The following is a 56161-nucleotide window of genomic DNA, read 5'->3' on the forward strand; positions in this document are numbered from 1 at the left end:
CCGACGACGGCCGGCCCGGCGTGGATGCCGATGGCGATCCGCAGCGGCAGCGTCAGCTCTTCGGCCAGTTCGGCGGCGAGTTTCTCGATCCCCGCGACGATCGCCGCGGCGGCGTCGAGCGCCTGGCGGCATGCTTCTTCCGGCGCGGCGTTGAGGCCGAAGAGCGCCATGGCACCGTCGCCGATGAACTTGTCGAGCCGGCCGCCGGCCTGTTCCACCGCCTTGCCGATGATGGCGAAATAGCGGTTCAGCAGGAAGACGACGTCGAAGGGCAGGCGCGTTTCCGTCAGCGTGGTGAAATGACGGATATCGACGAAGAGCACGACGATCTCACGCTCACGGCCGGGGCTCGTCTCCTGGCTGTTGGCAGGCAGAGCCGCCTCCTCCGCCGGAACCAGGAGAGGCGCGACCGCGATCTCGGCATTCGGCCGAAGCTGGCAGGCCAGCCGCACGTCAGGGCCGGCATTGATGCGTTTCAGTGTCGTCTGCTCCAGCTTGTCGGGCGGCGGCAGCTTCTGGTAATCGCCGAGGATCTGCACCCGGCAGGTTGAGCACTGGCCCTTGCCGCCGCAGACCGAATAATGCGGCAGGCCGCCGAGGCGGCTCGCCTCCAGCACGGTGAAGCCCCGCGGCACGCGGATCACTTCGCCACCCGGATAATGCACCGCGACCTGATCGAGACGCTCCTTCAGCCTGCGCTGGGTGCGGGCGGCAACGACGATGATCAGCGAGGCCGAGAAGGCGCCATAGAGCCCGGCGCGAACCATGGCGATCTGACTGCGAATCTCAGGATCGGAGACATAGTGAGAGTTCACGGTCGTCGCGTAAGGCTCGATCGCGGTCAGTTGGTAGGCGGGGTCGGCGAGGGTGCGGCCCATTTCGACAAAACCGAGCAGCGACAGCACCGGCACAAGGATCGCCAGCGCCAGCAGCAGCGGTGCGAAATCGCCGTACCAAGGGCGGTAACGCAGCCAGTAATGGATGCCGATGCAGCCATGGACCCACACCGCGAGAAGGCCGAATGCCTGGCGCACCCCCGTCGCCGGCGTCCGCAGCCACAACATGCCGACGATCGTCTCGTAATTGTCGATATAGCCGTAGAGTTCATGCGCGATGCGGGTGCCGATGACGTGATCGATGAGAAGCAGCGGGATCAGCAAGCCGAGCACCATCTGAGCTGCTTCTCCCTTGGGCATGACCAGGCTGCGCCTGATGTAGATGGCGCGCAGCACCAGGGCCATATGGACGAAGACGGATCCATAGAACAGAACGGTGCCGACGGGATTGCGCCAGACAGCCAGGAAAAGATGGCGGGCCTTATCGGCTGCGGCGATCGAGACGAGTCCGAGCGCATGGTTCGACAAATGCAAGAGAACGAAGACAAAGATAACCAGCCCGGAACCGAGCCTTGCCCTTCTGATCGAGCGTTCCGAAAAAATCCCTGTGACCGAGGCCGTCGTCATTCATTCCCGTTCTTGTCGATGCAATCGCAGGCCCATAGAGATGGGGAAGGAGGCGGAATTGCTTCCATTGCGATCACATTGCATATGCTTATGCGCAAGTTTTCGGGAAGGCAGCAATAAGGGATTTTTTCGCCTCCGGGCACGATGCCGCGCACCATGGGAAGGTTCAAGGCGACCGCATGCTGCATGTGCCTGATCTGGTTATGAATTCGAATGATCTATGATGCCTGTGAATACCGATTGGAAACAGTGTGTCTATGTGAGGGATCGCATGCGGGTCGCCTTCTATGCGCCGATAAAATCACCGAACCACCCGGTGCCCTCGGGCGACCGGCTGATGGCGCGGCTGCTGATCCGGGCATTGCAGCTTGCCGGGCATCAGGTCGAGGTCGTCTCCGAATTCCGTACCCATGCTGCGACGCCCGAGGCGGCGGCAGCGCTCGAACCCGCGATCTCAGCCGAATTGGCGCGGCTGCGGGCGAAATGGCAAGAAGAGCCTCGGCCGGATCTCTGGTTCTGCTACCACCCCTACTACAAATCCCCCGATCCCTTCGGGCCGGCGATTTCGGCCGAATTCGCCATTCCCTATGTCACCGCCGAAGCTTCTTATGCGGCAAAACGCGATAAGACCGATTGGGCGGCCCGGCAGAAGCGCGTGGGCGAGGCGGTCATGCAGGCGGCGGTCAATATCGGCTTCACCGAGCGCGACCGGGCCGGGCTCCGCTCCGCCTTTCCGCAGGCGCGGCTTGCGGCTCTCAAGCCGTTCATCGATCCGGCGCTGTTCGAGGCGGTGCGCCCGGCGCCCGATCGCAGCCGGCTGATGACGGTCGCGATGATGCGGGCCGGCGACAAGATGGAAAGCTTCGCGATGCTCGCGAAAGCATTGCGGCTGATCGGAGACCGGCCATGGACGCTTTCGGTCATCGGCGATGGGCCGATGCGCCAGGAGGTGGAGGCGCTGTTCGCCGGCCTTTCCGGCCGCATCGAATGGCTGGGCGAGCAAGGTGAGGCTGAGATCGCCGGCCTGCTCGCGCGTGGCGGCATCTATGTCTGGCCCGGCTGCGGCGAGGCCTATGGCCTTGCCTATCTCGAAGCCCAGGCCGCCGGCCTGCCTGTCGTGGCGCAGCAGACGGCGGGCGTGCCCGCCGTGGTCGAGGCCGGCGTCACCGGCCTGCTGACGCCGGAGGGCGATGTCGCCGCCTATGCCGCGGCTGTCGCGGCCCTGCTCGGCGACGGGCGGAAACGCGACGCGATGGGGCAGGCAGCGCGGCGCTTCGTGCTCGGGGAGCGCTCGCTCGCGATGGCTGCCGGCGCCCTGGACGGGATTTTGCGCAAGGCGCAGGAACAGGAGTGAGATGATGAGCCGAGGGATGAGCTGGGAACCGCTGCGCCGGGAGCTCGACCGCTGGCGCGCCGCCGGCCGCGTGGCGCGGTTCTGGCTGCGCGACGACGATGCCGTCGAGCCGACGCCGGATCTGGAGCGGCTGCTGTCACTGACCGGCGCGAACGGAATTCCGCTGACGCTTGCCGTCATTCCCGGCCGGACCGGCGAAGCATTGGCGGCGCGGCTGGCGGCAGAGGCGAGCGTCGCTGTCGCTGTGCATGGCTGGTGGCATACGAACCACGCCGGACCTGAGCGCAAGAAGCAGGAACTCGGCGGCGAACGCCCGCCCGAGGTGGTGCTCGGCGAGTTGCGTGAGGGACTACAGCGCCTGAAGCGGCTCCATCCGGCTCGCTTCCTGCCGGTGCTGGTGCCGCCGTGGAACCGGATCGACGCCGCGCTCATCCCGGCATTGCCCGACCTCGCCTTTGCGGCGCTTTCGGTTTACGGGCGGGCAAGAGAGGGCGGGCCGATCCCGCTTCTCAACACCCATGTCGACATTATCGACTGGCACGGCACGCGCGGCGGCCGCGACGAGGAGGAGCTGGTGGCCGAACTCGTCGCCGAACTCCGCGACCGGTTTGCCGGCAGCGACGAGCCGATCGGCGTGCTCACCCACCATCTCGTCCATGATGCGGCCGCCTGGGATTTCCTGTCTGCCTTGTTTGCGCTGACGGCCGATCATCCTGCCGTCTCCTGGTCGTCGCCGGGCGCACTTCTCAGCTTAGCGCGAAGGAGCGATCAGCCGGCGTGAACGCGCCCGAGGAAGTCCCGCATCAGGGCTGCGACCTCTTCGAGATGCGTCTCGAGCAGCCAATGCCCGCCATCGAGCAGATGCAGTTCGGCATCCGGCAGATCGCGGAGGTAGGCGCGTGCCGACTCTTCCGGCATATAGTGGTCGTTCGGTCCCCAGACGATCAGGGTCGGCGGCCTGTTTTGCCGGAGATATTTCCGGTACTCGGGAAACCAGGCGCGGTTCTCCTTCAATCCGGCGATCAGGTCGATGGCGATTTCCGTGCGCCGCGGCGTGACCAGCGACCAGTGCAGCCTCCAGAGATCCGGCGGGATCGTTTCGGCCAGAGGCGGCGGCAGGTCGTTGAGGAATTCCTCCCGGAAGGTCTCCTCGCTGATTGCTTCCGCCAGCGCCTTCCTCATCTCCGCGCGCGGTAGCGCCCAGGTCGCCTCGATATCTGCATATTTCGGGCCAAGCGCATCCTCATAGGGAATATCGCCATTCTGGATCATCAGCGCCACGATGCGGCCAGGGTTTCTGATTGCCAGCCGCGCTCCGATCGGCGAGCCGAAATCGTGGAGATAGAGGGCGAAGCGGTCGACACTGAGCGCGTCGATGAAAGCCTCCAGCCAGGCGGCATAGCCGTCGAAGCTGTAGTCGAAATCGTCGGGCGTGTCGCTATAGCCCGCGCCGGGGAAATCCGGGGCTATCAGGCGCCAGCGGTCGGCAAGGCGCGGCATGAGATTGCGAAATTCGTAAGAAGAGCAGGGATAGCCGTGTGGCAGAAACAGGACCGGTGCGTCCGGCGGGCCGGCCTCGCGGTAAAAGGTCTCGATGCCTGAGATCGTAACGAACCTATGCCGGACGAGCGTGGCGAGGCTCACGTTCGGTCCTCCTCATACTGCTCGGCGCCCTCCACGGGTCGCAGCCACGTTTCGCGGCGTTTGATCCACAGTTCATAGCGCGGCACCAGCGGCGTCGGCGCCTGCGAGAGGATGCCGAGCTTGATCTCCGCCTCCTGGTCATCGGCGGAAAACAGCCGCGAACCGCAGCCGGTGCAGAAGCGCCGGCCGTGAAATTCGCCCGTTTCTCCGGAATGTTCGAACCGCCCGGCGGGCCAGATTCCATAAAAAGTAAAGGCCGAACCGCTTTCCTTTCGGCAGTCGGTGCAATGACAGATGCCGACACGCAGCGGTTCGCCTCGCACAGAAAGCTGCACCTGCCCGCAAAGGCATTGTCCGGAGAGCACGGTCATGGCTGATACCCCGTTTCATCGATCTTGCGCTGCCGGGGAAACGGTCGGACCCGGCATCTGTTCCGTCAGCAAGGCGCGAACGGACGTCGTCTTGCGCGCCCGCAGGAGACTCGGTGTCCTAGATCACCACGGTCTGGTTGTCGCGCGCGGCGAAGGCGCCGGGGAAGGCGGCCTCAGCCTGCGCTTCCATCTCGGCCAGCTGTTCGTCCGTGCGGGAGGGCGCATGGTGGAACAGGGCGAAGCGCTTGGCGCCGGCCATTTTGGCGAGCTCGGTGCCGTGCTGCCAGGTCGAATGACCGAAGCCCTTGAAGCGCTGCATCTCATCTTCATTGTAGGTGCAATCGTAGACGACGAGATCGGCGCCCTGCATCATCTCCAGCGAGACCGGATCATAGCTGCCTGGAATATGCTCGATATCGTAGATGAGAGCGATGGAACGGCCTTGCCATTCGATGCGGTAGCCGATGGCGCCGCCTGGATGGTTCAGCGTGAAAGTCCTGATCTCGATGCCCTCGTGCGGGGTCAGAACCTGGCCGGGATGGAAATCGCGGAAGTTCATCGTCGCCTGACAGATATCTGTCTTGACCGGAAACCAGGGCGGGCTGATGAACTGCTCGACCATTTCCCGCGTGCTCATCTTGCCGTCGAGATGGCCGGACCAGATGTTGACGTTGATCGAGGGATAATAGATCGCCTTGAAGAAGGGCAGGCCGATGATGTGGTCGTAATGGCAGTGGCTGAAGAACAGATCCACGTCGCTGACGCCGTCGGCGAGCAGCGACAGTCCCGCCTCGCGCAGGCCCGAACCTGCGTCGAAAAGCAACCGATGTTTTCCGCAACGAATCTCGATGCAGGAAGTGTTACCGCCGTAGCGATCGAACTCGGGGCCCGATACGGGAATACTGCCGCGGACGCCCCAAAATTTTATCTGAAACAGTTCTGTCGTCATCGTTTTTCAAACCGGCCTTCCCGCATCGCCATCGTAATCATAGTTTATCCCGATGCGAAGCAGCAGAATTCCACGAGTTTGCCTGCGCCCCCTTTCGTTCTCCTAACCGCTAGCGGAAGAAGAAGTATATTCTCCTAAGCAATCGGCTTTCGCTTCGGAAAGCAACCCGGTATGGTTGGTTTTCGGTAAATGGGCTGCTCGGGCGGGGCGTTTTCCGCAAGTCATGCCTATTAGATGGTTGCGCGCGATCGAAAATGCAAATCGCCGCGCTCGCGCTGGAGCCCCTGACGAACGGGCTTGCCACAGCGCTGGCCGCGGCTGCGATCTCAGGCCGTCCCAAGCCGCTTGATATTTCCGATCAGCTCTCCGGCAAGCCGCAGGCTGGCGGCGGTTGCCATGGTCATCTGCGGCAGCAGCAGCCATTCCAGCGTCCAGGCCGCTCCGGAGCGTTCCTGTTCATGGACAAGCGACTGGTGGATGCCGGAGAGCGCCGTGGCGTTGAAGCGGGCGAGCGAGACCAGGACTTCGGCGGCAACCGGATTCTGCTTGTGCGCCATGGCCGACGAGGCGCCGCCGCCTGAGATTTCGATCTCACCGCCCATCTCGGCAAGCAGCGCGATATCCTGCCCCATCTTGCCGAGGCTGCCCGAAATCGAAGCGAACAGGCCGGCGATATCGGCGATCGGCAGGCGCGCGCTTTGCCATTGCCTGATATCGGTGAGGCCGAGCTCCTGGGCGAGCGAAGCGCGGATTGCGGTGGCCTGTGGCCCGAGCTTGTCGAGCGTGCCGGCAGCACCGCCGAACTGGACGGGAAAACTCTGCTCGGTCAGGCGGTCGCGATAGGTCGCGAGCGGCGGGCGCCAGGCATCGAGACGGTCGCGGACGCTGATGGCGATCGCCGCCTGCATGCGGGTATGCCCCATCAGGCGGTTGCGGCCGAACCGCCGGTCGAGCCCGTCGAGCGCTGCGAGGATCGAGGAAAGCCGGCCGGCAAACAGGAAGACCACCGCCTTCAGTCGGATCATCAGGCTGGTGTCGATGACGTCCTGGCTGGTGGCGCCGAGATGCAGGTTTTTGCCGGCTTCCTCGCCGACCTTGGCGCGCAGCTGCTTGACGAGGTCGGGGACGATGACGCCGTCCTTCGCCGTTGCCGCGCGAAGGCTGGTGAGGTCCGGAGAAAAACCGGCGCAGGCTTCGGCGATCTTCCTTGCGGCTTCGCCGGGAATGACACCGTGCGCGGCTTCCGCCCTGGCGAGCGCGGCTTCGAAGGAGAGCATGGCGCGGATATCGGCTTCGGCGGAAAAATAGGGCGCGATTTCGATATCGCCGAGAAGGCCGGAGAGGAAGGGATGGTCGAAGGGCGATGCGGTCATGGGGGTCTCTATTCGAGCATTTCAGACAAAGTGCAGGGGTGGGCGCCGACCCGACCCATCCTTCGAACCCCCCGGAGAGAGGGCAGGGTGAGGGGGCTGCTTGCTAAGAGCTCTCCTTACAAATAGCCGTCGACCTTCAAATATCCAGAAACACGGTCTCCTTCGGCCCCTGCAGGTGGATGTCAAAACGGCAGATCGCGCCGTCGCGGCCGGCGACCATGGTGGCGACGCGTTCGCGATGTTCGATACGGGCAAGCAGCGGGTCGCTGGCGTTGGCCTCCGTCTCCTCCGGAAAATACATCCGCGTATGCAGGCCGATATTGATGCCGCGGGCGACGATCCAGAAGGTGATGTGCGGCGCCTGTCTGCGGCCGTCCTTGAAGGGAACGCGGCCGGGCTTGATCGTCTCGAAGCTGTAGACGCCATCGTCGGCGCTGGTCGGGCAGCGGCCCCAGCCGGCGAAGTTCGGGTCGGCGGCGCCGCGCATTTCCGAGGGGCTGTTGTAGAGGCCGGCGCTGTCGGCCTGCCAGATCTCGACGACGGCATCGCGCACCAGCGCGCCCGCCCCGTCGAAGATGCGCCCGGTGACGGTGATGCGTTCGCCGAGCGTTTCGTCATTGAGCATCGCGGCGCCGAGATCGCTGTCGTAGACGCCTGTGATGTCGCAAAAATTCGGCGTCAGGCCGATATGGACATAGGGGCCGGCGGTCTGCGACGGGGTTTCCTTGAGATAGCCGAGCTGCTGCATGGTCAGTTGCCCTCCAGCCTGTTTTCGAACATCGTCGAGCGGCGGCCCCGCAGCACGATGTCGAATTTATAGGCGCGTGAATCCATCGGAATCGTATTGCCCCAGTCGAGCGGCGCGATCAGCTGCTCGATCGCCGCCTTGTCCGGGATCGTGCCGACGATCGGACATTTCCAGATCATCGGATCGCCCTCGAAATACATCTGGGTGATCAGGCGCTGTGCGAAGCCGTGGCCGAAGATCGAGAAGTGGATATGGGCGGGGCGCCAGTCGTTGACGCCGTTCGGCCAGGGATAGGCGCCCGGCCGCACGGTGCGGAAATGGTAGCGGCCTTCCTCGTCGGTGATGGCACGGCCGCAGCCGCCAAAATTCGGGTCGATTGCCGCCAGATAGGTTTCCTTCTTGTGGCGGTAGCGGCCGCCGGCATTGGCCTGCCAGAATTCGACCAGCGCGCCGGCCACTGGCTTGGCGCGTTCGTCGAGCACGCGGCCGTGGACGATGATGCGCTCGCCGATGGCGCTTTCGCCGGGCCGCGCATAGTTCAGGATCAGGTCGTTGTCGAGTTCGCCGATCAGCGAATGGCCGAAGACCGGCCCGGTCGTCTCGGAGATCGTGCCGTCGAGCGACAGCAGTGCCCGTTGGGGCGCGCGCAGCACCGAGGTTTTGTAGCCGGGGGTCAGGGCCGGCGCATGCCAGGCGCGGTCGCGGGCGAAGAAGGCGCCGGTCTCCGGCTTTTGGTTGGGTCGTTCGGACATCTCTCTCCCTCAGGCCGCCTTCTCGGCGTCCATCTCTGCAAAGGCCTGCTTGGCAATCTTGATCGCGTGGTTGGCGGCGGGGACGCCGGCATAGATCGCCACATGCAAGAGCGCCTCGCAGATATCCTCGCGGCTTGCTCCCGTATTGGCAGTAGCGCGCACATGCATGGCGACCTCGTCATCCTGGCCGAGTGCGGCGAGCAGTGCGATGGTGATGATCGAGCGCTCGCGCTTGGTCAGCGCCGGGCGCGACCAGACATGGCCCCAGGCGGCTTCGGTGATCAGCTCCTGGAAGGGACGGTCGAACTCGGTCGTTGCCGCTGCGGCGCGTTCGACATGGGCGTCGCCGAGCACGGCGCGACGGGTCGCCATGCCCTGTCGGTAACGCTCGGAGGAGGCGGTCTCGTTCATCGGTTGGTGTCTCCAGGTGGGATGCCAGGGGGGATGGATGTGAGGAAGGCGCGGATGATCGCCGTCAGCGCTTCCGGCTGCTCGACGCAGGGAATATGGGCGCAGTCGGCGATCACCTCGTAGCGGGCGCCGGGGATAAGCCGCGCCGTGGAGAGCACCAGATCGGGCGGGGTCGAGCCGTCCTGGTCGCCGACGATGCAGATTGTCGGCACAGCAATCGACTTGGCCGCTTCGGTGAAATCTGCGTCGCGGATCGCTTCGCAGGCGGCGAGGTAACCCTCGACCGGCTGGCGTGTCAGCATGTTGCAATAGCCGGAATAGGCGGTGTTCTCGGGCCGGCGGAAGGAGGGCGTGAACCAGCGCTCCATGACGGCGTCGACGATGCTGCCGATGCCATCTTTCTTGACGGCGGCAATGCGGGCGTTCCAGCTCTCAGCCGTGCCGATCTTGTGGGCGGTGTCGCAAAGAATAAGGGCGCCGACGAGATCCGGCCGGCGCTGCGTCAGCGACTGGGCGATGAGGCCGCCGACCGACAGGCCGCAGATGACCGCATTTTTCACTGACAGCAGGTCGAGCAGGCCGGCAAGATCGGTCGCATGGTCCTCGATCGACGAGGGGAGCTGGCCGACGTCGGAAAGGCCGTGGCCGCGTTTATCGTAAAGCACGATGGCGTGATCGCCGGCCAGTCGTACGACGACGTCGCGCCAGATGCGGAAATCCGTCCCGAGCGAATTGATGAAGACGATCACCGGTCGGTCGGCGGGCGCGCTGATAAGCTGATAGTGGATCGTCACGTCGTTTATGCGGGCGAATTGCACGTTACGTCCTCCTTGTTCAAGTCCGAGCACCCCACCTCCGTCATCCTCGGCTCAAGGCCGAGGATGACGGAGTGTCGGCTTGGCTTTCCCGTCAAACTCGCCACACCTCTTGGCGTCAAGACTGAATGGTTGATCCGGTTAAGTAAAATGATATTTTAAGGCATTTCGATAACCTTGGAGTTAAGTGATCGATGGTCGACAGCCGCGTCAAGTTTCGCCATCTGCAGACCTTTGTCGAGGTGGCGCGGCAGAAGAGCGTCATGAAGGCGGCGGAGTTGCTGCATGTCAGCCAACCGGCGGTGACGAAGACGATCCGCGAGTTGGAACAGGTGCTCGGCGTCGACGTCTTCGAGCGCGACGGCCGCGGCATCAAGATCACTCGTTATGGCGAGGTTTTCCTGCGGCACGCCGGCGCGGCGCTGACGGCGCTGCGCCAGGGTCTCGATTCCGTCTCGCAGGAGCAGTTCGCTGACGCGCCACCGATCCGCATCGGCGCCCTGCCGACGGTCTCATCGCGCATCATGCCGCGGGCGATGGAACTCTTCCTCAAGGAGAAAACCTGGAGCCGGGTGAAGATCGTCACCGGCGAGAACGCCGCGCTGCTGGAAGAGCTTCGTGTCGGCGACCTCGACCTGGTCGTCGGGCGCCTCGCCGGCGCTGAAAAGATGGCGGGCTTCTCCTTCGAGCATCTTTATTCAGAACAGGTGGTGTTTGCCGTGCGCCGCGGCCATCCGCTGCTGAACGGCCGGCAATCGCTGTTTGCAGGTTTCGCCGACTATACGGTGCTGATGCCGACACGCGGTTCGATCATCCGGCCGGTTGTCGAAAATTTCCTGATCGCCAATGGCGTCTCCAGCCTGCCGGACCAGATCGAGACGGTGTCGGATTCCTTCGGCCGCGCCTTCCTCAGGTCAAGCGACGCGATCTGGATCATTTCGAACGGTGTGGTAGCAGGCGATGTCGCCGATGGACGGCTGGCGCTGCTGCCGATCGACACCGGCGAAACCAGGGGGCCGGTCGGGCTGACGACGCGCGCCGATGCCGTGCCGTCGGCGCCGCAATCGATCCTGATGCAGACAATCCGCGAGGCGGCGCGGGAGGTTTCCTGAAGCCCCCTCCAACGCTTGCTATTTGCCCAGATCTGGACTAAATCTAGTTCAAGACAGGAGTTTCCTATGCAGCAGGCAAGACGCAGAGAGCAAGAGCCGGAGCGGCTGGACACGGAGCGGTTTGCACCTGCCAATCGAAGGCGGCTGAGCCCGCCGGCGTTGCGAACCTTTTTGGCGATCGCCGATCTCTGGGGGCTCACCGAAGAGCAGCGTTTGCTCGTGCTCGGCTATCCCTCCCGCTCGACCTATCACAGCTGGGCAAAGCAGGCGCGTGAGCACGGCGCTTTTACCCTCGACGTCGATGCACTGACCAGGATCTCCGCCGTGTTCGGCATCCATCAGGCGCTTGGCGTGCTGTTTGCCGACGAACGCGCCGGTATCGCCTGGCTGCGCACGCCGCATCAGGCGCCGGTTTTCGGCGGCCATCCGCCGCTCGATATCGTCACAAGCGGAACTCAGGACGGGCTGATGACCGTGCGCCGGTTTCTGGACGGCGCGCGCGGCGGGCTCTACATGCCGCCCAATAGGCTCGACGAGGCCTTCACGCCTTACGAAGACGCGGACATCGTCTTCCGGTGAGCGATCGTTTTGCCGAGGCGCCGCATCCGTCCCATCGGCTGATCCCGTCGCAATTTCCGCCGATCGGTCTGTTCGATACGGTGACGAGGGCGGCGGATCTCGAAGCCGTGATGGAACTTGTGGGATGGACCAATGATCGGCTCGTGGCCGACCGCCTTCGGCGGCTTCCCGAAAACGAGTGGGTCTACGGCAGTCCGAACGCCAGTATCGTGATGGCGGCGTTCCTCCATGTCGCACCCGGCGGCATGCGCTTCAACGGGCCCGATCTCGGCGCCTGGTATGCCGCCGACAATCTGAAGACAGCCGCGGCTGAAGTCGGCCATCATCTCCGGCGCGAGGCTGTGGCGCGCGGGGCGGCGACGATGGCGCGCACCTATCGCAGCTACGCCGCCACCCTGATCGGCGACTATCTCGACATTCGCGGCGAACAGGCGCTGCGACCGGATGTCTATGACGGCACGAGCTATGCGGCGTCGCAGGTGCTCGGCGAAGACGTGCGCTCGAGCGGCGGTGCCGGCATCCTCTATGACAGTGTGCGGCTGAGAGGCGGGGTGAACGTCGCGGCGCACCGGCCGAGGAATATCCGCGATGTGCTGCAGGCAGATCATTTCGAAATCACCGTTTTCGCCGCCGACCGGCGCATCGATGTCAGGAAGCTGGCAGTCCGGCGGCGACCGACTGCCGCAAGGTAGACGTTAAACCGGCAGGCGCTCGGCCCATGCCTTTGCCGTCTTTGCCATCGTCGCGAGGTGATCGGCAGCGGAGAAACCGGAAATTTTCTTGCGCGGCTTCAGGTCGTGATCCCCGTCCTCGAGCCAGAGGACCTCGATCCTGTCGGAGAGGTCGTAGCCCGGCACTTCGTCCTTCGTGCCGAACTCGTCGCGTGTTCCCTGGCAGATCAGTGTGGGCGTCTTCAGGCCCAAGAGATGGCTGGTGCGCAGCTTGTCCGGCTGGCCGGGTGGATGGAAGGGATAGCCGAGGCAGAGCAGGCCGGCGATCCTTCCCCTGTCATAGAGACCGTCGGCGACCATGCTCGCAACCCGTCCGCCCATCGACCTGCCGGCGATGATGAGAGGACCGCCAGCGTCGAGCGCGGCAATCGCCGCCTCATATTCGGGGTTAAGGGTTTCGGCGCGCGGCGGCGGCTTGCGCCCTTCCGCAGTGCGGCGGGCGGCCATATAGGCGAATTCGAACCTGGCGACGCGAAAGCCGACGCCGGCAAGCGCGTCGGCCGCCGCTGTCATCGAAGCCGAATCCATCGGCGCGCCGGCGCCATGGGCAAGAAGGATGGTGAAGCGCGCATCCTGCGGCCCCTGCAGCAAAAACCTTTCAAGCATCGGCAATCCTCCATCCGCCGCCGGAACCATGTCGGCAGCCCGGGCTTCTTCCCTGGAAAGGAGACAGACAATGTCGACGAATGATGAAAACGTAAAGCCCGAGCAGCGCCGTCCCAAGGACGTCAATGCCGTACCCGGCAAGCCGGAACCCGCCGACGCCGAATCGATGGCCCCGCCGGCCGTGCAACCGGCTGGGGAGGGCGATAAAAGCGAGCGGCCGGTGGTCAATCCGGTGACCGGCGCCGCCCTTTAGCGGCCGCTCGCTAAAGATGATGCAAAAACCCCTTGAAACGGCGAATGCAAGCGTCCATATAGCGGCTCTGCCTGAAAAATGGATGCGCCCGGTATCGACGTCGTCGAGCTGTTCGCTGTCCGACAGGATAAGGGCGCTCCCCGCAAGGGTCGAGCGCCCTTTTTGCTTTTCCGACGTCGCGTGGAATCACGGCTTGGGTTTGCATTGGTGGCGATAGCGAGCAACTCCCACCATAATCTATAGAGCACTTCGGAATCCCGAAATTGGCTGCGTCGTTGAAATCGTTCAATTTTATTCCACGGGCACATGGCTGAAAAGGCGTCGAATTTCGGAATCCCGAAGCGGGCGGATTTCGGGAGTCCGAAGTGGGATTTTTTTCGCGCCGGTGTTCTCGCTGAGCGAGGATTATCCCATCTCCCGCGTGCTCGCCGTCAGAAAATCGATGAAGGTACGGACCTTGGCCGAGAGATATTTGCGGCTCGGATAGACGGCGTAAAGCGTGCTGTTGAAACCGAGCATAATGGCCGGCAGCACGATCTCCAGGCGGCCTGCCTCGATATCCTGCTCAGCCATCCATGTCGGCAGGAAGGCGAGGCCCATGCCGCGCAGGGCCGCCAGGTGCATAATTGTCTCGTTGTCGCTCTGCATCACCGTGCGGAAGGTGATCTTGTGTGGTCCGTCCGGACCTTCCAGCGACATGCTTTCCCCAAAATTGACACCGGAGTAGCGAAGCAGTGCGTGGCCGTTGAGCTCGCCGACGTTTCGGGGCCGCCCGGTTCGCTCGAGGTAATCCGGCGAGGCCATGAGACGGAACTGCACGTTCGTCAGCGGGCGGGCGACGAGGCCCGGATCGAGCCGGTCCTGCGACGTTGCCCGCAGCGCCAGATCGAAACCTTCGTCAACCAGGTTGACCAGCCGGCCGCTGAGATCCAAGTCCAGGCAGACATCGGGGTAGCGCCGGTTATACGCTGTCAGCATGTCGGTAAAATAGTTGGTTGCCGCCCAAACCGGCGCACTCAGTTTCAGCATGCCGCGGGGAGCGACCGTCACATTCCCGATGGCGTCTTCCACCTCGTCCAGCCGTTCGAGCATCTCCCTGGTCTGGTTGAAGTAAAGCCGCCCTGTCTCCGTCAGGCTGACGTGCCGGCTGGTTCGGTTGAGCAGCCGCGTGCCCAGCCGGTTCTCGAGCTGCATCACATGCTTGCTCGCCATTGCCGGTGAAACGCCCAGGCGATCGGCAGCAGCGGTGAAGCTTTTCAGTTCGGCGACGGTGCAAAACACCCGCAGGCTCGTCAACGTATCCACTGATCATCAACACCCAGGAAATGGTTCTTCAATATCTGCCACGTTGATCAATAATGGAGAAAAAATCAAAATCTTCCTATCGAAGCGCTGCCCAATGCTCGCGACAATGATGCCCAAGGACAATTCCGGTGACAAATTCCAGACTCCCGACTTATTTCGTCAGCCATGGCGGTGGTCCCTGGCCCTACATGACAGGAGAATTCCGTCGCAACTTCGACGTGCTCGAACGGTCGCTGGTCGACATGCGCGCTGAACTCGGCGATGCGCCGAAGGCGATCCTCGTGGTCTCGGGGCACTGGGAAGAGGAAGGTTTTGTCATATCGTCGGGCGTCAAGCCGGGCATGGTCTACGACTATCACGGCTTTCCCGAACACCTCTATCACATCACCTACAATGCCCCCGGTTCGCCTGATCTCGCAGACCGCGTGCAGCATCTGCTGCGGGCGAGCGGCATCGAAGCGGCGCTCGATCCGACGCGTGGTTACGATCACGGCACGTTCAGCATCATGAAGCCGCTCTATCCGGAAGAGAACATCCCTGTCGTGCAGCTTTCGCTGGATGCGGGTTATGATCCGGCGCTGCACATCAGCGTCGGCCGGGCGCTGGCGCCCTTGCGTGACGAGGGCGTCCTGATCATCGGCAGCGGTCTCAGCTATCACAATCTTTCGGCCATGCGCGGCACCGGCGGATATGAGCCGTCCCGCCGCTTCGACGCCTGGCTTCAGGAAACACTGGTTCACGCAGCCTGCGACAAGCGCACCGAGCGGCTGATCGAATGGCAGCAGGCGCCGGCCGCCCGGGCGGCGCATCCGCGCGAAGACCACCTCATCCCGCTGATGGTGGTCGTCGGCGCCGCCGAGAACGAAGCCGGCGCCACCACCTATCACCAGAAGGATTTTGCCGGCGGGCTCACCGCATCGAGCTTCCGTTTCGGCCGCGCCCCCTCAACCCCCCGATCACATGGAGATGCGCAATGACCGGCGAAATCTTCAAGCCGTCTTCGCCATGTCGATAAGGCTCTGGAAAGAAACCAGGAACTCAGAAGGCGGCCTCCGCCGCCTGACCTCCCATCAACCTCTTTGGAGAAACTCGATGATCAATACCGGCAAATGGACGCCATACATTCTCGCACTTCTGCGCATCATGGCGGCCTTACTCTTCCTCGAACATGCCACAATGAAGTTTCTGCAGTTTCCGGGTCCGATTCAAGGCGTACCCTATCCGCTGCCCGCCCTCCTGCTGGTTGCGGGCGCAATCGAGGTGATCACCTCTGCTCTGATGCTCGTCGGATTTCAAACGCGCATCGCCGCATTCATCGCTTCGGGCGAAATGGCTGCCGCCTACTTCATGGGCCACACGCCGTATGGCTTCTGGCCGGCGCTGAACATGGGCGAAGGTGCCATCCTGTTCTGCTTCATCTTCCTCTACATCGCCTTTGCCGGCGGCGGAGCCTGGACGCTCGACAACGCGCGTCCTCCCGCCACGGCCTGAGACGGCCTCATCCGGGAATCGCACCGGCATGACGTTTTTCATGCCGGTCGTTTCGGTCGCTTAGATGGTTTTCTGTTCCATGCCTCCTCAAGTGCGGAATTTTCCCGCCGGTCCTGTCGATTTTCGCATCTGAGGATCGTCTTCCTAACGATGTGCTGGAAATCCGTTGCGATCGCGGCACATCCTTTGAGCGCCCCGAGACGCGCGACGACAGAAGGAGGATATGTGATGGATGATCAGCAGCTGGTACCCGCCGCCGTGCTCGCGGCAAAAAACGGCGTCCGTTTTCCCAATGAGAGCGAGGAATATCGCAATGCCCGCGACGCGTTGCTGGCCGAAGAGATCGAATTGCGCCGGCACATCGAGCGCGTGGCGAGACAGCGCCGGGCGCTGCCGCCGGGCGGGGAGGTGAAGAAGGATTATCGCTTCGAAGGCGCCGGCGGGCCGATCTCGCTCAGTGAGCTCTTCGCCGACAAGGACACGCTGATCGTCTACAGCTACATGTTCGGGCCGGAGCGCGAGCGTCCATGCCCGATGTGCACCTCGCTGCTGTCGGCCTGGGATGGCGAGGTGCCGGATATCCAGCAGCGTGCCGCCCTTGCTGTCGTTGCGCTTTCGCCGATCGGCAGGCTGCTCGCCTTCAAGAAGGAGCGCGGCTGGCACCATCTGCCGCTTTATTCCGACCCGTCGGGCGATTACAGCCGCGACTATCATGCCATCGGCAGAGGCGGCGGCGATGATGCGGCCTATAACGTCTTCACCCGGCGCGACGGCACCATCCGCCACTTCTGGAGCCAGGAAATGGGCGGCGTGACGGCTGATCCCGGCGAGGATCCGCGCGGCGCGCCCGATCTGATGCCGCTCTGGACCCTGATCGATACGACGCCGGACGGCCGGGCGCCGGATTGGTATCCGAAGCTGTCCTACTGACGGGTGTTGCGTCAGCCGGTGGAGCGGTTTCTGGAGGTCTCAATCCATTCGAGGTTGGTGACCGAAGCCTCAGGCAGCAGCGATGGATCGAGATCGTAGACATAGCCGCTCAGCATGTCGGCGGCGCGTTCGGCCGCCTTGATCTTCGCCTCTGTCTCCGCGACCGCCTTGGAGATCGCTTCGATGCGGGCGCGGAACATATGGGCGAGCACATCGCGGCCGGACTGTTTTTCCAACCGCTCCAGATGCAGGCCGACGCGTGAGGCGTGGCGTTCCAGCTCGCTCTTGCTGAAACGCGCCTTGCGCAGTTCCTCGGAGAGGCTTTCCTGCATGACGGCGACCGGATCAAAACTTCCCGGCGCCCGCTCGTCGAGAACAGCGTCGGTCACGAGCTTCTCGATCATCACAAGCGCCTGCAGCTCGGCCGCATCGGCGAACTCGACGTCATAGCCGGTATCGTCATAGACCTTGCGCCGGACCGGATCGAGCAGCAGTGCATAGGCCTTCTGCAAATTGTCGAAGGCTTCCGTATCGCCGCCCGAATCAGGATGGGCGACTTTGGCAAGGCGCCGATAGGCAGCCTTCAGCTTCGCCTCGTCCGCATCGCGTTCAACGCCGAGAATATCGTATGGATCCGTCACACCTGCTCCCTTGCCGCCCTGGATGTCACGGGCAGTCTAGGTCTTCTTCTGCATCAGAAGGGCAAAGTTTAGACCGAAAGCAGGAATGGCGTCCATGGCCTGATATCGCGACCGGCGCTGCGAGCGCCCCGATTTGTTCCGAAATCGATTGAGTTCTCAAACCATTAACGTAAAATCAGTGGGTGGCGATCGAGATAAGATAACATCCGGCCTCGCCGTCGATATCAAGCGCGATTGCCGTCATATCCTCGATCAGCAGCGCGTCGCCGGCTGCAAGCGTCCCGGTCTCGCCGGACCGGCGGAATGACACCGTGCCGCGATGGCAGAGGAACAGGCATGTCGGCGATGGCAATGGCACGGGTGTGGCGCCGTCGATGTCGATTCGCGTGAGGCTATGGGTGAGACCGCCCCGGCGCGTCATGACGTTGAGGTCGGTGATCGCGCCGTCTTCGAGCCTCGCGGTGACGGGGATGTCAGCCGGGAAGGCAAGAGGAGCGCTTTCCGTCGTAAGCAGCGCCGGCGTGCGGCCGTCGATCTCGAGCAGCATGCCGTTGCCGTCGAGGACCGCCAGCGTCCGGTCGATGCCCGGGAAAATCGAAAATGGCCCGTCCTCTGCGACCGCTGCCATGCTGACGCGCCAATCGAAATCGTCGATCGAGGCAGCAGCCGGAGAGGCGGCGATCTCCACCGTCTCTCCTTTGCCGTTCTTCCACGGCATGCGTTTGTAATCGCCGGCGCGCAGGATCTTCACGAGGCTCAGTTCCCGAGAATGCCGGGCAGGCGCAGACCCTTGTCGCGGGCGCAGTCGAGGGCGATATCGTAGCCGGCATCGGCGTGGCGCATGACGCCGGTCGCCGGGTCGTTCCAGAGCACACGCTCGAGACGCTTTGCCGCATCGTCGGTGCCATCGGCGCAGATGACGACGCCGGAATGCTGGGAGAAGCCCATGCCGACGCCGCCGCCATGGTGCAGCGACACCCAGGTGGCGCCCGAGGCGGTGTTGAGCAGCGCGTTCAGCAGCGGCCAGTCGGAGACGGCGTCGGAGCCATCCTTCATCGCCTCGGTTTCGCGGTTCGGCGAGGCGACCGAACCCGAATCGAGGTGGTCGCGGCCGATGACGATCGGCGCGGAAAGTTCGCCGTTCTTGACCATTTCGTTGAAGGCCAGAGCCAGGCGGTGACGGTCGCCGAGACCGACCCAGCAGATGCGCGCCGGCAGGCCCTGAAAGGCGATGCGTTCCCTGGCCATGTCGAGCCAGTTGTGCAGGTGCTTGTTATCGGGCAGCAGCTCCTTCACCTTTGCATCGGTCTTGTAGATATCTTCCGGATTGCCGGAGAGGGCCGCCCAGCGGAAGGGTCCGATGCCGCGGCAGAACAGCGGTCTTATATAGGCCGGCACGAAGCCCGGGAAGGCGAAGGCGTTTTCGAGACCCTCGTCCTTGGCCACCTGGCGGATATTGTTGCCATAGTCGAGTGTCGGGATGCCAGCATTCCAGAAGGCGATCATCGCCTCGACATGCTCGCGCATCGAGGCGCGCGCGGCCTTTTCCACCGCCTTCGGATCGCTCTCGCGCTTGGCCTTCCACTCGGCCATCGTCCAGCCCTTCGGGAGGTAGCCGTTGATCGGATCATGCGCGGAGGTCTGGTCGGTGACGATATCCGGGCGGATGCCGCGGCGAACCATTTCCGGCAGGATTTCGGCGGCATTGCCGAGCAGGCCGACGGACTTGGCTTGCCCAGCCTTGGTCCAGGCGTCGATCATCGCAAGCGCTTCATCGAGCGTTTCGGCCTTGGCGTCGAGATAGCGGGTGCGCAGGCGGAAGTCGATCGAATCCGGATTGCATTCGACGGCGAGGCAGCAGGCGCCGGCCATGACGGCGGCGAGCGGCTGGGCGCCGCCCATGCCCCCGAGGCCGCCGGTCAGGATCCATTTGCCCTTGAGATTGCCGCCGTAATGCTGGCGGCCGGCCTCGACGAAGGTCTCGTAAGTACCCTGGACGATGCCCTGCGTGCCGATATAGATCCACGAGCCGGCCGTCATCTGGCCGTACATGGCAAGGCCCTTCTTATCGAGCTCGTTGAAATGATTCCAGGTCGCCCAGTGCGGCACGAGGTTGGAATTGGCGATCAGCACCCGCGGCGCATCCTTGTGGGTGCGGAAGACGCCGACCGGCTTGCCGGATTGCACCAGCAGCGTCTCTTCTTCCGTCAGCGTCTTCAGCGTCGCGACGATGCGGTCGAAGTCCTCCCAGGTACGGGCGGCCCGGCCGATGCCGCCGTAGACGACGAGCTCGTTCGGATTTTCGGCGACGTCGGGATCGAGATTGTTCATCAGCATGCGCAGCGGCGCTTCGGTCATCCAGCTCTTGGCATTGAGCTCGTTGCCGCGGGGCGCACGGATTTCGCGGATATTGTGGCGTGGATTGCTCATGGCGGTTCCCCTGTCGAGTGATCGTTATCGTTTCAGGCCTGGCGCGATCTGCTCGATGCGCACCAGAATGTCTTTGAGATGAACGCGAAGCCTGTCGGCCTTGGCCGTGTCATAGGCGAAGGGCGGCGCCTCGGTCTGCAGATGGGTCGATTGCGCGAGCTCCATCTGTATCGCGTGCACGCCGGTCTCGGGCCGGCCGTAGTGGCGGGTCGTCCAGCCGCCCTTGAAGCGGCCGTTGAGCACGCTGTCGTAACCTTCGGCGGCTTGCGTGACGGTCAGCGTCGCCTGCTCGATGGCGCTGTCGCAGGTCTTGCCCAAGTCGGTGCCGATATTGAAATCCGGCAGCTTGCCTTCGAACAGGAAGGGAATATGCGAGCGGATCGAGTGGCAATCGTAAAGTATCGCCACACCGTGGATTGCTCTGACGCGCTCGATCTCGGCGGCAAGGGCGGCATGATAGGGCGCATGAAAGTCCCGCAGCCGTGCCGCGATATCGGCCGCGTCAGGCGCCTGCCCATCCTTCCAAATCGCCTTGCCGTCGAAGTCGGTTTCCGGGACGAGGCCTGTGGTGTTCTGGCCAGGATAAAGGCTGATGCCCTGGGGATCGCGGTTGGCGTCGATCACATAGCGGTGGAAGGTGGCGCGCACGGTCGTGGCGTCGGACAGCAGGCCATCATAGAGCTCATGGATGTGCCAGTCGGTATCGGCGAGGATCCGGCCATTGTCGTTGAGGCGATCGTAAATCGCCGGCGGCACGTCGGTGCCGGTATGGGGGAAGGCGAGGATGACGGGGGAGGTGCCTCGATGGATTTCATATGGTTCGGTCATAAGCAAAGAGCTCCGGCGTCTCGGGGTACCGAGTGCAGATACATCGCGATCAGCCCTCCAAAACCGGCAAGATGCCTGACGAAACCGAGGCGTTCAGCGCGCCCGTCGCCACCAGTTCGGTGGCGGCGGCGAGGTCGTCTGCCATGTAGCGGTCGACGTCCAGGCTCGGCACCTGCCTGCGGATTGCCGCGATCGCCTTCAAAAGCTCCGGGCTCGTTGCGAGCGGCGCGCGCAGTTCGACGCCCTGGGCGGCGGTCAGCGCCTCGATGCCGATAATGCCGAACAGGTTTTCAGTCATCTGCAGGAGGCGGCGGGCGCCGTGGCAGGCCATCGAGACGTGGTCTTCCTGGTTGGCCGAGGTCGGCGTCGAATCGACCGAGGCGGGGTGCGACATCTGCTTGTTCTCAGACATCAGCGCCGCCGAGGTGACCTCGGCAATCATCAGGCCGGAGTTCAGGCCCGGCTTCCTGGCGAGGAAGGCCGGCAGGCCGTAGGAGAGCACCGGGTCGACCAGCAGCGCGATGCGGCGCTGCGAGATCGCGCCGATCTCGCAGACGGCGAGGGCGATCTGGTCGGCGGCGAAGGCGACCGGTTCGGCGTGGAAGTTGCCGCCCGATACAACCGAATTGTCCGACAGCACCAGCGGATTGTCGGTGACCGCATTGGCCTCGATCTCCAGCGTGCGGGCGACCGAGCGCAAGAGGTCGAGGCAGGCGCCGTCGACCTGCGGCTGGCAACGGATGCAATAGGGATCCTGCACGCGCTCGTCGCCCTCGATGTGGCTCTGGCGGATGACCGATTGTTCGAGCAGGGCGCGAAGGGCTGCAGCCGTGTCGATCTGGCCCTTATGGCCGCGCAGCGTGTGAATATCCGGATGGAAGGGCGCCGAAGAGCCCATGGCGGCATCGGTGGACATGGCGCCGGTGATCAGGGCCGCCTGGGCGGCGCGATGGGCGCGGAAGAGGCCGGCGAGCGCCAGTGCGGTCGAGGCCTGGGTGCCGTTGATCAGCGCCAGACCCTCCTTGGCGGCGAGCACGACCGGCTTCAGCCCGGCTCTTTCCAGAGCTTCAGCGCCGGAAAGGCGATCGCCGGCGAAGAAGGCTTCGGCCTCGCCCATCATCACGGCGGCCATATGGGCGAGCGGCGCAAGATCGCCAGAGGCGCCGACCGAGCCCTTTTCCGGGATCAGCGGGATGACGCCCCTATCAAGCATGCCTTCGATCAGCCGCACCAGTTCCAGCCGCACACCGGAGGCGCCGCGGCCGAGTGAGACCAGCTTCAGCGCCATGATCAGCCGGACGACATTTTCCGGCAGCGGCGCGCCGATGCCGCAGCAATGCGACAGGATGAGATTGCGCTGCAGCGTGGCGACGTCGGCGCTGTCGATCTTGATCGAGGCGAGTTTGCCGAAGCCGGTATTGATGCCGTAAACCGGCGCATTGCCGGCGGCGATCTCGGCGATGCGGGCGGCGGCCTTGGCGATACCGGCATCGAAGGCGGGATCGAGCCTTGCCGGCTCGCCGGTCCAATAGATGCTTTCCAGATCCTTGAGCGAGACGGAGCCCGGGTGGAGCGTAATGGTCATCGACCGTTCCTTTCGCCTTTGAAGACGCGTGTATGAAGCGGGTTGAAGCCGATGCGGTAGACGAGCTCGGCAAGGCTCTCGATATTCCAGACGGCGAGATCGGCGGATTTGCCGGCTTCGAGCGTTCCGGTCTCGCCGATGAGGCCGAGCGCGCGGGCTCCTTCGCGGGTGGCGCCGGCGATGCATTCCTCGACGGTGAGGCCGAACAGCGTCGCCGACATGTTCATCGTGAGCAGCATCGAGGTGAGCGGCGAGGTGCCCGGATTGCAATCGGTGGCGATCGCGATCGGCACGCCCGCCCGGCGCAGCGCCTCCACCGGCGGCTTCTGCTTTTCATGAATGGCGTAGAAGGCGCCGGGCAGCAGCACGGCGACGGTGCCGGCGGCGGCCATTGCCGCAACGCCTTCCTCGTCGAGATATTCGAGGTGATCGCAGGAGAGCGCGCCATAGGCGGCCGCCAGCTTGGCGCCGCCGAGATTGGAGAGCTGCTCGGCATGCAGCTTGACCGGCAGGCCGAGCGCCTTCGCCTTGTCGAAGACGCGGGCGATCTCGGCCGTCGAAAAGGCAATGCCTTCGCAGAAGCCGTCGACGGCATCGGCAAGGCCGAGATTATACATGTCGTCGAGACCGAGCAGCACGACATCGTCGAGATAGTCGCCGTTGCGGCCCTTATAGTCGACAGGCGTCGCATGCGCGCCGAGATAGCTGGTGGCGACGCGGACCGGCCTGACATGGCCGAGCAGGCGGGCGCTCTGCAGCATCTTCACTTCGCCGGTTCGGTTGAGACCATAGCCGGATTTGATCTCGATCGTCGTCACGCCTTCGGCCAGCAGCGTATCGAGCCGCGGCAGCGCCGTGGCGACAAGCTCCTCGACCGACAGGGCATTGGTTGCCTGAACGGAGGAGACGATGCCGCCGCCGGCCCGCGCAATCTCCTCATAGGTCGCGCCTTCGAGCCGCATCTCGAATTCGCGGGCGCGATTGCCGCCGTGAACGATATGGGTGTGGCAGTCGACGAGACCCGGTGTCACCCAGCGGCCTTCGAGATCGATGATGTCCGAGCGTTCGATCGCCGATGCCGGCAGCTCGCTTTCGGCGCCGGCAAAGGCGATGCGGCCGTATTCGATCAGAACGGCGCCCTTTTCGATGATGCCGAGCCCGGCTTTGTCAGGTGCGAGGGTCGCTAGGCGCGCATTGCGCCACAGCGCCGGCCTGACGTCGGCGGATGCGGCCTCTTCAGAAAAATTGTTCCCGGTCATCAGCTTTGCGCCTTTCCTTATGCTGAAACATGTATATACATAATAAGCAGGTGACAAGCGAAATTTTGCGCGCTCTTCTGGAAAAGAAAGATCGGCGGCGCGGCAGAAGGGGAGAAAAGTCCATGACTACACTTCACGCAGGCACGGCGCTGACGCCGCAAGGCTGGCAGAAGGACGTGCGGCTGACGCTCGAGGCCGGGCGCATCGCCCGGGTCGAGGTGGGGGTTGCCGCTGCGCCCGGCGATGAGCGCCATGCTCTGATCGTCCCGGCCATGGGCAATCTGCACAGCCACGCCTTCCAGCGGGCAATGGCCGGTCTTGCCGAGGTGCGCGGTCCTGCAAACGACAGCTTCTGGAGCTGGCGCACGGTCATGTACAAGTTCGCTTTGGCGATGACGCCGGAGCATGTCGAGGCGGTCGCAGCCAAGCTCTATGCGGAGATGCTGGAGGCAGGCTTTTCCCGGGTTGGCGAGTTCCACTATCTCCATCATGATAAGGACGGAGCGGCCTATGCCAATATTGCCGAGCTCGCCGAACGTATCGGTGCGGCGAGCCTGGAGACGGGCATCGGTCTGACCCTGCTGCCGGTCTTCTATGCCCATTCCGGTTTCGGTGGTACGGCGCCGATCGACGGCCAGCGGCGCTTCATCAATTCGCTCGAAAGCTTCGAGAGGCTGATGGAAGGATGCCGGGCGGTGATCGGCCGGCTCGATGGCGCCGAGCTCGGACTGGCGCCCCACAGTTTGCGGGCGGCAACCCCGGAGGAACTGGCCAGGGTCGTGCCGTTGGCGGGCGAGGGCCCTATCCATATCCATGTTGCCGAGCAGGTGAAGGAGGTCGAGGACTGCGTCGCCTGGTCGGGCGCGCGGCCGGTCGAATGGCTGCTCGATCACATGCCTGTGGATGCGCGCTGGTGCCTGATCCATGCGACGCACATGACCGAGGACGAGACGCGGCGGATGGCGAAAAGCGGCGCGATTGCCGGCCTCTGCCCGATCACCGAGGCCAATCTCGGCGACGGCGCCTTTGCCGCGCCACTCTTCCTTGAGGAGGGCGGGCGTTACGGCATCGGCTCGGATTCCAACGTGCGGATCTCCCTGCCGGAGGAACTGCGCCAGCTCGAATATTCGCAGCGCCTGGCGCTGCGCGCCCGCAATGTCGTGGCCGCGCCCGGCGGTTCGACGGCGCTTTGCCTGTTCAACCAGGCGCTTTGCGGCGGCGGTGCGGCGCTGAAGGCCCCGGCGGGTATCGCCGAGGGCCGTCATGCCGATTTCGTTTCGCTCGATACGTCGGCCGTTTCCTATCTCTCGGGTGACCAGATCCTCGATCACTGGCTGTTTGCCGGCGGCATTTCCGTCGATTGCGTCTGGGCGCGCGGCCGCAAACAGGTGGAGGGCGGTCGCCATCTCAAGCGTGACGCCATCGATCGTCGCTTCCTTGCTGCGATGGGTGAGTTGCTGGCTGCCTGAAAAAGCGCTTTTCACGGTGGCGCATTCGATCTAGATCGGGGAACCAAATCGGAACGTGGCGATGAATCAAAGCAGGGATCCTACCTTGCATCAGCGCATCCTGGGCGACATCGAGGGCCGTATCGTGTCGGGCGAATGGCCGCCGGGGCATCGCATTCCCTTCGAGGTCGATCTCGCCACGCAGTATGACGTCTCGCGGATGACGGTGAACAAGGTGCTGACCCAGCTCGCCAAGGCCGGCCTGATCGAGCGCCGCAAGAAATCCGGCAGCTTCGTCACCCAGCCGCAGGCGCAATCGGCGGTTCTCGAAATCCACGACATCAAGGCCGAGGTGCAGTCGCTGAACCTGCCCTATTCCTATGCGGTGTCGAAGAAGGCGAGCCGCAAGGCCAAGGCGGAGGACAGCCGCCGGCTGGAGCTGCCTCTGGGGTCCTCGGTCGTCGAAGTCGTCTGCATCCACAATGCCGGCGCACGGCCCTTCTGTTTGGAGGAGCGGCTGATCAGCCTTGCGACCGTGCCGGAGGCGGCCGATGCCGATTTCCTGACGGTGGCGCCGGGGCCGTGGCTGCTCAACCAGGTGCCGTGGAGCACCGCCGAACACCGGATTCACGCCGTCTCCGCCAGCGCCGAAGTGGCGGCCGCCCTCGGCATCGCCCGCAACACTGCGTGCCTGGTGGTCGAGCGCCGCACCTGGAGTGGCGCCGGCCCGGTGACCCACGTGCGCTTCACCTATCCCGGCGATCGTCACGCGCTGATGGCGCGATTCACGCCGGCGTCGCAATAATCGTAAGTTCCATATACAAGGTAACGAGTGTTTTAGTCTTCGAACATCTTGCCGCTGCGCGCCTCGAGCCGGTAGCGATAGCCGGGATAGACAAGGCGGGCGGTCGAGACGACCTGTTTTGCCGACCATGTGCGCCGGCGGATCGTCAGGCAGGGCTCGCTCTTCAGGATGGTCAGGAGCTTGCATTCCCATGCCTGCGGCATCGCCGCCTCGACGACATGCTCGGAGCCGCTGAGCGGGGCGGCCGCCGTCAGATAGGCGTTCGGCGTCAGCGTCGTGAAATCCTGCTCGAGATATTCGGGAGCGGCCTCCGGATGGACGAACCGGTCCTCGATCTGCACCGGAACGCCGTTTTCGCTGTGCACGATCAGCGAGTGGAAAACGGCCGCGCCGATTGCCAACTCCAAGGCGTCGGCAATCTCGGGAGAGGCGGTTTCCCGGGCCAGAACGACGACAGTGGCCTCGTGGATATGGCCGCGTTCGGCGATCTCCTCGGCGATGTTGCGCACCTCGAACAGCGCCGAATATCCCTTGCGCTCGGCGACGAATGAGCCGACGCCCTGGATGCGGACGAGTTCGCCTTCGTTGGCAAGTTCGCGCAGTGCCCGGTTGGCGGTCATCTTGCTGACGCCGAGTTCGACGACCAACTCGTTTTCCGACGGCACGCGGTATTTCGGCGGCCATTCTCCGCTGTGGATGCGGTCGAGGATCACCTGCTTGACGCCGGCGTAGAGCGGCGTGCTGTCATTTCCCGCCAGGTCGCGCTTCATTTCGCCGGACCGCTTCATTGCCTATTCCTTTTGCACGGATGCAATTTGCCACATAATCGACTTTCCTCTTGCATATCACAAAATATCTCATATGGTACCATATACAACCTCTCAATCGGTCCTGGACACAAAAATAGGACGGAAAGGGCAAGCCGGCGAAGATCGGCGTGGCGCCGCAAGGTCTGTTTCAACTCCAGAGGAGAATTCATCAATGAAATTCAGCACAATCCTGTTTTGCGGCGTCGCCGCTCTTTCCGCCTTTGCTGCCCCCGCCTTTGCCAAGGACTGGACGAAGGCGACCATTACGCTTGAAGGCGCCTATGCGCCGTGGAACCTCACCAATGCCGACGGCACGCTCGGCGGCTTCGAGCCGGAGCTTGCCAAGGTGCTCTGCGAACGCGCCAAGATCGAATGCACGCTCGTCGCTTCCGACTGGGACGGCATGATCCCGGCGCTCAACGCCGGCAAGTTCGACGTCATCATGGACGCGCTGTCGATCACCGAGGAGCGCAAGCAGGTCATCGACTTCACCGTTCCCTATGCCGCGACACCCGCCGCCTTCGCCACCGCCAAGGACAGCCCGCTGGCGAAAGCCGCCGGCACCGGCGCCACGATCAAGATGACGCCCGGCCAGACCGGCGTGAAGGAGATCGACGCGCTGAAGGAGGCCTTCAAGGGCAAGACGATCGGCATCCAGGCGGCGACCGTCTATGCCAAGTTCGTCTATGACAATTTCGGCGACATTGCCGAGATCCGCGAATACAAGACCGGCGCTGACCGCGATCTCGACCTGCAGAACGGCCGCATCGACCTCGGCTTCGATGACGCCGTCTATTTCGCCAATGCCTTCCAGGCCGCCAACGGCGCGCTCGACTTCACCGGTCCCGAGATCGTCGGCTCGATCTGGGGCGAGGGCGAAGGCCTCGGCGTCCGCAAGGCCGACACCGATCTGCGCGACAAGTTCAACGTGGCGATCAAGTCGGCGCTGGCCGATGGCACGGTCAAGAACCTTTCGATGAAGTGGTTCAAGGTCGACGTCAGCCCGCAGCAGTAATCGCTTCGGCCGTTTGGCCGCAGGCGCCGGTCTCCGGCTTTATCGCCGGAGACCGCGTGTTATTCTCGATCGACAAAACACTGCCACGGACGGGGAACGGACGCTATGGCAACCTTGGAACTGCTTGGCTTCGGCTCGACGGGATGGGGCGCGCTGCTCATTCTCGCCGCCTTGATGACGCTGGCCGTCACCGCGACGGCGCTTGCGATCGGCGCGGTGCTCGGCGCCATCGTCGCGGGTGCGAAGCTCTCCGGCAATCCTCTCCTCGTCGCCTTCGGCAATGTCTATACGACCGTCTTTCGCGGCGTGCCGGAATTGCTGATCATCTATCTCATCTATTTCGGCGGTTCCTCCGCCGTCACTTCGATCGGCAAGGCGATGGGCTACGAGGGTTTCCTCGGCCTGCCTTCCTTCGCCGCCGGCGCGCTTGCCGTCGGCATCATCTCCGGCTCCTATCAGGCGGAGGTGTTCCGCGGCGCCTATCTGGCGATCGCCAAGGGTGAGCTCGAAGCCGCTTCGGCGATCGGCATGAATCGCGGCATGCGCTTCCGCCGCATCATCATCCCGCAGGTGCTTCGCTTCGCCATTCCCGGCCTCGGCAATGTCTGGCAGCTCAGCCTCAAGGATTCGGCGCTGATCTCGGTCACCGGCCTTGCCGAGCTGATGCGCACCAGCCAGGTGGCGGCGGGTTCGACCCGGCAATATTTCCTGTTCTTCATCGCCGGCGGCTGCCTCTACCTGATCCTGACCAGCCTTTCCGACCGCATCTTCAACGGGGCGGAACGCCGCGCCAATCGCAGCATGCCGGCCTCCGCCATGGGCCAGGCGTAAGGGGACGACGATGGATTTCACCTTTCTCGCCTCGACCATGGTGACGCTGCTCAAGGCTGTGCCGACGACGCTGATCCTGTTTTCGCTGTCGATCTTCTTCGGTGGCCTGCTGGCGCTCGTCATCGTCACGATGCGGGTCAGCGGCAACCGCTATCTGTCGGGTTTCGCCAAGGGCTATATCTTCGTCTTTCGCGGCTCGCCGCTGTTGATCCAGATGTTCCTGGTGTTCTACGGCCTCGGCCAGTTCGGCGTCATCCGCTATTCCTTCCTCTGGCCGTTCCTGCGCGAGCCGATGGTCTGCGCCGTGCTGTCGCTGGCGCTCTGCACCGCCGGTTACACGGCGGAGATTTTTCGCGGCGGCATCCGCGCGGTTTCGCCGAAGGAGATCGAGGCGGCCCGTTCGATCGGCATGTCCGGTTTCCTGATGGTGCGCCGCATCCTGGCGCCGATCGCCTTCCGCCATGCGCTGCCGGCCTATTCGACCGAGATCGTGCTGATGATGAAATCGACGGCGCTCGCCAGCCTCGTCACCGTCTGGGAGGTCACCGGTGTGGCCCAGCGGCTGATCTCGCAGACCTACCGCACGATGGAAGTCTTCCTCTGCGCGGCGATCATCTATCTCGTTTTGAACTTCATCATCCTGCAGGGCATGGCTCTGCTCGAATATTCGCTGTCCCGACACCGCCGTGCGATCCCGCAGGCGCTGAAGGCCTAGGCGGAACCTGAATCGATTGGAGCAACCATGCCAGGCGTAACCCGACTTTCGGTCCGCAATATCCGCAAGAGCTTCGGCACGCACGAGGTGCTGCGCGGCATTTCCCTCGATGCTGAGGACGGCGATGTGATCTCGCTGCTCGGCGCCTCCGGCTCCGGCAAATCGACCTTTCTACGCTGCATCAACCTGCTCGAAACCGCCAGTGACGGTGAGATCTGGGTCGATGGCGAGCACATCGAGATGGTTCACAAGAACGGCAAGACAAGGCCGGCCAGCCAGAAGCAGGTCGACCACATCCGCTCCGAACTCGGCATGGTGTTCCAGTCCTTCAATCTCTGGTCCCATATGACGATCCTGCAGAACGTCATCGAAGGGCCGATCCATGTGTTGAAGCGGCCGCGCGCCGACTGCATCGCCGAGGCCGAAGCGCTGCTCGAAAAGGTCGGCATCGCAGACAAGCGCCATGCCTATCCCGCCCATCTCTCCGGCGGCCAGCAGCAGCGCGCCGCAATCGCCCGCGCGCTGGCGATGAAGCCGAAGGTCATGCTGTTCGACGAGCCGACCTCGGCGCTCGATCCGGAACTCGTCGGTGAGGTCCTGCGCGTCATGCGGGCACTTGCCGAGGAAGGCATGACCATGCTCGTCGTCACCCATGAGATGAGCTTTGCCCGCAACGTCTCGAACCGCGTCGTCTTCATGCGCGAGGGGCTGATCGAAAGCAGCGGCAAGCCGGACGAGATGTTCACAACAGGCGCGACCCCCGCCTTCCGCCAGTTCATCGGCCATTTCGGGACAGGTCAATGACGATCATCATCGATAGAGTGCTGACCTGGCGCGATGTCGCGCGCGTCGGGGCAGGGGAAGCTCTTGCGCTGTCGCCGGCCGCCTGGGCGCGCGTCGAGCAGGCAAGCCGCATCGTCGCCAGCATCGTCGAAACCGGCGTACGCGCCTATGGCGTCAACACCGGCGTCGGGGCGCTGGCCGATACCGTGGTCGATCGCGCCTCGCAGAGCCTGCTGTCGCGCAGCATCGTGCTCAGCCACGCCTGCGGTGTCGGGCCGTTGCTTGATGCCCGCGCCGTGCGCGCCATCATTGCCGCTCAGATTGCCAATTTCGCCCATGGCCATTCCGGCGTGCGGCGCGAGATCGTCGAGCATCTCACCGCCCTGCTGGCGCATGATTGCATTCCCGACGTGCCGTCGAAAGGCTCGGCGGGTTACCTCACCCACAATGCCCATGCGGCGCTCGTCCTGATCGGCGAAGGCAGCGCCATGCTGGGCGGAGAACGCATGAGCGGCCGCCAGGCACTTGCGGCGATCGGCCTCGAACCGCTGGTGCTCGGCGCCAAGGAGGGGTTGAGCCTCGTCAACGGCACGGCCTGCGCCACCGGCCTGGCCGCCACGGCACTTATGCGCGCCGAACGGCTGCTCGACTGGGCCGATGCCATCGCCGCGCTGACGCTGGAAGCGGCGGGTTGCCAGATCGCCGCCTTCGACGAGGCGGTGCTGGCGCTGCGCCCATCGGCGGGAATTGAAAAGGTGGGAGCGTCCCTTCGTGCCCGCCTTCGCGGCAGCGGCCTTGTCGCCGCCGCCTTCGGCCGGCGCACCCAGGATGCGCTCAGCCTCCGTTCGGTGCCGCATGCGCATGGCGCCGCCCGCGACGTGTTCGACAATTCGGCTCGCATCGTCAACCAGGAGCTTGCTTCAGTGACGGACAATCCGGCCGTCTCGGGCACGCCGGAGCAGCCGATCGTCTCCTCCGAAGCCCATGCCGTCGCCCCGGCGCTCGGGCAGGCGGCTGACAGTCTCGCCATTGCACTGGCGCAGATCGGCGCGATCAGCGAAAGGCGCATGGACCGGCTGGTCAATCCGCTGGTGAGCGGCCTGCCGCCGTTTCTCGCGAGCGACGCCGGCAGCCATTCCGGCTTCATGATCGCGCAATATACCGCCGCCGCGCTGAGCAATGAAAACCGCCGCCTTGCCGCGCCCGCGGCGATGGACGGCGGCCTGACCTCCGGCCTGCAGGAGGATTTCCTCGCCCATCCCACAGCCGCCGCCGGCAAGCTGCTCGCGGTCATCGACAATGCCGAATATATCCTGGCGATCGAGCTGATGACCGCCGCCCAGGCGCATGATTTTCTGGCGGCGACAGCGCCCCGGGCGGCCGGGACGGATCTGGTCTATCAGGCCGCGCGGGAGCATATCTCCCATTATGGCGACGAGCGGCCGCTCAACGGCGATATCGAGGCGGTGCGCAGCCTGGTCCGCGAGACTGCGCCGCCACCGATGAATTGAATCGGGCTGACCGTCAGAACGGCTTGCTGGTGTCGGAATCCTGCTTCAGCTTTCCGCCAGCCTCGAGGCGTTTGAGGCATTGGGCGAAGGTGGGGTAGAGCTGGTCTACCCGCGAGAGTGGCAGCGTCCAGTCGCCCTCGTCGCCGGCAAAGGTCAGCTGCACATCAGGGGTTCCGGCAAACGAATTCTTGATGATCTTCTTCAGTCCAGCGCTTCCCTTGCTGCCCACTGGCCAGAGGCGAAGCGTATTCTTGTCGAAAAACTCGGCCGCGACCACCTTCGTCACTTGGCGATCGGTGAGCGTCACCTCGGTTTTGGTATCGGCTGGAATGTCCCATGTAGTCTTGGCAACGAGCCAGAAGGTCTCGCTCGCGCTCTGGCGGAATTCCATGGTCTTGCCGATCTCGCTGTCCCAGCGCAGGCGGCAGTAGGCAGGCTGTTCGTTGGCATAGCCCACCGACCATTGTCTTGCGCCGCCCATCCATTCGGTCTCGCCGGAGGCGGAAGCCGGCTGCAGGGCGGATGCCAGCAGAACCATCGCGGTCAGAATTTTCATCGCCGAAACCTCCAGGCCAATCGGCTTCAGCCATAGCAAAAGAAGGTTGAGCTTTTGCTACCGACGGTTTGGAAACCAGGCGGCGAGCGGCTCCTCGACGGCCGCAAGGTCTTGAATTTTCGCCTCGCCTTGCCGATTTGGCAGGTGAGGACATGATGCGAAGGGAGCTCGACGGCAGGCATGACGGAGGTTCGACGAAGCGGTTTCCTGGCGAGGCTCAACGCCTATGAGCCACTGACCCTGATCATGCTGGCATCGGTCGCCGGCGGGCTGTTCGTGCTGCAGCGGCTGACGAGCGAGGTACTCGAGGGCGAGACCTTTGGTTTCGACCAGGCGATTCTGCTGGCGCTGCGGCGGGCGGATGATCTTGCCGTGCCGATCGGTCCGGCCTGGCTGACCCACGCTGTCGACGACATCACCAGCCTCGGCGGCATCACCGTCCTGGCGCTGCTGACGGTTCTCATCACCGTCTATCTCTTGCTCGATCGGCGCTGGCCGATCGCGATCTTCGTCTTTTCGTCTGTGCTATCGGGCTGGCTGGCGAGCACGCTGTTGAAGATCCTCGTCGCGCGGCCGCGTCCGGATGTCGTGCCGCATCTGATCGAGGTCAGCGATCTCAGCTTTCCCTCCGGGCACGCCATGGTCTCGGCGGTGACCTATCTGACGCTCGGGGCGCTGGTGGCGCGCACCCAGCGGTACCGCTCAACGCGGATCTTCGTCATGGGCGTCGGCGTCTTCCTCGCCGTCATCATCGGGTTCAGCCGGATCTATCTCGGCGTCCATTACCCCACGGATGTTTTTGCTGGATGGTGCGCCGGGGCACTGTGGGCGCTCGGCTGCTGGCTGATCTCGAAGAGGTTCGTCCCGAGCCGTGCGCCTGACGATGGCGTCGAGACTGCAAATGGAGACAACACATAGCTCAATGCGGCTCAACCGCATGAATGTGGCGCCGTGCTGGCGGCGCCACAGGTGCTTGAGGGCTTAGGTTCTGCCGCTTTCGTTGAAAGCTGAACCGCTTTAGGTGCGCGGCTTCAGATTTTCCGGGTCGTAGATCGGCTTGTATCCGACGCCGACAACCTCCACCGGGTAGCTCTCGGCAAAATACTCGATATTCAGCTTGCGTCCGACCTGGCAATGCGACCACGGCAGATAGGCCAAAGCAATGTTCTTGCCGACCGTCGGTCCGTAGGCGATCGAGGTCGTGTAGGACCGGCGGCCGAGTTCGTCGACCAGAACCTCTCCAGTGGCGGGATCGACAACCGGCAGGTTGCCGAGAGGATAACGCTTCACGCCTGTCTTGTCGGTATTCTCGGTCATCACGAGCGTGCACAGCATGGCCGGCTGGTGCTCGCGCGCCTTGTATTCCAGATGTTTTGCCTTGCCGCGGAAATCGGCTTCCTTGACCTTAGGTCGGGCGAGATCGGCTTCGATCAGATTGTACTGGGTCAGCAGGTCGGCGTTCTGCAGGCGCAGGCTCTTCTCCATGCGGCGCGAATTCGCATAGGTCTCGACGCCGAAGGCCATCACGCCGGTCGAGCGCAGCGCATCCCAGACGGCGAGGCCGTCCTCGTACTTCATGTGCAGTTCCCAGCCCTGCTCGCCGACATAGGAGATGCGGAAGGCGGTGACGGTCTTGCCTGATATTTCGATCGGCTTGATCGCCGCGAAGGCGAAGTTTTCCTGATCGAGCCCGGCCGGATCGGCCACGACCTTCTTCAGCGTCTCGCGCGCGTTCGGACCCCAGATGCCGATCGTCACGAATTTTTCCGAGACGTCGGTGACGGTCACGTCAAGGCCGCGGTCTTGAGCGACGCGCTTCATATAGTGCAGGTCGCGCGGGCCGGCATCGGCGCCGTTGACGAGACGGCAGCGGTCGGCCATGCGGAAGACGGTGAAGTCGGCGCGCACCATGCCTTCGTCGTCGAGGAAATGGGTGTAGACGCCCTTGCCGATGTTGGCATCGCCGCCGATCTTGGCAGCGCACAGCCATTCCATCAGTTCGACATGGTCGGGTCCTTCGATATCGACCATGTGGAAGTGGCTGAGATTGACGATGCCGCAATCCTCGCTCATCGCCAGATGCTCGGCATTCGAGACGCGCCAGAAATGGCGGCTGTCCCATTCGTTCTCGCGAACCGGCACGCGGTCACCGTATTTTTCCAGAAGGTGCTCGTTGGCGGCGTAGCCGTGCGCACGCTCCCAGCCGCCGAGCTCCATGAAGTAGCCGCCCAGCTCCTTTTCGCGCTCGTAGAAGGGCGAGCGCTTGACGTTGCGGCCGGAGGCATAGGGTTCGCGGGTGTGGACAGCCGGGAAATAGATCTTCTGGGCGGCTTCGAAGCAGCGGCCTTCAATGAACTCTTCCGTCAGCTGATGCGGATAGAAGCGGGCGTAATCAATGCTGTTGTGGTCGATTTCGGTCCGACCGTCGGTCATCCAGTCGGCGATCAGCTTGCCATAGCCGGGGCCATCCTTGACCCAGATGGCGACGCAATACCAGAGGCCGCGCACCTTCTGGCTCTCGCCGCAGGATGGACCGCCGGCGGCGGAAACCTGCAGCAGACCGTTGAAGGAATGGCCTTCGTTATAACCGAGTTCGCCGAGGATCGGCGTCAGTTCCATGGCGCGCTCGAGCGGCTCGATGATCTGTTCCATCTCGAGATCGCGCTGCGACGGCGAAAGGCGGGCTTCGTGTTTTTCGAGAAGCTCGCGCGGATGGCACATGCGCGGATTGTTGGCTTCGTAATAGCCCCACTCAATCTGGCCGCCTTCGGTCGTCGCCGGGTCGCCGGTATCGCGCATATAGGCGGAGTTGCCCTGGTCGCGCAGCAGCGGGAAGCCGATCTCCTTGCCGGTGCCTTCGAACTCGTTATAGGGACCGAAGAAGGTCAGCGGGTGATCGACCGGCATGACCGGCAGGTCTTCGCCGACCATCTCGGCGATCAGGCGTCCCCAGAGGCCGGCGCAGACGATGACGTGGTCGGCCATGATGGTGCCGCGATGGGTGACGACGCCCTTGATGCGGCCGCCTTCGACGATCAGCGACTTCGCCGGGGTATTGCCGAAGACCTGCAGCTTGCCGGCCTTTTCGGCGGCGTCGACCAGTTTGCCGGCAACGGTCTGCGAGCGCGGAATGACGAGGCCGGCATCCGGATCGAAGAGGCCGCCCATCACCTGATCTTCCTCGATCAGCGGGAACTTCTCCTTGATCTCGGCAGGGCTGACATAATGGGCGCGTGTGCCGAAGGCGCGGGCCGAGGAAAGCTTGCGCTTGATTTCCTCCATCCAGGCATGGTCGCCGGTACGCGCCACTTCGAGGCCGCCGATGCGGGCGTAATGGCCCATCTTCTCATAGAAATCGATCGAATATTGCGTGGTCCAGACCGACAGATAGTCGTGGCTGGTGGTGTAACAGAAGTCCGAGGCATGGGCTGTCGAGCCGATGTCGGTCGGTATGCCCGACTTGTCGATGCCGACGATGTCGTCCCATCCGCGCTCGACGAGATGATGAGCGATGGAGGCGCCGACGATGCCGCCGAGCCCGATGATGACGACCTTTGCCTTTTCCGGAAATGCTGCCACGTGCTGTTCCTTCTATTTCCGCACGAATTAAAACTACCTAGCCGCGCTTGGCTTACGCTTCGCGTGAGATGCAGGAGTCATGTCAGCCTCGTGAGCGTGTCACATTTGCCGAAGCTGCAAAACCCCAGACCTCTCCCTCTCGAAGCTGGATAAGCCATTATGCATAAGGCTCACAATCGTCATTGGTCCTACGCCGTCGAGTAACGGCGTAATTGCGTCAGCCCGGATCGAGGCTGAAATTATTCCCGATAGAGCTCGCACGCCCGGATCACGACGCTGAAATCGCCTCGAGCCGGTCGATGTCCCCCAGCACGATATCTTCGGAAACAGGTTCGCGATTGTGCAGTCGGAACCATTCGGCCGCTTCGCGCACGCGATCCCCGTGCGGCGAGGGATAGGCGCCCAGCCGGAGAACCCACTCGCGCACGGTCTCGCGCTCCATCCGTCCGGCCCGATATCGCTCGCAGACGGTTTTCGCCGAGGCGACGAGATCATTGATGCTTTTCACGGGACTGTCCCTCAATGCACGGAAGGCTCTTCATCGTCGAGGAAGGATCGAATGCCGTCCCGCGCCACGACCGCCAGGAATTCGTCGAAGGCTTCACGGTCGGTCGCGAACGGCTCGTCCCACTGGATCAGATCCTCCGCCTGGGTGACGACTTCCATCGTCCAGTCTCCGTTGCTGCCGGCGGTTCGAAAGATATCGACGAGCACCGTAACCCCGTCATCGGTAAATTCCCCCGCCAATTCGGAGTGCTCAAGCTTCTGTTTCTTTGCCATTCAACCGCCAGCGCCGGGAGGGGCGTCGTTTTTGAGATGCTCTTCATATTGGACCGTCTCGGTCTCGTCCGTGTCTATAGAAGCCGATCGCGATCTTGCCAAGCGAACGCCGGCGCCGCCGCCATCTTCCGGGATAAACAACGCGCCTGCATCTTCCAGGCTGCGCCTCATGGCCTGGAGAGTTTTCTCATCAGGGAGATGCGCTCCCGCCTCGAAACCGGCAATCGTCGCCTTGTCGATCTTCGAAGCTGAAGACAGGTCGTCCTCAGACCAGGCGATGAGTGCCCGCGCGGCGCGGCACTGGGCTGGAGATAGATACAAATCACTACCTTGCATCGAAATTCGATTCTTGCTCTGGGTCAGCAATACAAAGATGTAACCGCAGCAGAAGAAAGCAAGCGAGGCTCACTGTCAGTCTATGCCGGTTGCGGTTGCGCGTCATTATGATGGACGAGCCGAAAGTCGCCGAAGCTTCCGCACCGACAATCGTCTCGGCTGGCATTGACCGCTATTGCGGCACCTGGAACAGGTGGCGGATTCGCATAAGCAACGAGGTCATCGAGCTGCCGTTCAACGTTGTGCCTTCGGTCACGAATGAATGCTGGCCGGTCTCTATGCGGCGGGACAGCGTGGCGGCGAGCTCCTCGGCGATGCCGGGCCGGTCGTGCAGCAGCGGTGTCAGACTGGTCTGCGCAATTTCGTAAATGACCACGAAGGTAAGGGCGCGCAGCCTTGCCGCTTCGCCGGCGCCGATCAGCAGTCCGCTCTCGCCGAAATAGTCGCCCGGTGCCAATCGTCCGACTTCGATTTCCTTTTGGCCCTCCTTCCGCGTCGCGATGACGGCGCCGCTGCGCACGATCATCAGCGAAGCCACCGTATCCCCCTGTTCAATCAGAATCGCATCCTTCTTGAAGGTCCGCCGCGTCATCGAGGCGGCCAGCGTTTCCTTCTCGTCCTCCGTCAACGAGGAAAACAGGGGGATGGCATCGAGGAGCTTCAGCGGCGTCGGACGATGCGGCCCTGCCATTTCTTCCGGCTGCATCCGGTCGGGCGGCGGGCCCGCGGCATCGATCGGCCGCGTCAGGGTGAGGCCGGCAGCCTTGATGTGGCGATAGACGAGATCGAATATCTCATTCTTCGCCGGCCCAGCGTGGCCAATATCCCTGACGCGAAAAGAAAGCTCAACCTCCACCGCATCGGCATTGAGCGATTTGACCTGTACGCCGGGCATTGGTTCCGTCAGGATAGAGCCGCTGCTCAAAAGCACGGTGCGCATGACCTCGACGATCGTCGATGGCCCCGCCGTCGGTACGACGCGGACCGTCAGCATGACACCGTGGCTGCGGTCGGGGCTGCTGAGGTTGGTCAGCCCCACCTTGGCAAGGAAGCTGTTGGGCAGGATGACGAGGTCGTTCGTGCCGTTCAGGAGATGCGTGGAACGCCAGTTGGTTTCGACGACACGCCCTTCGACGCCGTCGGTGAGGACGATCCAATCGCCGATTGTGTAAGGCCGGCCGAGATTGAGGGCGATGCCTGAAAAGACGTCGTTCAGCGTGCTCTGCAGCGCCAGGCCGAGGATGATGGCGAAGACGCCCGAGGTGGCGATCAGCGTCCCGACGGGAAAGCTGAAGACATAGGCTACCACCGAAAGGATCGCGCCGAGATAGATCAGGCCGATAACCAGATCCTGAACGAGGCGCCCCTCCCGCGGTTGACGTTCGAAGATCAAGAAGACACGAACGAAGCCGATCAAGGCCCAGGCGGCATTGATCCACCAGACCACCTTGGCAAGGCCGATGAAGACACGTTCGAAGGTGGACGACGATGTCGGGCTGACCTCATAGGGCACGATATCGTGATAGAGAAGCAGGATGGTCAGCGCCGCGAAGAAGAACACCTGACCGGCCAGCTTCCAGCTCGGGAAGCGGCGAAGGGCAATTCGGGTAACCATCGCGCCGACCACGGCCAGCATTCCGACCTGGACGATGGGATCGGAAAGCACGTCGGGCCAAGTGGGATTGTCAAGCATTGAAATCGACTCGCGAGAGAAGGCTGAGTGCGGCCAGAACCGCTATGGCAATGACCGGTCGAAGAACCTTCGTCGCTGTCATCGAATAGTCCTTGAGAAAATTCCATTCCTCGCGACGTCCGCCGGGCAGGCGACCGGAGGTCCGGAAAAGCAACATTGCCGTTCGTTCAAGCGATGTCAAACCGCCACCTAGCCATGGATTTCGCGTTGCGCCTTTCGGGTGATCAGGCGCTCAGCGAAGCTTGCCGATGCTGGCATACATGCCGGTCGTGCGGAATTCGGTCGGATTGGTGCCGTAGACGCGGCGGAAGACCTTCGAGAAATAGTTTGCGTCCTCGAAGCCGCACATGATGGCAACTTCCTTGACCGGCAGGAAGTCTGCCTTGGTCAGAAGCTTGACGGCGCGCTGCAGCCGCTGCTGCAGCACGTATTCCGCCGGCGGCATGCCTTCGCTCTCGGCGAAGCTGCGGGAGAAATGCGCGCGGCTGAGGCCGACGATGCCGGCGAGTTCGCTGACCGGCAGCGGTTTGTCGAGATTGGCGTTGATATGATCGATGACAGGCTGCATCAGGCTGAGCTCGGCGGCAAAGGCCGGCGAGCCGAAGACGTCGTCATAGAGCGCCATCGCGGCTTCATAGGCGATCGCCGAGGCCGCTCCCGCCGAGGTCGCGCCCTTGACGAGACGGAGGCTGCAATCGGCGAGATGATCGATGGTCGAGGGCTGCAGTTTCAAGACCGGACCGGCAGTGGAAAGTACCAGCTTGTGGATGCGCAGCGTTTCCTCGCCGTTCATCGAAATCCAGAAATACTCCCAACGGTCGCCCTTCTCCAGCCAGTAGCGGTGATTGTGCGGCACGAGCACGAGGAGCGTGTCGCCGCCCTGAAGGCGATAGTTGCGGTTCTGGTAGCGCAGCCGGCCGCTGCCGCTGATCGTGTGCTGCAGCACGGTGAACGGCGTCTGGCCGCGTCTGCGGCCGTCCCAATCATAGGTTTCGTTCTCGCGCACCTCGTAACCGGCGCTGGTCGGCATCGCGTGCAACCGCTGACGGCCGCGGGGTAGCGAGACCGTCCTCATCGACTGTCCGTTGGCGATTAAATCCTGCAGCACAAAATTACCCCTGAAAGCATAATCCTTCTCTGGTCGGCCTGCCGAATTCGGGCATAATCCCGCTCGACAAGAAGGAAGAGAGCACGGCCGATCGATCGGTCGGGAGGAAAACAGGCAGTTTTACGGCTTTTTCAACCACATGTGCCGGCATGCGGTCTGTTCCTCCATATCAATCTTTTCTCTAGCATTCGATTGGGTCGAGGTGAAGATCATGAGTTTCAAAATCGCTATCATCGGTGCGGGCAGCGTCGGTTTCACCAAGAAGCTGTTCACCGACATATTGTGCGTTCCGGAGTTTCGCGACATCGAATTCGCGCTCACCGATATCAGCGAACATAACCTCGAGATGATCAAGGCGATCCTCGACCGGGTCGTCGAGGCGAACAAGCTGCCGACCAAGGTGACGGCGACGACCGACCGCCGCAAGGCGCTGGAAGGCGCGCGTTACATCATCAGCTGCGTGCGGGTCGGCGGTCTCGAAGCCTATGCCGACGATATCAGGATCCCGCTGAAATACGGCATCGACCAGTGCGTCGGCGATACGATCTGCGCCGGCGGCATCCTTTATGGCCAGCGCAACATTCCCGTCATCCTCGACTTCTGCAAGGATATAAGAGAAGTCGCCGAGCCGGGCGCCAAGTTCCTCAACTACGCCAATCCGATGGCGATGAACACCTGGGCGGCGATCGAATATGGCAAGGTCGACACTGTCGGCCTCTGCCACGGCGTGCAGCACGGCGCCGAACAGATCGCCGAGGTGCTCGGCGCCACGTCGGTGCGCGAGCTCGATTACATCTGCTCCGGCATCAACCATCAGACCTGGTTCATCGACCTGCGCCTCAACGGCCGCAGGATCGGCAAGGACGAGCTGGTCGCCGCCTTCGAGGCGCATCCCGTCTATTCGCAGCAGGAGAAATTGCGCATCGACGTGCTGAAGCGGTTCGGCGTTTATTCCACCGAAAGCAACGGCCACCTGTCGGAATATCTGCCCTGGTACCGCAAGCGGCCGGAGGAAATCACCCGCTGGATCGACATGTCCGACTGGATCCATGGCGAGACCGGCGGCTACCTCCGGCACTCGACGGAAACCCGCAACTGGTTCGAGACGGAATTCCCGCAGTTCCTCGAATCCGCCTCCAGGCCGATCGATCCGGCCAGGCGCTCGAACGAACATGCCAGCCACATCCTGGAGGGACTGGAAACGAACCGGGTCTATCGCGGCCATTTCAACGTCAAGAACAATGGCGTCATCACCAACCTGCCATCCGATGCGATCATCGAATCGCCCGGCTTCGTCGATCGCTTCGGCATCAACATGGTCTCCGGCGTCACCTTGCCGGAAGCCTGTGCTGCCACCTGCATCGCCTCGATCAACGTCCAGCGCATGTCGGTGCACGCGGCCATCTCCGGCGATATCGACCTCCTGAAGCTTGCCGTGCTGCACGATCCGCTGGTTGGCGCCGTCTCGACGCCGGAGGAAGTCTGGCAGATGGTCGACGAGATGGTCGTTGCCCAGGCGCGCTGGCTGCCGCAATATGCCGATGCCGTGCCGACCGCCAAGGAGCGGCTGTCGAAATCCAAGGTGCAGACCCGTGACTGGGCGGGGGCTGCGCGCCGCAACGTCCGCTCGATCGAGGAGCTGCGTGCGGAAAAGGCGGCGCTGAAACAGGCCGTCTGACTTTTTCGTGGAAGATGGGTCGTCATGGGTTTCCGGGAGGGAAATCCATGACATCAAACCCGCTTTCACATCGTGCGAGGAAAAGGAGCCCGCGTGACCGCGCTCCGAAACAGAGGGAGAAACGATGATGAATTTCCGCAAAACAAGCATTCTGGCCGGACTGGCGCTCGGCGTCTCAGTCATGGCGCTGAATGCCTATGCCTCCGAGGCGACCGTCCCGCCGGTGCCGCCGGAGTTCCCGGCCGAAGGCAAGATCAACTATGTCGCGCGCGACTCCATCCTGGAGTTCAAGGCGCTGCCCGAATATCACGAGCCCGACTGGGTCACCAAGAATTTCGTCTCCAGCGGCAAGCTGCCGGCGGTCAAGGACCGGCTGCCGAAGGAGCCGCTGGTCTTCAAGACGGGCAATATGCCCGACGGCATCGGCGTCTACGGCGATACGATGCGCCATGTCATCGGTGGCCGGCCGGAAGGCTGGAATTACGGCGCCGGCCAGACGCAGGGCTGGGGCGGCATCGATATCGGCCTGTCCGAATGCCTGACGCGCACCGCGCCGCTCTTCCAGGTGAAGGCCCAGGATACCGAGCCGCTGCCGAACCTTGCCAAGAGCTGGGACTGGTCGGAGGACGGCCATAAGCTGACCATGCACCTGATCGAAGGCGCCAAGTGGTCCGACGGCGCGCCGTTCAATGCCGACGACATCATGTTCTACTGGGAAGACGAGGTCATCGACCCGAACGTCTCGCCGCTCGGCGGCGGCGCTTCGCCTGAGGCCTTCGGTGTCGGCACGACGCTGAAGAAGATCGACGATTACACGGTCGAATGGACCTTCAAGGAAGCCTTCCCGAAGCAGTACCTCTACACGATGGCTTACCCGAACTTCTGCCCGGGTCCGTCGCACATCCTCAAACCGCAGCATCCGAAATATTCGAAGAACACCTACGACCAGTTCAAGAACGCCTTTCCGCCGGAGTTCATGAACATGCCTGTGATGGGCGCCTGGGTGCCGGTGGAATATCGCCCTGACGATATCATCGTCCTGCGCCGCAATCCCTATTACTGGAAGGTCGACGAAAAGGGCAACCAGCTGCCCTATCTCAACGAGCTGCACTACAAGCTCTCGACATGGGCCGACCGTGACGTTCAGGCGGTGGCCGGATCCGCGGATTTCTCCAACCTCGAGCAGCCGGAAAACTTCGTCGCCTCGCTGAAGCGCGCTGCGGAAAAGACCGCGCCCGCCCGCCTTGCCTTTGGCCCGCGCCTGATCGGCTATAACCTGCGGATGAACTTCTCCGCCAATGGCTGGGGCAACCCGGACGAGCGCGGCCAGGCGATCCGCGAGCTCAACCGCAACGAGGACTTCCGCAAGGCCGTTACCATGGCGTTGGATCGCAAGGCGATCGGTGACTCGCTGGTCAAGGGGCCGTTCACGGCGATCTATCCGGGCGGACTTTCCTCCGGCACCAGCTTCTACGATCGCAACTCCACCGTCTATTATCCCTTCGATCTCAAGGGCGCCAAGGCGGAACTCGCCAAAGCCGGCCTCAAGGACACTGACGGCAACGGCATCGTGAACTTCCCGGCCGGCACGGCGGGCGGCAAGGATGTCGAGATCGTCATGCTGATCAACAATCAGTACACGACCGACAAGAGTCTTGCCGAAGGTGTCGTCGGCCAGATGGAGAAGCTCGGCCTGAAGATCGTCATCAATGCGCTCGACGGCGCCAAGCGTGACGATGCCCATTATGCCGGCCGCTTCGACTGGCTGATCCAGCGCAACACGACGGAGCTGTCGTCGGTGGTGCAGAATACCGAGCAGCTTGCTCCTGTCGGTCCGCGCACCAGCTGGCATCACCGCGCCGGCAAGGATGACCAGCTCGATCTGATGCCGTTCGAAACGCAGCTTGTCGACGTCGTCAACAAGTTCAGGACGAGCCAGGACAATGACGAGCGCGTCGATCTGATGAAGCAGTATCAGAAGATCTCGACGGAGCACGTCAATACGGTCGGCCTGACGGAATATCCGGGCGCGCTGATCGTCAACAAGCGCTTCTCCAACGTGCCCCAGGGAACGCCGATTATGATGTTCAACTGGGCCGAAGATTCGGTGATCCGCGAACGCCTGTGGGTGGCTGCCGACAAGCAGGGCAAATATGAGCTGTTCCCCGAGCAGCTGCCCGGCAAGCCCGGCGACAAGGGCCCGATCAACTGAGGCCCATGGCCCGGAGATGAAGAGCTGAAGCGCGTCGCACCTGACGCGATGCGCTAGAGGGTTCCCTCCCAGCTGAAGTGAGTTCCGGGCCGCGCGTGCCGCGCGCGGCCTGATATGACCAACGAGCCGGCCGCGCTGACAAGGAGCGACTGGCGGCAGAGAGAAGCGAACCGTTAGATGTTACGATTCCTGCTCGTGCGCATAGCCTCCGCGATCCCCGTTCTCTTGATCCTGAGCGTGGTGACTTTCGCGATCATCCAGGCACCGCCCGGCGATTACGCCGATTATATAAGATCCCAGCTGATCAACCAGGGCGGCGCATCCTATGCCCAGGCCGAAGCGCAGGCGCAGGCCTACCGCATCGAGCACGGCCTCGACAAGCCGATGGTCGTCCAATACGTCAACTGGATCGGCGGCATCGTAACGCGCGGCGATTTCGGCTACAGCATGTTCTACAACAAGCCGGTTGCCGACGTCGTCGGCGAGCGCCTGCCGCGGACCTTGCTGTTGGCGCTCGTCTGCCACATTTTCGCTTCGGTGCTCGGCATTGGCTTCGGCATCTGGGCGGCAACGCGGCAATATAGCTGGATCGACAGCACGCTTTCGGCAGTCTCCTTCCTCGGCATGACGGTGCCGCGCTTCCTGATGGCGCTGATCATCGTCTATCTCCTGGTCTTCCAGTTCAACGTAACGGAGATCGGCAGCTTCTTCTCGCCGCAATATGGCGGAGCGCCCTGGTCCTGGGCGAAATTCGTCGACCTCGTCAGCCATGTCTGGCCTGTTGTGGCGATCGCCACCTTCGGCGGGCTCGCCTATAACATGCGCGTCATGCGCGGTAATCTGCTCGATACGCTGAATGCGCAGTATGTCGAGACGGCAAAGGCCAAGGGCCTGTCCGGTGGCGCGGTGGTGATGCGCCATGCGGTGCCGAACGCGCTGCATCCGCTGGTGATGTATCAGGGTGTCGTGCTGCCCTACATGCTGACCGGCGAGATCGAAACCGCGATCATCTTCGCGCTGCCGACCGTCGGCCCGGCGATCGTCGGCTCGATGGCGATCGGCGACGTCTATGTCACCGCCACCTTCATGATGGTGCTGTCGGCGACGCTGATCGTCGGCAATATCATCGCCGACATGCTGCTCGCCTTGCTCGATCCGCGCGTACGCCAGTTCGGAGGAGCCTGAAATGCTTGCTTTCGATTCGTCCGACACGCCTCCGACAACCGAACCAGCAGTCAAAAAGCCTTCGCATGGCAGTGAAAGCTATCTGGCACTCGTCTGGCGCCGGTTGCGGCGCTCCTGGACCGGCGTTGCCGGGCTGGTGCTCGTCGGGCTCTTGATTCTGATGGCGGTCTTTGCCGATTTCTTCGCACCGATGGACCCGAAGGCGACCGACGTCGGCTTCGCGCCGCCGCAGGTGATGAGCTTCCACGACAAGGACGGAAATTTTGTCTTCCAGCCGCGTGTCTATGCGCTGTCAGATTCCGAGGAACTCGATCCCGTTACCTTTCAGCCGATCGTCGGTATGGACTACGACAATCCGCGGCTGCTCGGCTTCTTCGTTAAGGGTGCGGAATATAAGTTGCTCGGCCTGATCCCGGCCGACCGGCACTTCTTCGGCTCGGTTGACGGCCAGCCGGTTCATTTCCTCGGCACCGACAAGTTTGGCCGCGACGTGCTGTCGCGCGCCATCATCGGCTCGCGCATCTCGCTGATGATCGCGCTGACAGTGGTCTTCATCGTCACGCTGATCGGCACGACGGTCGGCATGGTTTCCGGCTATTTCGGCGGCACCTTCGATGTCTGGCTGCAGCGCTTCGTCGAGCTGGTGCTCGCCTTCCCGCAGCTGCCGCTCTATCTCGCATTGACCTCGCTGATCCCGGTGACGGCGCCGACCAATGTCTTCCTCGCCTTCGTCATCGTCGTGATGTCGGCGCTCGGCTGGGCGCAGATGTCGCGCGAGGTGCGCGGCAAGACCCTGGCACTTGCCCGCATCGATTATGTCCGGGCGGCGATGGCGGTCGGCGCCACCGATCGGCGCATCATCATCCAGCATATCCTGCCGAACGTGCTGAGCCACGTCATCGTCGCGGTGACGCTGCACATCCCGAGTGTCGTGCTCTTGGAATCCTTCCTCGGTTTCCTCGGCTTTGCCGTCAAGCCGCCGCTGATTTCCTGGGGGCTGATGCTGCAGGATACGGCGACCTATTCGGTCATCGGCTCCTATCCCTGGATTCTTTCTCCCGTCGGCTTCGTGCTCGTCACCGTCTTCGCCTTCAATGCGCTCGGCGACGGACTGCGCGACGCGGTCGATCCATATTGAGGTGATTGATATGGCTCTTGCACTGGTCAATTCCTTCGCCCCGCCCGTCCGCCACGATCATGACGGCCGCTCGGACACGCCGATCATCGACGCCCGCAACGTGGCGGTGAATTTCAAGGTCGAGGACGGCATGGTCGAGGCTGTCAAGGACGTCTCCTTCCAGCTCTATCGCGGCGAGACCATCGCGATCGTCGGCGAATCCGGCTCCGGCAAGTCGGTGACGGCGCGCACGGTGATGGGTCTCCTGTCGAAGCGCGCCGTCGTCTCCGCCAAATCGACGGTCTCCTATGACGGCAGTAACATCCTGAAATTCTCAGAGCGGGCGCGCCGCAAGCTGCGCGGCGACCGCATCTCGATGATCTTCCAGGAGCCGATGAGTTCGCTGAACCCGATCTATACGATCGGCAGCCAGATCGTCGAGGCGATCCGCGTCCATCGCCGGATCAGCAAGCGGGATGCGGAAAAGCGCGCCCTCGAGCTGCTCGAACATGTGCAAATTCCCGACCCGGCCGCCCGCCTCAGGCAATATCCGCATCAGCTTTCCGGCGGCCAGCGCCAGCGCGTGATGATCGCCATGGCGCTCGCCAACGATCCCGACGTGTTGATCGCCGACGAGCCGACGACGGCGCTCGACGTCACCGTCCAGGCGCAGATCCTCAATCTGATCCGCAACCTGCAGAAAGAGCTGGGAATGGCGGTCATCCTCATCACCCATGATCTGACGGTGGTGCGGCAGTTCTCCGATTACGTCTATGTGATGCAGCATGGCGAGGTCCGCGAACACAACGTCACCGAGGCGCTCTTTGCCAATCCTCAGCACCCTTACACCCGACATCTGCTCGCCTCCGAGCCGCGTGGACAAGCCAATCCGCTGCCGGAGGGCTCCGACATCATCCTCGACGCCAAGGGCGTGCGTGTCGGCTTCATGCTGCGCCACGGCACCTTCCTGAAACCCGAGATGCGTGAGCTCGTCGCCGTCGATAGCCTCAGCCTGACGCTCCGTCGTCACGAGACGCTCGGCCTCGTCGGCGAATCAGGCTCCGGCAAGACCACCTTCGGCCAGGCGATCCTGCGGCTGAACACGCCGCAGGCCGGCGAGATCCATTTCGACCGTCAGCCGATCCACGGCCTTTCCAGGGCCGAGATGCGGCCGCTGCGGGCCCGCATGCAGGTGGTGTTCCAGGACCCGTTCTCCTCGCTCAATCCGCGCATGACGATTGGCCAGATCATCGAGGAAGGGCTCGTCGTCAACCGGCTGGGCGCTACGAGGGCCGAACGGCAGGACCGGGTGCGCGAGGCGCTTGTTGCCGCCGGCATGCCCGGCAATATCCTGTCGCGTTTCCCGCATGAATTTTCCGGCGGCCAGCGCCAGCGCATCGCCATCGCACGCGCCATCGCGCTGGAGCCGGAATTCATCCTGCTCGACGAGCCGACATCCGCACTCGACCTGTCCGTCCAGGCGCAGATCATCGAACTGCTGCGCAAGCTGCAGGACGAGCGCGGCTTGAGTTACCTCTTCATCTCCCATGATCTCAAGGTCGTCCGGGCGCTCTGCCATCGCGTCATCGTCATGCAGCATGGCAAGATCATGGAAGAGGGGCCCGTCGACGAAGTGCTCACCAATCCCAAGACCGCCTACACCGAACGGCTCGTCAAGGCCGCTTTCGAGGTAGCATGATTATCGAATGCCGGAGGCTATAATGGCAGGAAATCCCAAAATCACCTTCATCGGAGCAGGCTCCACCGTCTTCATGAAGAACATCATCGGCGACGTTTTGCAGCGTCCCGCACTCTCGGGTGCGACGATCGCGCTGATGGATCTCAACCCGCAGCGGCTTGAGGAAAGCGCCATCGTCGTCAACAAGCTGATCTCGACGCTCGGCGTCAAGGCCAAGGCCGAGACCTACTCCGACCAGCGCAAGGCGCTTTCAGGCGCCGATTTCGTCGTCGTCGCCTTCCAGATCGGCGGCTATGAGCCCTGCACCGTCACCGATTTCGAGGTGCCGAAGAAATACGGGCTGCGCCAGACGATCGCCGACACGCTCGGCGTCGGCGGCATCATGCGGGGCTTGCGCACCGTGCCGCATCTCTGGAAGGTCTGCGAGGACATGCTCGCCGTCTGCCCCGAGGCGATCATGCTGCAATATGTCAACCCGATGGCGATCAACACCTGGGCGATCTCGGAGAAATATCCGACCATCCGCCAGGTCGGCCTCTGCCATTCGGTGCAGGGCACGGCGATGGAGCTGGCGCACGATCTCGACATTCCCTACGAGGAAATCCGCTACCGCGCCGCCGGCATCAACCACATGGCCTTCTATCTCAAATTCGAGCATCGCCAGCCCGACGGCTCCTACCGCAACCTCTATCCCGATCTCTTGCGCGGCTACCGCGAGGGCAGGGCGCCGAAGCCCGGCTGGAATCCGCGCTGCCCCAACAAGGTGCGCTACGAGATGCTGACCAGGCTCGGCTATTTCGTCACCGAAAGCTCGGAGCATTTCGCCGAATACACGCCCTATTTCATCAAGGAAGGCCGTGAGGACCTGATCGAGAAATTCGGCATTCCGCTCGATGAATATCCGAAGCGCTGCATCGAGCAGATCGAGCGCTGGAAGGGCCAGGCCGAGGCCTATCGCTCGGCCGACAAGATCGAGGTGACGCCGTCGAAGGAATATGCCTCCTCGATCATCAATTCGGTCTGGACCGGCGAACCCTCGGTCATTTACGGCAATCTGCGCAACAATGGCTGCATCACCTCGCTGCCGGAAAATTGCGCCGCCGAAGCGCCCTGCCTCGTCGACGCCTCCGGCATCCAGCCGACCTTCATCGGCGAGCTGCCGCCGCAACTGACGGCGCTGATGCGCACCAATATCAACGTGCAGGAACTGACGGTGCAGGCGCTGATGACCGAAAATCGCGAGCACATCTACCACGCCGCGATGATGGACCCGCATACGGCGGCCGAACTCGACCTCGACCAGATCTGGTCGCTGGTCGACGACCTGCTCGCCGCCCACGGCGACTGGCTGCCCGAATGGGCCCGCACATCGGGTAAAGTCAAGGCTGCCTGACCTCCTCTCCCTGGTCAGGCGTCAAAGAGCCCCGCGGTAGTGCAACAACCGCGGGGTTTTTGCGTTAGATGAGGCTTTGCGATCAGGGGGAACTCGAACTCTTTGCATCCCACGGACCGGCGCAGTGTGACGAATTTGGCTGCGGGCATGCGTGGGAGGAGAGGTATGAGGCTACTGTGAAAGTCGCACCACGTTTATGAACCTGGGGATCGGTATTTGTCTGTGGCCATAACCTGAAGGCCGCAGGTTCAAATCCTGCCCCGCAACCACCGACGCGCCTCGCCGATCAGCCGTATGCGTCGTCTTCATCTTCCCACGGTTCGCTTTGTGGTTCGCATTCCATGAAGATCGCCACGTTTGATTCCCGCCATTCTTTCCATCGTGTCCCTGTGGAAAGCCCCGCAACCGGGGTCTTAGTAAGTCAACGGAAGCGTCCCCAACAACGGTCTGTTGCGGATGACCAACATTGTTTCAATGCCGCCGTATTCACGTCCTTTGTAGAGATAGTTCACGCCACAACTGTCGCACCATATTTTATTTCTTCCGCCGCTAAGCGAGCATTCGGAGCAATCAACCTTCGCCGTTGGAACGTGTGAACTTAAACTTAATGTCGCTATTGGAGCCGGTAAAAAACTCGCAAGGGATACTAGCGACGCACTTAGCGTCGCCAGCAATAGGATCTTTGCCCTCAAGGACTAGCGCGTACCTCAGTGAATAGGTCCGGTCCTCAGAATGAGCGTTCACTATCATCGCGAGCGCAACGGCAAGAGCCGCAAACGTGATGTGCACAAATCGAATCGAAGATGCTCCCATTACGGCAAGCTATCACGCTTTTTCCGCAGGCCCACCATCTGGAGGCCGGCGGATCGAATCCTGCCTCCGCAACCAACGATTCCTGCGAAACCCTTGTGCTTTCAGAAGAGCAGTTCGAAGCTTATCGGGCACTCGGATTCCATGCGATGGACCGCGATTTTACGAGCGACGATGAGAGCGTCAAGTGGAGGACTGCTCTGGATCGGCTTCTCGCCGATCTTTCGAAGAAATAAGGGGCAATCTTTAACCGCTGCAGACCGTTCTCATTTCAGCCTTAGATGGACGGCGCCGTCGTCATTTCAAAGCAGACAAACGGCGAACGCTAGGGGACAAGCGCTCAGGCCAAATCAGGCGCCCCTCCGCCGAAGGGACTGGCGAAGGAAAAGGCCGAATGGCTGAAGCCGGGATTGGTGGGGCGGGCGAAGTTCCTGAAGGCGAGGGAGATGCTGCGTCATGCTTCCTTGAGGCAATTTAGGAGGAATAGCCCATCTACTCGTCCATTTCATTTATATTAGCGGCGGCGTAATATAGGAACTTATTGGCGATACTGCGCGGGAGCGCATTTGCCCAATGAGACAATTTAGTAGCGAACCAGTTCTTGATTCTAAGGACCTCGGCTTCGACAAGGCGCGGCTGGCGCGACTGAAGCAGTGGATGCAGCGCTATGCCGACACCGGGCGCTGGCCTGGCGGTGCCGTGCTCATCGCGCGCCATGGAAAGCTCGCCTTTTTCGACTGCGCCGGGCACGTCGACATCGAAGCCAAGCGGCCTTGGCAGCGCGACCTCATCGCCCGCATCTACTCGATGACTAAGCCTGTCACCGCCGTCGCGCTGTTGATATTGTACGAGGAGGCGCGAATTCATCTCGACGATCCGGTCGAAGCTTACCTGCCGGAATTCAAAGACATGCAGCTTCTGATACCGGCCGCAACGTCGCTCGACCAAACCGTGCCCGTCAAAACGAAGATGACGATCCACCATCTGCTGACGCACACATCTGGCCTAAGTCTTTTTACGAACCCCGGAATACTCGGCGAAGCTTATGCCAAAGAAAAACTCGGCCTCGCCCTTGCCTACGGTGGGCTCGACAAGATGGTGCGCAGGATCGCCGAGCTGCCATTGGAATGGGAGCCGGGTACGAAATGGCAATACAGCACCGGGTTAGATGTCGTCGGCCGCATCGTTGAAGTCGTTTCCGGTATGACGCTCGACAAGTACTTCGCGACGCGGATATTCGAGCCCCTCGGCATGGACGACACCGGTTTCTATGTGCCGGAGTCCGGGATCGGCCGCTTCCCCCCGCTCTATGAGGCTACGGCTGGCGGCATGGCGTTGCACGAAGCGCCGGAGGTTTCGGCCTGGGGGCAAGGTAAGGTTGATACTTTTTGCGGCGGAGGCGGGCTAGTCGGAACCATCGACGACTATTGGCGGTTCGCCGAAATGCTACGTGCTGGAGGTGAGCTCGACGGCGAACGCATCCTTAGTCCCCGCACTTTGAAATTGGCGGCGTGCAATCACCTGCCAGGCGATCTTGCCTCGTTGGCAGCCGAGGTTTGGGCCGAGACCCAATTTGATGGCGTCGGGTTTGGTCTGTTGGGCTCCGTCGTCCTCGATCCGGCCAAGGCACAAATTTCGGCGCAGGTGGGAGACTATGGCTGGGGCGGGGCGGCAGGCACCTTCTTCTGGGTGAGCCCGGTCGACGACATGGTTGTGATTCTCTTCACGCAACTGTTGCCCTCGAGCGCCATTCCCGTGCGCAAAGAACTGCGCGCACTCGTCCATGGGGCGTTGACAGGGGCCTGAAGCCGGCGCGCCACTCACCATCATTGCCACCATCACGGCCAAGCCCGGAAAGGAAGCGTTTTCGGGCGTTGCTTGATGTCAAAAAAGCGCTCCGTCCTGACCGCCCCACTACAAAGCGGGTTGTTCAGATCCCCTGAGATGCTCGCGAGATTTGGGTCGGAAGTCGGTGGAGATTTCTATCTGGGCGCCGTTTCGCGATGCCACCTGTGTGGTGTGAACGCCGCCCCCGGGAAAAGGACCGTCTTTGGCAAAACGCCGCCGGTGGTTACGCTAGTGGGTCGTTGCTGCTAACTTCCAAGAATTCCCAGAAGGACAAACGACGCCATCGAAGCGCGCAGTACCCTCTAGGGACTGGCGACTTGTTACGAAACCACGGCATCCATTAACCCTGTCGTGGGTGTCGATCTGTTCGATAACTCCGGCGCTCCCGGTCGACGGATTTGCCCACGCGAGAGCTTTCGTTCCGACAGTTCCGCGGCCGACCACCTCTGCAATTACAGCTTGATCGCTGACTGGGGCGGCGCCGGGTGAAACGGAGGGCGCGGCAGACACTTCGAGAGGTTCGGTGCGTGAGCAGGCGGCGAGAAAGGCCATGCACGTGCACGCGATGACGACAATTCGTTTCATGCAGAGAATGATGGATATGAAGAAGACTATTTCAACCCACCGCGCATCAACTTTGGGGGAGGGCAGCGCCGCCTTCCCTGGTCCGGGTCAGGGCAAAGGCGATCGACATCGTGCCATTGATCGATCTTGCTGAACAACAGCCGAGGTCGCCGCTTCCGCTCAGCCGGGCTTGAATCCGATCACCATCGAGTCCGGCCCCAGCAACGGCTCGACGCGCGTGGACACGAAACCGGCGTCGCGCATCCAGGCTTGGCAGTCGGCGCCGGTGTAGTCGAACCCTCCGCGGGTCTCGATCAGCATGTTCAAGCTCATCAGCAGGCCGAAGGCGTTGCTTCGGCGCTCATCGTCGATGACGGCGTCGTAGACGATCAGGGCCCCGCCGTTCGGCAGCGCGGCGAAGGCTTTTTCCAGCAGCATCCTCTTCTCGGCAAGATCCCAGTCGTGGAGGATATGACCCATTACGATCACATCCGCATTCGGCATCGGGCTGTCGAAGAAATTGCCCTGTTGGAAGCGGATGCGGTCGGCAAGGCCGTGCCGGGCGACGAACTCGTCAAATATCGGCTGCACGGCGGGCAGGTCGAAGCCGAGACCCTGGAGATGCGGATGAGCTCGGGCGATCACCACCGGCACCATGCCTTGCGCCGCGCCCACATCGGCGAAGGTCGTGTATTTCGACCAGTCGAACTTGGCGGCGATCGCCTGCGCCGCACCGGCGCTGATCCCGCTCATCGCCTCGAGGAACCCGCGCAGTCGTGCCGGCTCCGCATATATCGCCGCGAAGAAGTCCTCGCTGTGCTTGGCTTCGTTCTGTGGTTCTCCCGTGTGCAGGGCTTCGGTAAGCGAACCCCAGAAACCGTAGAGCCGGGCATTGGCCATTTCGAGGATGCCGCCGATATAGGATGGCTTGACCTTGTCGAGGAAGAGATCCGTATCAGTGGCATTGCGATAGCGGCCGTCCTCGCGTTCGAGCAGCTTCAGGGCCACCAGGGTGTCGAGGAAGTCGCGGGCTGAGCGGGGATGCAGTTTCAGCCTGGCCTGCAGCTCGGGCAGGTCGGCCGAGCCGGCAGCGAGCTCGGTGAAGACGCCGAGCTCGACCGCGCTGAGCATGGCTTTGGAGGCCCAGAACCCCATGCCAAGCCGCATGATGTTGTCTGGCGTGGTTGCGCCCATCGCTCGTCTCCTCGTAGATCGTGTCGTCGAACGGCACCCGGGATTGGTGCGGTAACCGAAGTGGTCCGACGGCGCTGTGAAGCAGAACGTTCCGTCTCGTCGAGGCACCCCGCAAGAAAAATAGAGCGTTTTAAGTTGGGGCACAATTAATCAAGAATCACTAGCCAAGAGCCCGCGGCTGAGCGGTGATTCCGACACCTGACGTTCACTGCGAAGTAGGCTCGCAGATCGCCGGCAACGCCTCACAAAGTTCGCCGCCCTCTGGAGCAATGCATTGTCTAGATTGTTCCCAGGCGGTGTGTTTTGCGCCATTCTTCGTATTCTGTCCGGGCATCGCCATGCAGCGGATAGTAGCGCTGCAACGAGCCGCCCTCCATAAGTTTCGCTCGCGAGAACTCCTCCCAATCGTGATGCATTTGCGATTCTTCGATTACCTTCGGGGCCATTGCGACTGGAAGCACCACCACCCCGTCATCGTCGGCGACGATGATGTCTCCGGGGATCACGGTGACACCGCCGCAGGCAATCGGAACGTTGACGGCGTTGGGATAGATGCCAGTCTGCACATGATAGTTGGGCGTCCAGCCGCGCAGCCACAAAGGGAGATCGAGCTTCTCGACATTGGGCCGATCGCGCATGCACCCATCGATCACGATGCCGGCGCCGCCTCTGCCTTTGAAATAGGTCGACATCATATCGCCAAAGACGCCCGAGCTCATGTCACCGCGCGCGTCGACCACGACCACATCGCCCTCCTGCACGTGATAAAGCACATGGCGGTGCAACTGCGTCTCCGGATCTGCATATTCTCCCTCGGTGAAAAGGTCGGGCCGCTGCGGCAGGAATTGAAGCGTCAGCGCCGGGCCGACGATGGACTTCCCGCGGCTCTGCGATACCGGGCCGACCATATGCGGATTGCGGAAGCCCATATGGCCGAGCGTACCGGCAATGGTCGCGGCGCCGATCTCCTTCAGTGCGTCGATCATGTCTCTGGGCGGTCGCGGAATATCGGGCGTATGCGTCATCTTAGGCTCCGGTGGATGAAACTACCAGTTTGTAACAGAACCGTCGCGGCGCTTGAGGTGAGGCGCTTCCCAGAAACGAAAGCTCTCCGCCTTGATCGCTTCTTCGTTGACCTCGACCCCGAGCCCCGGCAGATCGCTGACCGGATAGTCCGGGCCGTCGAGCCGTGGTTGCAGGGGAAAGAAATCGGAATTGTCGAAGCCGAGCTTCGCTTCGGGCGCCCTGGTCTCGAGCCATGCGAAATTCGGCACCGCGGCGGCGAGATGGATGGTCGCGGCCGTGCAGACTGGGCCGAGGGGATTGTGCGGCATCAGGTCCACATAGTGCGCCTCGCTCCAGCCAGCGACCTTCATCGCTTCGGTGAGCCCGCCCACATTGCAGATGTCGAGCCGGTTGAACTGATGGATGCCACGCTCGATATAGGGCAGGAATTGCCACTTGCTGGCAAATTCCTCGCCGATGGCGAAGGGGATGTCGGTCATGGTGCGCAGGGATTCGTAGGCCTCTGGTGTCTCGTCTCGTATTGGCTCCTCGAGGAAATCAAGCACGCCACGGTCGAGCTTGTTACAGAAGCTCGCCGCCTCGGCCACCGACAGCCGATGATGATAATCGATGCCGAGGACGACGTCGTCGCCCAGCGCCTCGCGCGCCTTGTTCAGCATCGCTGCGGTAACGCCGATCGACTCCCGCGGCTCAAAGATGTCCTTGCTGTTTTGCCCGATGGGGAAGAAGCGGATCGCCTGCCACCCTTGTGCGCGGAGTTCGCGGGCTCGTTCGATGGCAACCTCGCCCTCGGCCTCGTCGCCGGTCGAGGCGAAGGTCGGAATGCGGTCGCGCTGCTTGCCGCCCAGCAGTTCGTAGGCTGGAACCCCCAGCGCCTTGCCCTTGATGTCGTGAAGGGCGATGTCGATCGCGGAAATCGCCGCCTGCAGAACGCGCCCGCCTTCGAAATATTGGCTGCGATAAATTTCCTGCCAAATCCGACCAGTCTGCATCGCGTCACGGCCCATGAGAAATTCGCGATAGTGTTCGATCGCACCGGCGACGGCCTTCTCGCGACCGCTCAAGCCGCTCTCGCCCCAGCCGAAGATGCCGCTGTCGGTCTCGACCTTGACCAGCATCTGGTTGCGCGTTCCTACCCATACTGGGTAGGGCTTGATCGCCGTGATTTTAAGCTTCGTCATCCACGCCCTCGTTTCACCCGCATCCGCCTGCTCTCAGTTGGCCTTGAGGGCCATTTCCGTTTCGCCGTCAAACAGATGCATTCGCTCCTGATCGAACTCGAGCCAAATCTGTTCGTCGGGCGTGACCGCAATGGTCGGCGGCACGCTGACATTGACGATGGCGCCTGATAGGAACGCCTGCACGAAGGTGACATCACCGGTCGGCTCCACCGTGTAGGCTTTGGCAGGGACGCTCCCAGGCGTCGCACTCTTGTGCAGCTTGATCGTCGAGTGGCGCGCGCCGAGCACGACTTTCTTGGTGGATGACCTTGCAACTTTCTGGGCATTTTTTGGCGAAAGCTCGAGGCGCCATCCCTCCGCGCTGATCAACACATTGTCGCCGCTTGCCGTTGATGCCTCCAATGGGACTAGGCTCATGGCCGGGCTGCCGACGAAGCTGGCGACGAACATGTTCACCGGATTGGCAAAGACCTGCGCCGGAGTATCGTATTGCTGCAGATAGCCGCCGTTCATCACCGCCATCCTGTCGGCCATGGTGACCGCTTCGAGCTGATCGTGGGTCACATAGATGATCGTCGCCTTGAGATCCTGGTGGAAACGCTTGATCTCCGACCGCATCTGCACCCGCAGCTTTGCGTCGAGGTTGGAAAGCGGT

The 56161-nt window shown here is 62.7% G+C and carries 54 protein-coding genes (2 of these 54 only partly in view); 24 read left to right on the forward strand and 30 right to left on the reverse strand.

Going from position 1 to position 56161, the window contains the following annotated elements; all coding sequences use genetic code 11:
• Nucleotides 1–1463: the 5' portion of an adenylate/guanylate cyclase domain-containing protein gene (locus HJC04_RS03790; protein WP_221144868.1), read on the reverse strand. 253 nt of this gene lie to the left of the window's left edge; only the first 1463 of its 1716 coding nucleotides appear in the window; its start codon is at nt 1461–1463; the stop codon falls past the left edge of the window.
• A 271-nt stretch (nt 1464–1734) separates the two neighbouring features.
• On the opposite strand from HJC04_RS03790, the gene HJC04_RS03795 reads away from it, so the two are divergent.
• Together HJC04_RS03795 and HJC04_RS03800 are read left to right on the forward strand one after the other, a co-directional pair.
• Complete coding sequence (locus HJC04_RS03795) at nt 1735–2817, forward strand: glycosyltransferase family 4 protein (protein ID WP_210632517.1); 1083 nt, start codon at nt 1735–1737, stop codon at nt 2815–2817.
• Nucleotides 2818–2821: 4 nt separating this feature from the next.
• A complete protein-coding gene (locus HJC04_RS03800; RefSeq protein WP_210632518.1) occupies nt 2822–3598 on the forward strand; it encodes a polysaccharide deacetylase family protein in 777 nt (258 codons plus the stop codon).
• On the opposite strand, the gene HJC04_RS03805 is transcribed toward HJC04_RS03800, so the two are convergent.
• The 8 genes from HJC04_RS03805 to pcaD all read right to left on the reverse strand — a co-directional run bounded on the left by HJC04_RS03805 (nt 3586) and on the right by pcaD (nt 9883).
• On the reverse strand, nt 3586–4461 hold the full coding sequence (locus tag HJC04_RS03805; protein WP_221144870.1) for an alpha/beta fold hydrolase: 876 nt from the start codon (nt 4459–4461) through the stop codon (nt 3586–3588). The genes HJC04_RS03800 and HJC04_RS03805 overlap by 13 nt on opposite strands.
• On the reverse strand, nt 4458–4832 hold the full coding sequence (locus HJC04_RS03810; protein WP_210632520.1) for a GFA family protein: 375 nt from the start codon (nt 4830–4832) through the stop codon (nt 4458–4460). The genes HJC04_RS03805 and HJC04_RS03810 overlap by 4 nt, the downstream gene beginning before the upstream one ends.
• 118 nt (nt 4833–4950) lie before the next feature.
• A complete protein-coding gene (locus HJC04_RS03815) occupies nt 4951–5781 on the reverse strand; it encodes an MBL fold metallo-hydrolase (RefSeq protein ID WP_210632521.1) in 831 nt (276 codons plus the stop codon).
• A gap of 326 nt (nt 5782–6107) precedes the next feature.
• Nucleotides 6108–7154, reverse strand: a complete 1047-nt coding sequence (locus HJC04_RS03820; protein ID WP_210632522.1) for a 3-carboxy-cis,cis-muconate cycloisomerase — start codon at nt 7152–7154, stop codon at nt 6108–6110.
• A 136-nt stretch (nt 7155–7290) separates the two neighbouring features.
• Nucleotides 7291–7902: a protocatechuate 3,4-dioxygenase subunit alpha gene (gene pcaG / locus HJC04_RS03825; protein WP_221144872.1), complete on the reverse strand. Its 612-nt coding sequence runs from the start codon at nt 7900–7902 to the stop codon at nt 7291–7293.
• A 2-nt stretch (nt 7903–7904) separates the two neighbouring features.
• Nucleotides 7905–8654 carry a protocatechuate 3,4-dioxygenase subunit beta gene (gene pcaH, locus HJC04_RS03830; protein WP_210632526.1) on the reverse strand — a complete coding sequence of 250 codons (750 nt, stop codon included), beginning with the start codon at nt 8652–8654 and terminating at the stop codon, nt 7905–7907.
• 9 nt (nt 8655–8663) lie between these two features.
• A complete protein-coding gene (gene pcaC / locus HJC04_RS03835; RefSeq protein ID WP_210632527.1) occupies nt 8664–9065 on the reverse strand; it encodes a 4-carboxymuconolactone decarboxylase in 402 nt (133 codons plus the stop codon).
• Nucleotides 9062–9883: a 3-oxoadipate enol-lactonase gene (gene pcaD, locus HJC04_RS03840; protein WP_221144874.1), complete on the reverse strand. Its 822-nt coding sequence runs from the start codon at nt 9881–9883 to the stop codon at nt 9062–9064. Before pcaD ends, pcaC begins: the two co-directional genes overlap by 4 nt.
• 191 nt (nt 9884–10074) lie before the next feature.
• Between pcaD and pcaQ the strand changes: the two genes are divergently transcribed.
• The 3 genes from pcaQ (at nt 10075) to HJC04_RS03855 (ending at nt 12263) form a co-directional block, all read left to right on the forward strand.
• Nucleotides 10075–10992, forward strand: coding sequence for a pca operon transcription factor PcaQ (pcaQ, locus tag HJC04_RS03845; protein WP_210632530.1), 918 nt, complete (start codon nt 10075–10077; stop codon nt 10990–10992).
• A gap of 66 nt (nt 10993–11058) precedes the next feature.
• Nucleotides 11059–11571, forward strand: coding sequence for an MbcA/ParS/Xre antitoxin family protein (locus HJC04_RS03850; RefSeq protein ID WP_210632531.1), 513 nt, complete (start codon nt 11059–11061; stop codon nt 11569–11571).
• Nucleotides 11568–12263 carry an RES family NAD+ phosphorylase gene (locus HJC04_RS03855; RefSeq protein ID WP_210632533.1) on the forward strand — a complete coding sequence of 232 codons (696 nt, stop codon included), beginning with the start codon at nt 11568–11570 and terminating at the stop codon, nt 12261–12263. Before HJC04_RS03850 ends, HJC04_RS03855 begins: the two co-directional genes overlap by 4 nt.
• Before the next feature lie 3 nt (nt 12264–12266).
• Here HJC04_RS03855 and HJC04_RS03860 read toward each other — a convergent pair whose 3' ends face one another.
• The gene (locus HJC04_RS03860; RefSeq protein ID WP_210632539.1) at nt 12267–12908 is read right to left on the reverse strand and encodes an alpha/beta fold hydrolase; all 642 of its coding nucleotides are present in this window, start codon (nt 12906–12908) and stop codon (nt 12267–12269) included.
• Between the two features lie 70 nt (nt 12909–12978).
• Here HJC04_RS03860 and HJC04_RS03865 point away from each other — a divergent pair, with 70 nt between their 5' ends.
• Nucleotides 12979–13161 (forward strand): hypothetical protein, encoded by a 183-nt coding sequence (locus HJC04_RS03865; protein WP_085780917.1) that lies wholly within the window; start codon nt 12979–12981, stop codon nt 13159–13161.
• Nucleotides 13162–13566: 405 nt separating this feature from the next.
• On the opposite strand, the gene HJC04_RS03870 is transcribed toward HJC04_RS03865, so the two are convergent.
• On the reverse strand, nt 13567–14466 hold the full coding sequence (locus HJC04_RS03870) for a LysR family transcriptional regulator (RefSeq protein ID WP_210632540.1): 900 nt from the start codon (nt 14464–14466) through the stop codon (nt 13567–13569).
• A 128-nt stretch (nt 14467–14594) separates the two neighbouring features.
• On the opposite strand from HJC04_RS03870, the gene HJC04_RS03875 reads away from it, so the two are divergent.
• The 3 genes from HJC04_RS03875 (at nt 14595) to HJC04_RS03885 (ending at nt 16887) form a co-directional block, all read left to right on the forward strand.
• On the forward strand, nt 14595–15443 hold the full coding sequence (locus HJC04_RS03875) for a class III extradiol ring-cleavage dioxygenase (RefSeq protein ID WP_210632541.1): 849 nt from the start codon (nt 14595–14597) through the stop codon (nt 15441–15443).
• Nucleotides 15444–15558: 115 nt separating this feature from the next.
• A complete protein-coding gene (locus HJC04_RS03880; RefSeq protein WP_086083302.1) occupies nt 15559–15957 on the forward strand; it encodes a DoxX family protein in 399 nt (132 codons plus the stop codon).
• 228 nt (nt 15958–16185) lie between these two features.
• Nucleotides 16186–16887 carry a DUF899 family protein gene (locus HJC04_RS03885; protein ID WP_221144876.1) on the forward strand — a complete coding sequence of 234 codons (702 nt, stop codon included), beginning with the start codon at nt 16186–16188 and terminating at the stop codon, nt 16885–16887.
• Nucleotides 16888–16898: 11 nt separating this feature from the next.
• Here the strand turns inward: HJC04_RS03885 and HJC04_RS03890 are convergent, their stop codons facing one another.
• The 6 genes from HJC04_RS03890 to hutI all read right to left on the reverse strand — a co-directional run bounded on the left by HJC04_RS03890 (nt 16899) and on the right by hutI (nt 23630).
• Nucleotides 16899–17528 (reverse strand): J domain-containing protein, encoded by a 630-nt coding sequence (locus HJC04_RS03890; protein ID WP_011427926.1) that lies wholly within the window; start codon nt 17526–17528, stop codon nt 16899–16901.
• Between the two features lie 175 nt (nt 17529–17703).
• Nucleotides 17704–18279, reverse strand: a complete 576-nt coding sequence (locus HJC04_RS03895) for a HutD family protein (protein ID WP_221144878.1) — start codon at nt 18277–18279, stop codon at nt 17704–17706.
• Between the two features lie 5 nt (nt 18280–18284).
• Complete coding sequence (hutU, locus tag HJC04_RS03900) at nt 18285–19958, reverse strand: urocanate hydratase (RefSeq protein WP_221144880.1); 1674 nt, start codon at nt 19956–19958, stop codon at nt 18285–18287.
• Between the two features lie 24 nt (nt 19959–19982).
• Nucleotides 19983–20786: an N-formylglutamate deformylase gene (gene hutG / locus HJC04_RS03905; RefSeq protein ID WP_221144882.1), complete on the reverse strand. Its 804-nt coding sequence runs from the start codon at nt 20784–20786 to the stop codon at nt 19983–19985.
• 49 nt (nt 20787–20835) lie between these two features.
• Nucleotides 20836–22371, reverse strand: coding sequence for a histidine ammonia-lyase (hutH, locus tag HJC04_RS03910; RefSeq protein WP_221144885.1), 1536 nt, complete (start codon nt 22369–22371; stop codon nt 20836–20838).
• Nucleotides 22368–23630 (reverse strand): imidazolonepropionase, encoded by a 1263-nt coding sequence (gene hutI, locus HJC04_RS03915; RefSeq protein ID WP_221144887.1) that lies wholly within the window; start codon nt 23628–23630, stop codon nt 22368–22370. The genes hutH (HJC04_RS03910) and hutI overlap by 4 nt, the downstream gene beginning before the upstream one ends.
• A gap of 122 nt (nt 23631–23752) precedes the next feature.
• On the opposite strand from hutI, the gene HJC04_RS03920 reads away from it, so the two are divergent.
• A complete protein-coding gene (locus HJC04_RS03920; protein ID WP_210632553.1) occupies nt 23753–25099 on the forward strand; it encodes a formimidoylglutamate deiminase in 1347 nt (448 codons plus the stop codon).
• Between the two features lie 61 nt (nt 25100–25160).
• On the forward strand, nt 25161–25883 hold the full coding sequence (hutC, locus tag HJC04_RS03925) for a histidine utilization repressor (protein ID WP_221144889.1): 723 nt from the start codon (nt 25161–25163) through the stop codon (nt 25881–25883).
• 32 nt (nt 25884–25915) lie between these two features.
• Here hutC (HJC04_RS03925) and hutC (HJC04_RS03930) read toward each other — a convergent pair whose 3' ends face one another.
• Nucleotides 25916–26671 (reverse strand): histidine utilization repressor, encoded by a 756-nt coding sequence (hutC, locus tag HJC04_RS03930; protein WP_168296485.1) that lies wholly within the window; start codon nt 26669–26671, stop codon nt 25916–25918.
• A 193-nt stretch (nt 26672–26864) separates the two neighbouring features.
• Here hutC (HJC04_RS03930) and HJC04_RS03935 point away from each other — a divergent pair, with 193 nt between their 5' ends.
• The 5 genes from HJC04_RS03935 to hutH (HJC04_RS03955) all read left to right on the forward strand — a co-directional run bounded on the left by HJC04_RS03935 (nt 26865) and on the right by hutH (HJC04_RS03955) (nt 31547).
• Nucleotides 26865–27707 (forward strand): transporter substrate-binding domain-containing protein, encoded by an 843-nt coding sequence (locus HJC04_RS03935; RefSeq protein ID WP_221144891.1) that lies wholly within the window; start codon nt 26865–26867, stop codon nt 27705–27707.
• Nucleotides 27708–27812: 105 nt separating this feature from the next.
• The gene (locus HJC04_RS03940; RefSeq protein WP_168296487.1) at nt 27813–28538 is read left to right on the forward strand and encodes an ABC transporter permease; all 726 of its coding nucleotides are present in this window, start codon (nt 27813–27815) and stop codon (nt 28536–28538) included.
• A gap of 10 nt (nt 28539–28548) precedes the next feature.
• Nucleotides 28549–29253 (forward strand): ABC transporter permease, encoded by a 705-nt coding sequence (locus HJC04_RS03945; protein ID WP_168296488.1) that lies wholly within the window; start codon nt 28549–28551, stop codon nt 29251–29253.
• A 27-nt stretch (nt 29254–29280) separates the two neighbouring features.
• Nucleotides 29281–30057 (forward strand): ABC transporter ATP-binding protein, encoded by a 777-nt coding sequence (locus tag HJC04_RS03950; RefSeq protein ID WP_040111353.1) that lies wholly within the window; start codon nt 29281–29283, stop codon nt 30055–30057.
• Nucleotides 30054–31547, forward strand: a complete 1494-nt coding sequence (hutH, locus tag HJC04_RS03955; protein WP_221124001.1) for a histidine ammonia-lyase — start codon at nt 30054–30056, stop codon at nt 31545–31547. The genes HJC04_RS03950 and hutH (HJC04_RS03955) overlap by 4 nt, the downstream gene beginning before the upstream one ends.
• Before the next feature lie 13 nt (nt 31548–31560).
• On the opposite strand, the gene HJC04_RS03960 is transcribed toward hutH (HJC04_RS03955), so the two are convergent.
• Nucleotides 31561–32103: a hypothetical protein gene (locus tag HJC04_RS03960; protein WP_221144893.1), complete on the reverse strand. Its 543-nt coding sequence runs from the start codon at nt 32101–32103 to the stop codon at nt 31561–31563.
• A 180-nt stretch (nt 32104–32283) separates the two neighbouring features.
• On the opposite strand from HJC04_RS03960, the gene HJC04_RS03965 reads away from it, so the two are divergent.
• The gene (locus HJC04_RS03965) at nt 32284–33021 is read left to right on the forward strand and encodes a phosphatase PAP2 family protein (protein WP_210632558.1); all 738 of its coding nucleotides are present in this window, start codon (nt 32284–32286) and stop codon (nt 33019–33021) included.
• A gap of 99 nt (nt 33022–33120) precedes the next feature.
• Here HJC04_RS03965 and HJC04_RS03970 read toward each other — a convergent pair whose 3' ends face one another.
• From HJC04_RS03970 to HJC04_RS04000, 6 genes are all read right to left on the reverse strand, one after another.
• A complete protein-coding gene (locus HJC04_RS03970) occupies nt 33121–35682 on the reverse strand; it encodes an FAD-dependent oxidoreductase (RefSeq protein WP_221144895.1) in 2562 nt (853 codons plus the stop codon).
• 268 nt (nt 35683–35950) lie between these two features.
• A complete protein-coding gene (locus HJC04_RS03980) occupies nt 35951–36190 on the reverse strand; it encodes a hypothetical protein (protein WP_210632561.1) in 240 nt (79 codons plus the stop codon).
• Nucleotides 36191–36201: 11 nt separating this feature from the next.
• The gene (locus tag HJC04_RS03985) at nt 36202–36462 is read right to left on the reverse strand and encodes a hypothetical protein (RefSeq protein WP_210632563.1); all 261 of its coding nucleotides are present in this window, start codon (nt 36460–36462) and stop codon (nt 36202–36204) included.
• On the reverse strand, nt 36463–36783 hold the full coding sequence (locus HJC04_RS03990; protein ID WP_221145205.1) for an XRE family transcriptional regulator: 321 nt from the start codon (nt 36781–36783) through the stop codon (nt 36463–36465).
• Nucleotides 36784–36970: 187 nt separating this feature from the next.
• On the reverse strand, nt 36971–38491 hold the full coding sequence (locus tag HJC04_RS03995) for a mechanosensitive ion channel family protein (protein WP_221144897.1): 1521 nt from the start codon (nt 38489–38491) through the stop codon (nt 36971–36973).
• A gap of 232 nt (nt 38492–38723) precedes the next feature.
• Nucleotides 38724–39566: an AraC family transcriptional regulator gene (locus tag HJC04_RS04000; protein WP_210632648.1), complete on the reverse strand. Its 843-nt coding sequence runs from the start codon at nt 39564–39566 to the stop codon at nt 38724–38726.
• Between the two features lie 244 nt (nt 39567–39810).
• Here HJC04_RS04000 and HJC04_RS04005 point away from each other — a divergent pair, with 244 nt between their 5' ends.
• The 7 genes from HJC04_RS04005 to HJC04_RS04035 all read left to right on the forward strand — a co-directional run bounded on the left by HJC04_RS04005 (nt 39811) and on the right by HJC04_RS04035 (nt 51499).
• On the forward strand, nt 39811–41277 hold the full coding sequence (locus tag HJC04_RS04005) for an alpha-glucosidase/alpha-galactosidase (protein WP_210632565.1): 1467 nt from the start codon (nt 39811–39813) through the stop codon (nt 41275–41277).
• A gap of 124 nt (nt 41278–41401) precedes the next feature.
• Nucleotides 41402–43489 (forward strand): ABC transporter substrate-binding protein, encoded by a 2088-nt coding sequence (locus tag HJC04_RS04010; RefSeq protein ID WP_210632566.1) that lies wholly within the window; start codon nt 41402–41404, stop codon nt 43487–43489.
• Between the two features lie 177 nt (nt 43490–43666).
• Nucleotides 43667–44674 carry an ABC transporter permease gene (locus tag HJC04_RS04015; RefSeq protein ID WP_168296502.1) on the forward strand — a complete coding sequence of 336 codons (1008 nt, stop codon included), beginning with the start codon at nt 43667–43669 and terminating at the stop codon, nt 44672–44674.
• Between the two features lies 1 nt (nt 44675).
• A complete protein-coding gene (locus HJC04_RS04020; RefSeq protein ID WP_221144899.1) occupies nt 44676–45812 on the forward strand; it encodes an ABC transporter permease in 1137 nt (378 codons plus the stop codon).
• A gap of 10 nt (nt 45813–45822) precedes the next feature.
• A complete protein-coding gene (locus tag HJC04_RS04025) occupies nt 45823–47490 on the forward strand; it encodes an ABC transporter ATP-binding protein (RefSeq protein WP_221144901.1) in 1668 nt (555 codons plus the stop codon).
• A 22-nt stretch (nt 47491–47512) separates the two neighbouring features.
• Nucleotides 47513–48883 carry an alpha-glucosidase/alpha-galactosidase gene (locus HJC04_RS04030; RefSeq protein WP_221144904.1) on the forward strand — a complete coding sequence of 457 codons (1371 nt, stop codon included), beginning with the start codon at nt 47513–47515 and terminating at the stop codon, nt 48881–48883.
• Nucleotides 48884–50266: 1383 nt separating this feature from the next.
• Entirely contained in the window at nt 50267–51499 is a 1233-nt protein-coding gene (locus HJC04_RS04035) for a serine hydrolase (RefSeq protein ID WP_221144905.1), read from the forward strand.
• A 270-nt stretch (nt 51500–51769) separates the two neighbouring features.
• Here the strand turns inward: HJC04_RS04035 and HJC04_RS04040 are convergent, their stop codons facing one another.
• From HJC04_RS04040 to HJC04_RS04060, 5 genes are all read right to left on the reverse strand, one after another.
• Nucleotides 51770–52126, reverse strand: a complete 357-nt coding sequence (locus HJC04_RS04040) for an RT0821/Lpp0805 family surface protein (RefSeq protein ID WP_221144907.1) — start codon at nt 52124–52126, stop codon at nt 51770–51772.
• 159 nt (nt 52127–52285) lie between these two features.
• Nucleotides 52286–53299: a methyltransferase gene (locus tag HJC04_RS04045; protein WP_221124006.1), complete on the reverse strand. Its 1014-nt coding sequence runs from the start codon at nt 53297–53299 to the stop codon at nt 52286–52288.
• A 278-nt stretch (nt 53300–53577) separates the two neighbouring features.
• Nucleotides 53578–54324, reverse strand: a complete 747-nt coding sequence (locus HJC04_RS04050; protein ID WP_221144909.1) for a ribonuclease activity regulator RraA — start codon at nt 54322–54324, stop codon at nt 53578–53580.
• Between the two features lie 21 nt (nt 54325–54345).
• Nucleotides 54346–55506 carry a mandelate racemase/muconate lactonizing enzyme family protein gene (locus tag HJC04_RS04055; RefSeq protein ID WP_221124007.1) on the reverse strand — a complete coding sequence of 387 codons (1161 nt, stop codon included), beginning with the start codon at nt 55504–55506 and terminating at the stop codon, nt 54346–54348.
• A 33-nt stretch (nt 55507–55539) separates the two neighbouring features.
• Nucleotides 55540–56161 carry the 3' portion of an ABC transporter ATP-binding protein gene (locus tag HJC04_RS04060; protein ID WP_210632576.1) on the reverse strand. Its footprint extends 476 nt past the window's final position, so 622 of the gene's 1098 nt are visible here — the last part of the coding sequence; the start codon falls outside the window, past its right edge — the gene reads right to left on this strand; the stop codon is at nt 55540–55542.

The organism is Rhizobium sp. NLR8a (assembly GCF_019685235.1).
GTDB lineage: Bacteria > Pseudomonadota > Alphaproteobacteria > Rhizobiales > Rhizobiaceae > Rhizobium.

What these genes read in the sequence shown, in the direction of transcription:
- HJC04_RS03950 (WP_040111353.1), top strand. Translation starts at nt 29,281, where the DNA reads ATGCCAGGCGTAACCCGACTTTCGGTCCGCAATATCCGCAAGAGCTTC.
- HJC04_RS03860 (WP_210632539.1), bottom strand. Translation starts at nt 12,908, where the DNA reads ATGCTTGAAAGGTTTTTGCTGCAGGGGCCGCAGGATGCGCGCTTCACC.
- HJC04_RS04020 (WP_221144899.1), top strand. Translation starts at nt 44,676, where the DNA reads ATGCTTGCTTTCGATTCGTCCGACACGCCTCCGACAACCGAACCAGCA.
- HJC04_RS04010 (WP_210632566.1), top strand. Translation starts at nt 41,402, where the DNA reads ATGATGAATTTCCGCAAAACAAGCATTCTGGCCGGACTGGCGCTCGGC.
- HJC04_RS03880 (WP_086083302.1), top strand. Translation starts at nt 15,559, where the DNA reads ATGATCAATACCGGCAAATGGACGCCATACATTCTCGCACTTCTGCGC.
- hutI (WP_221144887.1), bottom strand. Translation starts at nt 23,630, where the DNA reads ATGACCGGGAACAATTTTTCTGAAGAGGCCGCATCCGCCGACGTCAGG.
- HJC04_RS04005 (WP_210632565.1), top strand. Translation starts at nt 39,811, where the DNA reads ATGAGTTTCAAAATCGCTATCATCGGTGCGGGCAGCGTCGGTTTCACC.
- pcaC (WP_210632527.1), bottom strand. Translation starts at nt 9,065, where the DNA reads ATGAACGAGACCGCCTCCTCCGAGCGTTACCGACAGGGCATGGCGACC.
- hutH (WP_221144885.1), bottom strand. Translation starts at nt 22,371, where the DNA reads ATGACCATTACGCTCCACCCGGGCTCCGTCTCGCTCAAGGATCTGGAA.
- hutG (WP_221144882.1), bottom strand. Translation starts at nt 20,786, where the DNA reads ATGACCGAACCATATGAAATCCATCGAGGCACCTCCCCCGTCATCCTC.
- HJC04_RS03940 (WP_168296487.1), top strand. Translation starts at nt 27,813, where the DNA reads ATGGCAACCTTGGAACTGCTTGGCTTCGGCTCGACGGGATGGGGCGCG.
- HJC04_RS03985 (WP_210632563.1), bottom strand. Translation starts at nt 36,462, where the DNA reads ATGGCAAAGAAACAGAAGCTTGAGCACTCCGAATTGGCGGGGGAATTT.
- HJC04_RS04050 (WP_221144909.1), bottom strand. Translation starts at nt 54,324, where the DNA reads ATGACGCATACGCCCGATATTCCGCGACCGCCCAGAGACATGATCGAC.
- HJC04_RS04025 (WP_221144901.1), top strand. Translation starts at nt 45,823, where the DNA reads ATGGCTCTTGCACTGGTCAATTCCTTCGCCCCGCCCGTCCGCCACGAT.
- pcaG (WP_221144872.1), bottom strand. Translation starts at nt 7,902, where the DNA reads ATGCAGCAGCTCGGCTATCTCAAGGAAACCCCGTCGCAGACCGCCGGC.
- HJC04_RS04055 (WP_221124007.1), bottom strand. Translation starts at nt 55,506, where the DNA reads ATGACGAAGCTTAAAATCACGGCGATCAAGCCCTACCCAGTATGGGTA.
- HJC04_RS03850 (WP_210632531.1), top strand. Translation starts at nt 11,059, where the DNA reads ATGCAGCAGGCAAGACGCAGAGAGCAAGAGCCGGAGCGGCTGGACACG.
- HJC04_RS03995 (WP_221144897.1), bottom strand. Translation starts at nt 38,491, where the DNA reads ATGCTTGACAATCCCACTTGGCCCGACGTGCTTTCCGATCCCATCGTC.
- HJC04_RS04035 (WP_221144905.1), top strand. Translation starts at nt 50,267, where the DNA reads ATGAGACAATTTAGTAGCGAACCAGTTCTTGATTCTAAGGACCTCGGC.
- hutH (WP_221124001.1), top strand. Translation starts at nt 30,054, where the DNA reads ATGACGATCATCATCGATAGAGTGCTGACCTGGCGCGATGTCGCGCGC.
- HJC04_RS03920 (WP_210632553.1), top strand. Translation starts at nt 23,753, where the DNA reads ATGACTACACTTCACGCAGGCACGGCGCTGACGCCGCAAGGCTGGCAG.
- HJC04_RS04040 (WP_221144907.1), bottom strand. Translation starts at nt 52,126, where the DNA reads ATGAAACGAATTGTCGTCATCGCGTGCACGTGCATGGCCTTTCTCGCC.
- hutU (WP_221144880.1), bottom strand. Translation starts at nt 19,958, where the DNA reads ATGAGCAATCCACGCCACAATATCCGCGAAATCCGTGCGCCCCGCGGC.
- hutC (WP_168296485.1), bottom strand. Translation starts at nt 26,671, where the DNA reads ATGAAGCGGTCCGGCGAAATGAAGCGCGACCTGGCGGGAAATGACAGC.
- HJC04_RS03865 (WP_085780917.1), top strand. Translation starts at nt 12,979, where the DNA reads ATGTCGACGAATGATGAAAACGTAAAGCCCGAGCAGCGCCGTCCCAAG.
- HJC04_RS04015 (WP_168296502.1), top strand. Translation starts at nt 43,667, where the DNA reads ATGTTACGATTCCTGCTCGTGCGCATAGCCTCCGCGATCCCCGTTCTC.
- HJC04_RS04045 (WP_221124006.1), bottom strand. Translation starts at nt 53,299, where the DNA reads ATGGGCGCAACCACGCCAGACAACATCATGCGGCTTGGCATGGGGTTC.
- pcaH (WP_210632526.1), bottom strand. Translation starts at nt 8,654, where the DNA reads ATGTCCGAACGACCCAACCAAAAGCCGGAGACCGGCGCCTTCTTCGCC.
- HJC04_RS03885 (WP_221144876.1), top strand. Translation starts at nt 16,186, where the DNA reads ATGGATGATCAGCAGCTGGTACCCGCCGCCGTGCTCGCGGCAAAAAAC.
- HJC04_RS03810 (WP_210632520.1), bottom strand. Translation starts at nt 4,832, where the DNA reads ATGACCGTGCTCTCCGGACAATGCCTTTGCGGGCAGGTGCAGCTTTCT.
- HJC04_RS04030 (WP_221144904.1), top strand. Translation starts at nt 47,513, where the DNA reads ATGGCAGGAAATCCCAAAATCACCTTCATCGGAGCAGGCTCCACCGTC.
- HJC04_RS03945 (WP_168296488.1), top strand. Translation starts at nt 28,549, where the DNA reads ATGGATTTCACCTTTCTCGCCTCGACCATGGTGACGCTGCTCAAGGCT.
- hutC (WP_221144889.1), top strand. Translation starts at nt 25,161, where the DNA reads ATGAATCAAAGCAGGGATCCTACCTTGCATCAGCGCATCCTGGGCGAC.
- HJC04_RS03815 (WP_210632521.1), bottom strand. Translation starts at nt 5,781, where the DNA reads ATGACGACAGAACTGTTTCAGATAAAATTTTGGGGCGTCCGCGGCAGT.
- HJC04_RS04000 (WP_210632648.1), bottom strand. Translation starts at nt 39,566, where the DNA reads ATGAGGACGGTCTCGCTACCCCGCGGCCGTCAGCGGTTGCACGCGATG.
- HJC04_RS03795 (WP_210632517.1), top strand. Translation starts at nt 1,735, where the DNA reads ATGCGGGTCGCCTTCTATGCGCCGATAAAATCACCGAACCACCCGGTG.
- HJC04_RS03965 (WP_210632558.1), top strand. Translation starts at nt 32,284, where the DNA reads ATGACGGAGGTTCGACGAAGCGGTTTCCTGGCGAGGCTCAACGCCTAT.
- HJC04_RS03935 (WP_221144891.1), top strand. Translation starts at nt 26,865, where the DNA reads ATGAAATTCAGCACAATCCTGTTTTGCGGCGTCGCCGCTCTTTCCGCC.
- HJC04_RS03820 (WP_210632522.1), bottom strand. Translation starts at nt 7,154, where the DNA reads ATGACCGCATCGCCCTTCGACCATCCCTTCCTCTCCGGCCTTCTCGGC.
- HJC04_RS03960 (WP_221144893.1), bottom strand. Translation starts at nt 32,103, where the DNA reads ATGAAAATTCTGACCGCGATGGTTCTGCTGGCATCCGCCCTGCAGCCG.
- pcaQ (WP_210632530.1), top strand. Translation starts at nt 10,075, where the DNA reads ATGGTCGACAGCCGCGTCAAGTTTCGCCATCTGCAGACCTTTGTCGAG.
- HJC04_RS03800 (WP_210632518.1), top strand. Translation starts at nt 2,822, where the DNA reads ATGAGCCGAGGGATGAGCTGGGAACCGCTGCGCCGGGAGCTCGACCGC.